The following is a 57,671-nucleotide window of genomic DNA, read 5'->3' as shown; positions in this document are numbered from 1 at the left end:
TCCTCCTTTATTCTGACAGAACCCTACGGCGGAGTGGAAATGGACGATGTGCTCAACGGCTGCCTGTGCCTGGAAACGCTTCTGACGCCGGAGGAGCTGCTGGAGGTATGCCAGAAAGCCGAACAGAAAGCCCGCCGGGAAAGAAAAATCCATTGGGGGCCCAGAACGCTGGATCTGGATATTCTGTTCTATGACAGTCTGGTTTTGGACGATCCACAGCTGGTGATCCCTCATCCGGAGATTGCGCTGCGGGATTTTGTTCTGCGGCCTATGGCGGAAATCGCGCCCTATTTTGTACATCCTGTTCTTCAGAAGACCATGAAACAGCTTTTATCGGAGCTGAAGAGCCATTGACAGCGGCGGGGCAGTTGACTATAATTGCTATAACAAATTAAAGTGCGAAAGAAAGACCGGTTTATGCCGGAACAGGAGCAGCAGATGACAGATTTGGGAACAATCAGACAGGAAATAGATGAAATAGACCGGGGGATCGTGGAAGCTTTTGAAAAGAGGATGGATCTGTGCCGACAGGTGGCGGAGGTGAAAATCGGGACCGGAAAGGCTGTGCTGGACCGCGGGAGAGAAAGAGAGAAGCTGGAAACCCTGGCGGCCCTGGCATCGGATGAATTCAATGCCCATGGCGTGACGGAGCTGTTTAGCCAGATCATGGCCATGAGCCGGAAATTGCAGTACAGGATCCTTACCGAACACGGAAAGCTGGCAGGGGAGGAGTTTGTCCGGACAGAGGGGCTGCCTTCCCCGGAACACTGCGTAGCATATCAAGGAGTGGAAGGGGCATACAGCCATGCCGCGGCCTGCCGATTTTTTGGAGAAAAAGCAGCAGTAAAGGCGTACCCCAAGTGGGCGGATGTAATGCAGGCCGTGGCTTCGGGGGAAGCGGATTACGGCGTGCTGCCGCTGGCCAACTCCAGCGCAGGGATGGTAAATGACGTATATGACCTTCTGATAGAATACCGCAATTATATTGTGGGAGAAGTGGAACTGAAGGTGGAGCATGCGCTTCTGGGCCTTCCCGGAGCTACTCTTCCAGATATTCAAGAGGTGTATTCCCACCCCCAGGGCCTGATGCAGTGCGCCCACTATCTGGACCGCCATCCTGATTGGAACCGTCATTCTGTCAGCAACACCGCCCTCAGCGCAAAAAAAGTGCTGGAAGACGGAAAAATTTTTCAGGCTGCCATCGCCAGCCGTCTGGCGGGAGAGCTGTACGGGCTCCAGGTGCTGGAATCTCCGGTGAATGACAGCGACAAGAATACCACCCGCTTTATTGTGGTATGCAGGAAGAACCTGTGCCGGACTGACGCGGGAAAGGTGAGCATCTGTTTCGAGGTTCCCCATGAAAGCGGCTCCCTTTATAATATTCTTTCACATTTTATATACAATAATATCAACATGAATAAAATAGAATCACGGCCGATCCCTGAAAAGAAGTGGCAGTACCGCTTTTTCGTGGATTTTGACGGGAACCTGGCGGACGCAGGGGTGCAGAACGCCCTGACGGGAATCCGGCAGGAAGCGGCCATGCTGCGGATTCTTGGAAATTACTGAGGTGCGAGATGAAAAATAGAGAAATGCTGCTGTACCGGAATGTGCCGGAAGAAGACCTGATGGAGGATTTCTGCCGGCTGGCGGAATCAGATGAGCCGGAGGGCCGGGAGAGAGAGGAGCTGAGCTGCCTGTATCACAGCTGCGCTTCCCGGCTGATCAGCCTGGCCGGGCATTATGGCTTTGAGGGAAACCTCTGGCACTGTTATCTGGCGCTGGTGCTGGCCTACCATGAGAACCCTTTTTCCACCAGCTGTGAGATCACAGGACCTCAGGAGGGCAGCCTCAATGATTGGGCCTGCCATGATTTCCGGATCTTTATGGAGCTGTTTGCTTTTGATTTGCCGGAAATTGACCGGAGGCTGGGGGTGTCGCTGAGCGGGATGATAAAGGGCTACAGGAATCCCGGCGGAAACGGCAGGGAGTTTAACAGCCGGATCCGGGAACGGCTGTGTACCCTGGCCGTTCATCTTGCCGGAGCAGAGACCCTGGAAAGCTTCTATCTGGAGGCCACGCAGTTTTACCGGGAGTTCGGCGTGGGAAAACTGGGGCTGCATAAGGCGTTCCGGGTGGAACATGAAGGGCAGTATGCAAAGATCGTCCCGATCACCAAGATTGAGCACGTATCTCTGGACCAGCTGGTAGGTTACGACGCGCAGAAGAAAAAGCTGATCGCCAATACGGAGAGCTTTGTCAGCGGACAGCCGGCCAACAATGTGCTTCTGTTCGGAGACAGCGGTACCGGCAAGTCCACCAGCATCAAAGGGATACTCAACGCATATTATGACCGGGGCCTGCGGATGATCGAAATTTACAAGCATCAGTTTCAGGACCTGAACGACGTGATCGCCCAGATTAAAAACAGAAATTATAAATTTATCATCTACATGGATGATTTGTCTTTTGAGGAATTTGAAATAGAATATAAATATCTGAAAGCGGTGATTGAGGGGGGGCTGGAGAAAAAGCCGGAGAATGTGCTGATCTATGCAACTTCCAACAGGCGTCACCTGATCCGTGAATCCTTTAACGACAAGCCCACCCTGGATGATCTGCATAACACAGATACCGTGCAGGAGAAGCTTTCTCTGGTGGCCAGGTTCGGTGTGACAATCTACTTTGGAAGGCCGGATAAGAAGGAATTCCAGCGGATTGTAAAAGGGATTGCAAAAGCCGCGGGGCTGGAGATGCCAGAGGAGGAGCTGTTTGCGGAAGCCAACAAATGGGAACTGAGCCATGGGGGGATGTCAGGGAGAACAGCGCAGCAGTTTATCACTTATTTGCAGGGAAGATAAGGGGGTATTTGGATGGCAATTACTACGTTTGCGGCAGTGGATGTGGGCTCTTATGAACTGGATATGACGGTTTACGAAATTTCTCCGAAAATCGGCATACGGAAACTGACAAGAGTGCGCCATATTCTGCCGCTGGGAAGCGATACCTATACGGACGGAAAAATCAGCTATGAAATGATCGCCCAGATCTGTAAGGCGCTGCAGGGGTTTAAGGAAATCATGAAGGACTTTGGCGTGCAGGCCTGGGAAGCCTGCGCCACCAGCGCATTGAGAGAAGCAAAAAACAGCTCGATTGTCCTGGACCAGATTGAGGTGCAGACCGGATTTAAGGTGCATGTGCTCAGCAATTCGGAGCAGAGGTTCCTGCTGTTCAAGGCCATTGCCGTGAAGGACCAGGAGCAGTTCAACCAGCTGATTCAAAAAGGCACAGCAATTGTGGATGTGGGCAGCGGGAGCATGCAGCTTTCGCTGTACGATGAGGGAGAGCTGATCACCACACAAAATATGAAGCTGGGCACCCTGCGGGTCCTGGAAATGCTGGCCGGCGTTACGCCGGATACAGTGGATGAAAACCGGCTGATCGAGGAGCTCTTGGGAAATGAGCTGCAGACCTTCAAAAAACTGTTTCTGAAGGACCGGGAGATTGTGAACCTGATCGGCGTCGGGGATGTGATCGGACAGTTCGCCTATGACCCCTCCACACACCGTCCGTTTGAGAAAATAGAAGCGGAGAGGTTTCAGTCCATTTACCGGAGAATAAGGTCCGCCTGCCCGGAGGATCTGGTGGAAAAGCTGCAGATCCCGCCTGCCTATGCGGCGCTGGCGCCGGCCAGCGCTATGGCCTATTCCCAGATGTTGGAGCTGTCCGGAGCCAGGATGATGTGGGTGCCCGGAATCACTCTCTGCGACGGCATAGCCGCTGACTATGCGGAGCGGACCAAACTCCTCAGGCTGGGCCACAATTTTGATGAAGATATCCTCTCGGCGGCCCGGCAGATCAGCAGAAGGTATATGGCAAACAGAGGCCATGCGCTGATCCTGGAGAAGAACGTGTGCAGAATATTTGACAGCATGAAAAAATATCACGGACTGGGCAGGCGGGAGAGGCTGCTGCTGCAGCTGTCCGCCATCCTGCATGACTGCGGAAAATATATCAGCCTGGGCGCTTCCTCAGAATGTTCCTATAATATCATCATGTCCACGGAAATGATCGGCCTTTCCCATCTGGAAAGAGAGATCGTGGCCAATGTGGTGAAATACAATACGGAAGAATATCAGTATTCCCAGGGAAGCCTGGCCGGCCTTTCACCGGAGGTGCAGAATGAGATCATGAAGCTCACTGCGATCCTGAGAGTGGGAAACGCCATGGACAGGAGCCATAAGCAGAAGTTCAAAGATATCCGGATTTCTATGAAGGACCGGCAGATGCAGATTGTGACATCTACTTTGGAGGATATTTCCCTGGAGCGGGGATTGTTTCAGAAGAAAGCGGATTTCTTTGAGGAAGTATACGGGGTCCGTCCCGTACTGAAGCAGAGAAAGGGGGTCTGACACATGACAGAAGACTATAAGAATCCTGAATATTACTGGAACCGGGAACTGAGTTGGCTGGAATTTAACTACAGGATACTGGGAGAGGCGAGGGACAAGACGAATCCGCTGTTTGAGCGGCTGAAATTCCTGAGCATCACCGCGTCTAATCTGGATGAGTTTTTCATGATCCGGGTGGCTTCCCTGAAGGATATGGTCCATGCCGGATATAAAAAATGTGATATCGCGGGAATGAACGCTTCCCAGCAGTTAGAAGCCATCAGCGCCCAGACCCACGAGCTGGTAGCGGCTCAGTACAGCACTTATAACAGGTCTTTGCTTCCTTTGCTGGAGCATGAGGGCTGCCACGTGATCAGCGCTCATGAAAAACTGAATCCCGGGGAACAGGAATTTGCGGATCATTATTTTATGGAAAATGTCTACCCGGTCCTGACGCCCATGGCAGTGGATTCTTCCAGGCCTTTTCCGCTGATCCGGAATAAAACCCTGAATATCGCAGCGCTGATCCAGGAAAAAGGGAGCGATGAGGAAGAAGGGGGCAAGGTGGAGTTTGCCACAGTGCAGGTGCCTTCCGTGCTGCCCAGAATCATAAAGATTCCTTATAAAGACAGTTACCGGATTCTGCTTTTGGAAGAACTGATTGAAAGGAATATCCAAAAACTTTTCCTGAATTACGATGTGATCTGCGCTCACCCATACCGGATCATGAGGAATGCGGATCTGACCATAGACGAAGAGGAGGCTGCGGACCTGCTCAAGGAGATCCAGAAGCAGCTGAAAAAACGTCAGTGGGGCGAGGTAATCCGTCTGGAAGTGGACGAGAAAATTGATAAGCGGCTTCTGAAAATACTGCGCCGGGAACTGGCGGTGGAAGAAAACGATATTTACAGGATCAGCGGGCCGCTGGATCTGACATTTTTAATGAAGATGTACGGGCTGGACGGGTTCGGCCATCTGAAGGAACCGAAGTATATCCCCCAGCCTGTGCCAGGGCTGGACCCCTCAAAAAGTATTTTCGCAAATATCAGGGAGGGGGATGTTCTGCTGCATCACCCCTATGAAACCTTTGACCCGGTGGTGGATTTTATACGGCAGGCTTCTGTGGACCCGGATGTGCTGGCAATTAAGCAGACGCTGTACCGGGTAAGCGGTAATTCCCCCATCATTGCGGCGCTGGCAAAGGCTGCGGAAAACGGCAAGCAGGTGACTGTGCTGGTGGAACTGAAGGCGCGGTTCGATGAAGAAAATAATATATTGTGGGCCAGAATGCTGGAAAAGGCAGGCTGTCATGTATTGTATGGGCTTCTGGGGCTGAAAACCCACAGCAAGATTACCCTGGTGGTGCGCCGGGAAGAAGACGGAATCCGCAGGTATGTGCATCTCGGCACCGGAAATTATAATGACGCTACGGCAAAGCTGTATACAGACTGCGGGCTTCTGACCTGCAACCGGGCAATCGGTGAGGACGCAACGGCGGTATTCAATATGCTGTCCGGCTACAGCGAACCTGCTGTGTGGAATAAGCTGGCAGTGGCTCCGATCTGGCTGAGAAACCGTTTTCTCTATCTGATTGCCAGGGAGCGGGACAGTGCCGCACAGGGGAAACCTGCCCGGATTGTAGCAAAGATGAACTCCCTGTGCGATCAGGAAATCATTGAAGCGCTTTATGAGGCATCTTCAGCAGGTGTTCAGATCGATCTTGTTGTCCGCGGCATCTGCTGCCTGAAGACCGGGATTCCCGGAGTGAGTGAAAACATCAGAGTGCGTTCTATTGTAGGCACATTTCTGGAACACAGCAGGATTTTCTGGTTCCATAACAACGGTTTGGAAGAGATTTATATGGGGAGCGCGGACTGGATGCCGCGCAATCTGGATAAACGGGTGGAGATTATGTTCCCTGTGGAGCAGCCGGAATTAAAGCAAAAGGTGATCCATATCCTGGAGACAGAGCTGGCGGATAACCTGAAAGCCTATGTGCTGAACCCTGACGGAACTTATTCTAAAGTGGACCGGCGCGGCAAAGCCAGAGTGGGTTCTCAGAAGCAATTCTGTGAAGAAGCCATGGAAGCTGTGGCTGCAGAAGAGAAAGAAGCTCCCCAGAGCAGGGTGTTCACCCCGCTGGAAAGCATTTAAAATTTAATATGTATTAAAGGAGTAATTACAAATGGCTAAGAGTACGGCTAGGGATATGACAGCGGGCTCCCCCCTGAAACTGATCCTGTCCTTTATGATTCCGCTGACGCTGGGAAACCTGTTTCAGCAGTTTTACAGTCTGGCTGACACCATCATCGTAGGGCGGTTCCTGGGAGTGGACGCTCTGGCTGCAGTGGGGTCCACCGGAGCTGTGAATTTCCTTGTGATGGGATTTGTGATCGGTTTGTGCAACGGATTCGCGATTCCGATTGCCCAGAGATTCGGGGCCAGGGACATTAAAGATCTCCGGCGGTATGCGGGAAACGCGGTCTGGCTGGCAATTTTCTTTTCAGCAGTCCTGACGCTGGTCACGGTGATTTTCGCCCGCCCCTTCCTGGTCATGACACAGACGCCGGAAGATATTATTGATGGCGCGTATCGTTATATTGTGGTTATATTCGCGGGAATTCCTTTCCTGTTCCTGTATAATCTGCTGTCTGCAGTGATGCGCGCCCTGGGGGATTCCAAGACGCCGCTGTACTTCCTGCTGCTGGCAGCAGGGATGAACATTGTGCTGGATTTGATCTTTATAGCCGGAATCGGCACGGGAGAAGAAGGGGCGGCCTGGGCCACGGTGATCTCACAGGGCCTGTCCGGTATTCTGTGCCTGTTTGTGATTTACAGGCAGTTTGATGTGCTGAAGCTGGAAAAAGACGATATGAAGCTGAGAGGGTTCCATATGCGGATTCTCTGCAATGCGGGGATTCCCATGGGCCTGCAGTTCTCTATCACGGCCATCGGTTCTGTTATTTTGCAGACAGCGGTGAATATGCTGGGTTCCAGCGTGGTGGCGGCAGTTACCGCGGGCAGTAAGGTGAGCCAGTTCTTCTGCCAGCCCCACGAGAGCCTGGGGAGCACCATGGCTACATACAGCGGCCAGAACCTGGGGGCCGGGCGGCTGGACCGCATCTCGGAGGGCGTGAAAAAGGGCACTGCGGTATGTCTGGCCTATTCTGTGATCGCCTTTGTGCTGATGGCCACAGTAGGGCCTATGATTTCCCTGCTGTTTCTGGACAGCGGTGAAACGGCCATTATTGAGATGGTGCGCCAGTTCCTGTTCTGGAACGGCATGTTCTATTTCGCGCTGGGAATTCTCTGCGTCCTGCGTTTTACCATCCAGGGCGTGGGCTATTCGGGACTGGCGATGTTTGCCGGCGTAGCGGAAATGATCGCCCGCTCCCTGGTAGCCTTTGCTTTTGTTGGGATATTTCAGTATGACGCCATCTGTTTTGCAAATCCGGTGGCCTGGGTTTTTGCCATTGCGTTTCTGATTCCCGCCTATGTGAATGTGATGAAGAAACTGGCTGTCAGGTTTGGGAGGAGCAGTTCCTGAGCCGGTAAATTCCGTTTTGACGCTCCAGTATCCCCTCACCGATCATGTCCCTGCGAAGGGTGCAGAAATCATCGTGATAATCCGCAATGAGCAGGTTTACTTCTTTTTCTGTGTAATCCTTCCCGGCTTCAAACGCCGCGGCGATTTCTTCCAGAACAATGCGCTCTTTTTTGCGCTGGGCCGGGATGGATTTCAGCTTGCCATATTCAAAAAGGGCGTCGATCACTTTCTGCCGGTAAGCCTCTTCCCGCTGTTTTTGGAGCAGGGCTTCTCCGGATTCTTCCCGGATGATATCCAGGATAGTTGTCATAAAAATTTCTTTCTTCAGCCGGTACATCCTGTAGTACTGGTCGCGGTAGGATTCCACTGCGCCTGCGTCTTCCAGTTTTTTGAGATGAAATGAAATCGTGGGTGGCGTGAGGCTCAGCCGTTCGGCCAGCCGCTCCACATACATATCCTCTGTGACCAGTGATTTGAGAATCTGCAGTCTGGACTTATCTGCCAGACATTTGAACAGCTGGATCGCTTTTTCTTCTGTCATGAGTTCTCCTTTCTGCCGAAGATCAGGCTGAACTGTTCTGTAACTTCCCGGGCAGCCTGGAGCTTTGTGTTTTCAATCAGGAGACGGGCGGCGTCCTGGTGTTCTTCCGCTTTCTGCCGGGAGGCCACCCAGTTTTCCGGAATCCGGGAAGCTTTATTCAAAAAATTCTTCTGGATTTCTGTATCCCGGTCCTGGGAGGATTTATTTACCGCTGATTTTTGAGCTGAGGTAAATAAAGTTTTGAATATTTCAAAGACATTGGCTCTGATCCGGCAGAAGTTTGCCTCATCCTTCCGGCAGTCCCCGATCAGCCGGGATTCCTCCTGCCTGCAGGACTGAATTTGTGTTTCCAGGTACAGCATAAAATCCTGTTTATAGTTTTCTGGCGTCATTTCGTTTCCTTTCTAATATAATTCAACATTTATCTAATCAGTTATAACACTATCATATATCCCACATCCTAATTTGTCAATAGTAATTTTATATATATCTAAATAAAACTTCGGGATTTCATCTGTGACTGTAAAATCGAACAAGCCATTGTAAACCTATTAACCCTGTGGTATGATAGGAATATAATCTGGACAGTAGGAGGTACATGTGGATGATGATTTCTACCAGAGGGAGATATGCGCTGCGGGTCATGGCAGATCTGGCAGCGTGCGATGCAGAGGAATATGTGCCCCTGCGGGATATCGCAAAGCGTCAGGAAATTTCGGAGAAATATCTGGAATCTATTATTAAGCTGCTGGTAAAGGCGGAAATGGTGACAGGAATGCGAGGAAAGGGAGGCGGATACAGGCTGGCGAAACGGCCCTCAGCTGTTACTGTGGCGCAGATTCTGGAAGCTGCGGAGGAGAAGCTTGCGCCGGTGGCCTGCCTGGAAAAGGACAGCGCACCTTGCTCCAGAATGGGCGGGTGCGTCACATTTCCCATGTGGGAGAAGCTGAATGCACTGGTGCAGGATTTTCTGGAAGGGATAACCCTGGAAGATCTGGTCAGGGAAAAATAAAGAGAAAACGGTTGATTTCCTATTGACAATATAGGATATGTGGTGTAATATTCCTACAAACCCACCGGGATGATATGTTGTATGTTATTGAGGAAGAGGAATGAGAAGCAGATCCGGGGGAATCTTATGACAGAAGGGGAAATGAAAATGAGCAGAAAACAGTACAGATTTGAAACCTTGCAGATCCACGCCGGGCAGGAAGAACCGGACCCCGCTACAGATGCCCGCGCAGTTCCTATCTATCAGACTACATCTTATGTATTTCGGGACTGCGCTCAGGCAGCTGCCAGGTTCGGGCTGTCGGAAGGCGGAAATATTTACGGAAGGCTGACCAATTCCACACAGAATGTGCTGGAAGAACGTGTGGCAGCGCTGGAGGGCGGGGCGGCTGCCCTGGCTGTGGCTTCCGGCGCAGCGGCCATCACCTATGCCATTCAGGCACTGGCAAAAGCAGGGGACCACATTGTGGCGCAGGCCACGATTTATGGAGGCACCTATAACCTGCTGGATACCACGCTGAGAGAATATGGAGTAGAAACAACTTTCGTAAATGTGCACGACCTGGACCAGGTGGAAAGCGCAATCCGTCCCAATACAAAAGCAGTTTACCTGGAAACCCTGGGAAATCCCAATTCTGATATCCCTGATATTGATGCTGTTGCCGCTATCGCCCACATGCATCAGATTCCGCTGGTGATTGACAATACCTTTGGGACGCCCTGCCTGATCCGCCCCCTGGAGCACGGCGCGGATATCGTGGTTCATTCGGCCACTAAGTTTATGGGCGGGCATGGCACATCTCTGGGGGGGATCATTGTGGACGGAGGAAGCTTTGACTGGAAAGCTTCAGGAAAATTCCCCCATCTGTCAGAGCCAAACCCCAGCTATCATGGAGTGTCTTTTACAGAAGCAGCCGGCGAAGCTGCCTGTGTGACTTATATCCGGGCGATTCTTCTCAGGGATATGGGAGCGGCAATTTCCCCCTTCAACGCCTTTCTTCTGCTGCAGGGCCTGGAAACCCTTTCCCTGCGCCTGGAACGGCATGTGGAAAATACCAGGGAAGTGGTGAAATACCTGGTTTCCCATCCGAAAGTAAAGAAGGTCAATCATCCCTCCCTGCAGGACCATCCGGACCACAGCCTGTATGAAAAATATTTTCCTGAGGGAGCCGCGTCAATTTTTACTTTTGAAATTACCGGAGGGGAGGAAGAAGCCCAGCGTTTTATCGATCATCTGGAACTGTTTTCCCTGCTGGCGAATGTGGCGGATGTAAAATCCCTGGTGATCCATCCTGCCACCACCACCCACGCGCAGTTAAGCGCCAAAGCACAGAATGAAGTGGGGATTTACCCCAATACGGTGAGACTTTCTATCGGCACGGAGCATATTGAGGATATTCTGGCAGATCTGGAACAGGGATTTGCCGCGGTATAAGGAGGCAGAATGAGAATATATGAATCGGCATCTGAATTAGTGGGCAGAACGCCTTTGCTGGAGCTGAAAGCTCTGGAAAAAAAGTATGGGTTGGAGGGGAGGCTCCTGGCAAAGCTGGAATATTTTAACCCTGCAGGGAGCGTAAAAGACAGGATTGCAAAGGCTATGATCGAATCCGCTGAGGAACAGGGGCTGCTAAAGCCGGGGTTTACGATTATCGAGCCCACCAGCGGGAATACGGGAATCGGCCTTGCATCCATGGCGGCGGCAAAGGGCTACCGGCTGATCATTACCATGCCGGAAACCATGTCGGAGGAACGCCGGAAACTGATCAGAGCTTATGGAGCTGAACTGATTTTGACAGACGGGGCAAAAGGAATGAAGGGAGCCATTGCCGAAGCCCGGAGGCTGGCAGAGGAAATTCCGGACAGCTTTATCCCGGGGCAGTTTCAAAATCCGGCTAACCCGGAGATTCACCGCAAAACTACGGGAGAGGAGATTTGGGAAGATACAGAAGGAACTGTGGATATTTTTGTGGCCGGAGTCGGCACAGGAGGCACAGTGACAGGCGCCGGCGGGTTGCTGAAAAGCAGGAAGAAGTCCGTTCGGGTTGTGGCTGTGGAGCCGGCCTCTTCTCCTGTCCTGTCGCAGGGGAAAGCGGGAAGCCATAAGATCCAGGGCATCGGAGCCGGGTTTGTGCCGGAGGTGCTGGATACTTCAATATATGACGAAGTGATTACAGTAACAGACGAAGACGCATTTGCCATGGGCAGAGAGATTGCCGGAAAAGAAGGCGTATTGGCAGGGATTTCCTCCGGGGCCGCGGTCTGGGCGGCAATCCGGCTGGCAGAACGCCCGGAGAACAGGGAAAAGACTATTGTGGTTCTGCTGCCTGATACAGGCGACCGCTATCTCTCCACTCCCATGTATGAGGGTTGAGATAAGATGAAAAAGGCAATGATCGCGATGAGCGGCGGCGTGGATTCCAGCGCTGCCGCTTATCTGATGAAAGAAGAGGGCTACCAGTGCGTGGGCGTAACCATGAAGCTTTTTGACGGCGGGGAAAGGGCGCCGGGCCAGAAGACCTGCTGCAGCCTGGAGGATGTGGAGGACGCCAGGAGCGCCGCTTACCGGCTGGGAATGCCATATTATGTGTTTAACTATAAAGAAGCTTTTGAACAGAAGGTGATAAAAAAATTTGCAGACAGCTATGTCTGCGGAAAAACGCCCAACCCCTGCATTGACTGCAACCGGTATTTGAAATTTGACGCCCTGCTTTCCAGAGCCGGCGTTCTGGGGATGGATTGCCTGGCTACAGGCCATTACGCCCGCATCGTTTTTGACCGGGAAAGAGGCAGATATCTGCTGAAAAAGGGGATGGATGAGACAAAGGACCAGAGCTATGTGCTGTTCAGACTGACCCAGGAACAGCTTTCAAAAATCCGGTTCCCGCTGGGAAATTACAGGAAAAGCCAGATCCGCGAAATTGCCAGGAGCCAGGGCTTTGAAAATGCGGACAAAGAGGAGAGCCAGGATATTTGTTTTGTTCCAGGGGGCGACTATGCCTCATTTATTGAAAGGTATACGGGAAAATCATTTCCGGAAGGGGATTTTATCACAATAGACGGAAAGATCCTGGGAAAACACAGAGGGATCATCCGGTATACTGAAGGCCAGCGCCGGGGATTGGGGATTTCTTCTGCCGAACCGCTGTACGTCTGCGGCAGAAGGCCGGAATCCAACCAGGTGGTGGTGGGGCCGGAAGAAGCCTTGTTAACCCGCACGGTTTATCTGGAAGATGTGAATCTTATTTCAGCGGAAGAGATCGGGAAACCCATCCGCTGCGGGGTGAAAATCCGTTACCGGCAGCCGGAGCAATGGGCGGTGGCGGAACCCCTGGGAAAAGAGGGGCTGAAGATAACCTTCGACGTTCCCCAGCGGGCCCCCGCCCCGGGACAGGCTGCCGTTCTGTACGACGGAGACACCGTGATCGGAGGCGGCTCCATATGCCTTGAGGGACGCCGGTAATCCTGCAGCCCAGGTTCTATTCAGAATGGTCTGTTAAATAAAGGATCATTCCGGGGCCCAGTTTTTCAGTGGGTCTGGGAATGAATCCGTAATGGACATAGAAAGGTTCCCGCCCTTTGGCGCACATCAGGTCCAGCATCATGGTAGTTCCCGGTTCCCGCAGGGATTCCGCATATGACTTCAGGCTGTTCATGAGAAGAGAGCCTACTCCCCGCCTCTGGGCGTGGGGATGGATGATCAGGTCCTGTATGTAGCAGATGACAGCCCCGTCGCCTACCAGGCGTCCCATGCCGATCGGCTGTCCTGCCAGATAGACGCACATGACCACCAGGCTGTTGTCCAGGGCCTTCTGTGCCTGAATGCGGGTGAGGGGCGGCCAGTTCACCGCAGCCCGCAGTTTCAAATAGAGATCCACATCCACCGTATTCTGCCGCAGTTCCAGCAATGAGTCAGATTGTTGATTCATAATATTCCCCCGTTCAGCGTACAGTATTGATGATCGAACCGACCTGTTCCACGCGGCATTCCACCACATCTCCGGAAGTAAGAAAACGGGGAGGGGTAAAGCCCATGCCTGCTCCTGCGGGAGTGCCTGTGGATATGATGGTACCGGGAAGCAGGGTCATCCCGGCAGAAAGCTCGCTGATGATATGGTCCAGCCCGAAAATCAGCAGGCTGGAGTTGCCGTCCTGGCGAAGCTCTCCGTTGACATAGGACTGTACCTGCAGCTTTGGCGGATAGGGAACCTCATCGGCGGTGAGGATGCAGGGCCCCATGGGGGTGAACCCGTCCAGGCTTTTACCGAAATACCACTGATTATGGCGGGTCTGGATCTCTCTGGCGCTGACGTCATTGAGCACTGTATAACCGAAAACATATTCCCGGGCTTCTTCAGGCTTTATATTTCTGCAGGCTTTGCCGATGACAACAGCCAGCTCCGCCTCGTAGTCCAGCTGGCCCACCAGGCCCGGATGGCTTTCAATATAACCCCCGGGAGCCACCGCGCGGTTTACCCGTTTGGAGAAGTATACAGCATAAGGGCGCTCTCCTCCAAAGGCCTCGCTTTTAAAACGGGCGGATTCTTCCGCGTGGGCCATGTAATTGATGCCCAGGCAGATCACGTCCTGACGGGGTATGGGGATGGGCGCTTCCAGAGAGACCTCTTCAAAGGGGATTCCCGGAACGCCGGAGGTTTCTGCCTGTTCCAGGGCGCGGCGTTCTTCCGGCGTAATAGCTTCAATAAGCTGATTCATTGTAGGATAGGGCAGTCCGAAAGCGGCAGCGGGATAAACAATCTTTCCGCAGCAGCTCAGCACGCCGGGCTGTTCTTTATTATCATGGATAAATGTGATCAGTCGCATATGTTCCTCCTTAACCCTCCGGTGGATTCTTTTTTATTGCATTGGAAACTGCGTTCCCTATGCAACAAAACCCTCCGGGGGATGCGCACTACGCGCTAAAGAAATATGGCCGCTAAAGCGGCCGCGCTTCGGCGCGAGAGTCCGGCTGGCCGGACTCCTTATTCTAATATAGCACAAACAGCCGGCGATGACAAGCAGAGGCCCGGTTGTAAAAAATAAGAATTTGTGGATGCATATATGCTAATTTTGTGATATAATGTGGATATGGTGGTATGACAGATAATACCATAAAAGAGCATAGAAGGAGGTTTTTCCAATGGACATGAAGAGTTTTTCTCTGGAAGGGAAAGTCGCTCTGGTAACAGGCGCATCCTATGGAATCGGGTTCGCAATCGCCAGCGCATACGCGGCGGCCGGCGCGACCATTGTTTTTAATGACATCAAACAGGAACTGGTAGATAAGGGCATGGCTTCTTATAAAGAAGCAGGAATTGATGCACACGGCTATGTTTGTGACGTGACAAATGAAGAACAGGTACAGGCATTTGTAAAGCAGGTGGAAGAAGAAGTCGGCGTGATCGATATCCTGGTAAATAATGCAGGGATCATCAAGCGTATTCCTATGTGCGATATGACAGCAGAGCAGTTCAGACAGGTAATCGACATCGATCTGAACGGGCCGTTTATCGTATCCAAGGCAGTGATTCCGGGCATGATTCAGAAAGGCCACGGCAAGATCATCAACATCTGTTCCATGATGTCTGAGCTGGGACGCGAGACCGTATCCGCCTACGCGGCTGCAAAGGGCGGCCTGAAGATGCTGACCAAGAATATTGCTTCCGAATATGGGGAATATAATATTCAGTGTAACGGCATCGGGCCCGGTTACATCGCTACGCCTCAGACAGCTCCGCTGCGTGAAGTGCAGCCTGACGGTTCCAGGCATCCTTTTGACCAGTTCATCATTGCAAAGACGCCTGCGGCCCGCTGGGGTGAGGCTGAGGATCTGCAGGGACCGGCAGTGTTCCTGGCTTCCGATGCTTCTAACTTTGTGAATGGGCACATTCTGTATGTTGACGGCGGTATTCTGGCATATATCGGAAAACAGCCGTGAGATAGCAGCAATTATTAAACCTGACAGTTTCATGGCGGACAGGCCGCCGGCAAAAACCGCTGTAAAATGCCCTGCGTATTTTGCGGCGGTTTTTTGCCTACAGGAGAGTGAATGAAGAGACGCTGGAGATTGATATTAGCCTGCTGCCTCTGCAGTCTGGCGCTTTGCGGCTGTTCGGCGGGCAGCCTGGGGGAGCGGTTTGGATACGGCCTGTCCTGGATGTGGGCAGAGCTGGCGCCGGAATACGCCACTTATCCGGATGCGGAGTCAGGCGGAAACGGAAGCCATGACCATACGGATACGCCAGATGCAGCGGAAGGACAGCCTGTTCCCGGCCAGGAATCCCTGCCGGGGAGAGCCGGGCAGGAACGGCTGGCGCGCCAGGCTGCTGCGGAGTTGGTGCAGTCTGTGGTACAGCCTGGGTCAAGCCAGTATGAACAGGAAAAAGCTGTTCATGACGAGCTGATCCGGAGGATCAAATATGACAGCCGGGAGAATTTGCCGGATGTATCCCATACGGCGTATGGGGCGCTGGTGCTGGGGACTGGCGTGTGCGACGCCTATGCGTATGCTTTCGCCATGTGCATGGACAGTCTGGGTATAACCAACCGGATTGTCACAGGTACGGCGCAAAACGGCGAGAGCGCTCAGCCTCATGCCTGGAATATGGTTCAGCTGGACGGAGAATGGTATCACGTAGACGTGACCTGGGACGACACAGAGGGGGAATGGGTCAGCTATGAATATTTTAATATCACCACAGAAGCAATCAGCCGCACCCACAGGGATTTTGAGGCCCCGGCGGCAACTGCGGAAACTTATAATTATTATTTGAGAACAGGACTGCTGGCAACGGATGAAACTCTGTTTGTGTCAAAGGCGCAATCCCTGCTGGAGGAAGGAAAACGGGAAATCACGCTGTACTGCCGGGATTTCCAGCCGGACCAGGCTCTGGTGGAAACCTTTATCTGGGATTACTGCGGCAGCTATGCTATGAACTGGAGTTTTGGCGGATATATTTATACAGTTACAATTACCTTGCAGTAGGAGGAGATTATGGAAAAAATAGCGAGCTTTACAATAGACCACCTGAAACTTCTGCCCGGAGTCTATGTTTCACGGCAGGACAGGGTGGGGGATCAGGCGATCACCACTTATGATCTGAGGATGACCCGGCCAAACGCGGAGCCGGTGATGAATACCGCAGAAGTGCACGCCATAGAACATTTGGGCGCTACGTTTCTGCGCAATGATGCGGAATTTGGAGACCAGGTGATATATTTCGGGCCAATGGGCTGCCGTACAGGTTTTTATCTGCTGCTGGCCGGAGAACGGAGCCCCAGGGAGATCCAGCCGCTCCTGGTCAGGATGTTCACGTTCATCCGTGATTTTTCAGGAGAAGTGCCGGGCGCGTCCCCCAGGGACTGCGGGAATTATCTGGATATGAATCTTCCGATGGCGCGGTATCTGGCTGCCAGATATCTGGATGAAGTTCTGGATGGGATAGACGACAGCCGGATGACTTATCCGGAGGACTGAGAACAACCTGGAGTTTCAGTCCTTCGGATAAGCGCCGCAGGGTATTAACTTGCTGTGATTTTCATAATATGTGTAAAAAATATCCGGAGGGACGGGAGGAGAAAAATAGTAACCCTGCGCCAGGAAACAGCCCAGCTTTTTCAGGTACAGGCACTGGGAAAGATCTTCCACGCCCTCACAGAGAATCCTGGTATGCAGGCGCCTGCCGATTTGAATCAGATGGGGAATCAGAATTTCGTTCCGCAAACTGCGTTCCGGGTCCTGGGAGAGGAAGTTTTTGTCCAGCTTTAAAATATCAAAAGTCAGTTCCTGCCATATATTCATTCCGGCATAGCCGGAACCGAAATCATCTATAGAGACAGGGTGCCCCAAAGCGCGGAGCCGGTCGATCAGCTGTTTGGCGCCGGAGAATTCCTGGAGCAGAATGGTTTCAGTGAGTTCAAATTCCAGCAGCCTTGGAGGGATGCCGTAATGCTCCGCAATCCCGTGAAACCGGTCTGCGGAGGAAGGGTTCTGTATGTGAATCCGGGATAAGTTCACGGAAGTGGGGACTGCCGGAAGATGATTTTTCAGCCGCTGCGACAGGAATGCGCATACCTGCGCGCAGATCATTCTGTCCAGCTCCACTACAGAACCGTTTGCTTCCATCAGAGGAAGAAAAATGTCAGGAGGTATGATTTTGCCGTCCGGGCTCTTTTGCCGGGCCAGGGCTTCCGCCCCTACTATTTTTCCTGTGGTTAGACTCACTTTAGGCTGTAAGTAAAAACAAAAACGGTTTTCATGCAGAGCAAGAGCATTGGCGTGTTCCTGGGCGTACTGAGCGGACAGACGGACAGACATGTCCTGGTCAAACAGGACTGGGGAATGGGAACCCCTTTTTTTTGACTCTTTTCGCGCTGCATTGGCTCCGTCAATCGCGTCTGCCAAAGAGCTGCTGATGCTGCTGCGTGGGCTTTTTTTCTCCACGGTACAAACTCCGCAGGCAATTTTCAGCGTACAGGCAGGATATGCCTCCTGCCTGGAAGTAAGGAAAGCTGAAAAATATTTTCGGCATTCAGCCAGCAGTTCCTTGTCGCCCAATCCGGCGGGAGAGGAGGCAAGACAGAGAAAACAATCAGAATAAAAGCGCCGTACCAGCAGTATCTGGGACAGATTTTCCAGATATTCCTGTATTTCCAGCAGGAAATTACTGCCGGCTTCAAATCCGTAAAAGTGATTAAAGGATCTGAAATCAGTGATGTCCAGACAAAGGATATAGTGCCGGAATTTCTGCTCTGAAGACAGGAGGATTCTCTCTGCATTTTCTACGAAGGGCCCATAATGCTGCATCTCAACGCTCCTTTCTATACAAACTTGTATTTTCTCCATGATAAATGATTATACTACCAATATAATGAAAAGTCCAGGAAAATTGAAAGTATAAAAACCAACACCGCCTTTTGTTCCGGTTAAAATAGTATCAGAAGGAGAGGTACTATGGATAATACAAATCACTATGAGCAATACCTGCGGACCAGGATAACAGAGCTCCGCCTGGCGAAGGATGTCTCAGAGCACAGAATGAGCCTGGATCTTGGAAAGAGCGGTTCCTATATCAGGGGGATTACCAGCGGCGCGTCTCTTCCATCGGTAAGAGAATTTTTTAATATATGCGGTTATTTTAATATTACCCCAATGGATTTTTTTGCCCCGATGCAGGATGGGGAAGACCTGAAAGGTCTGGTGATCGGGAGGATCAGGGAGATGGGGGAGGAGGACTTGAAAAAAGTCAGGATATTTATGGAATGGATCAGCAGATAAAAAAGGAAGGGCATACGGGGCTCTTCCTTTTTCAGATTATAATTTATTTTTTTACTGCGCTTTTGTTGTGGCCGGGGATTCCGCGGCAGAGGAACTTGCGGATGCAGTAGTTCCTGCAGTAGAGGATTCAGCTCCGGAGGATTCAGATGCTTTGCTGGAAGAGGAAACGGTACCGGCTGTCTGGCTCTCACCGGAAGACGGTTCAAAGCTTTCCGCTGTGGCGGAGGGATTGGTTCCTTCTTTGAGCATTTCCTGGAGCTTGGCCAGGGCTTCGTCCTGGGCGCAGGCCTCTTTTAACTCTTTATTAACGGTGGCAATCAGTATGCGCACATCTTCGCTGGTATCCATCTCATCAATAAAAGACTTGAGCTCTCCGCTGGGATTCTTTCCGTAAATATACAGGGACTGGTCTGTATTGGTGCATACGTACAGCCGGATCAGAGAAGGGGCGGTGGTGGGGATGGAAGTAAATTTAATCTTGTAATATACATACACCACGTAGCTGCCATTTTCCATACCGGAAGCAGTGTAGCATTTGATATCCTGATAGCCTTCCACAAACTGATTCTCCAGTTCCAGCTCCTCTTTGGTCTTATCCGTCTGATAATCCACAATCTTATTCAGCTGATCCGCGTCGCAGTTCTTCTTGGCGTCAAAATATTTTTTTACAAGAGCATTCACTTCAGGATATGCGTCCAGCTTCAGGCTCATCAGGCTGCCCGCAGCGTTTTCAGCGGCGGTGGTACTGGGAGCCATGGTGATGACATTTCCTGTTTCGGGCTCAGCGGGGCGTTTTCCCACGCTGCTGGCAATAATAATGATCACAATAATTAATATAAGCGCAGCCGCAATAATTGCGATATATTTTCCATATAGTTTCCAGAAGCCTTTCGGCTCATTTTTCTTCTGTTCTGTCATAATGCCGTCCTTTCTGTCTGTTCCATCCCATTCTATCAGACCGGTGGGGAAAAAGCAACATGAAATATAAAAAAAGGCTTGCATTATCTGGCAAAATGTTGTATGATACTCCATGCGCACCTGTAGCTCAGTGGATAGAGCATCGGAATCCGGATCCGTGTGCGGGGGTTCGACTCCTCTCAGGTGCACGACAGGCCGGAAGGATTCCGGCGTTTGGGTAAAGGACCGTTGTATATGCAGCGGTTCTTTTTTTTATTGCATAGGAAACTGCGTTCCCTATGCAACAAAACTCTCCGGGGAGATTACGCACCACGAAGGCAGATGGCCGCAAAGCGGCGCTGCCAAAGTGTGCAGGTTCCGCGTGAATGAGGAAATACGGGGTAGAAGAGGGGGCGTTCATTATTTTTGACAAAAAGGCTTGTGCCATTTATAATGGAAGTAGTAAACAGGGAAAGATTTCAATGTTCAGTTGTTGTCAGACCGGTTATTAGGCTGGCTGCCAGTGATTAGGAGGGCGTATGAAGAGAGCAGGGCTTATTTTTGCATTATTGCTGGGAACACTTGGATTAATCCTGTTCAGCAAACATATAGAAGCTGAAAACACAACAGGAGATACCGGCAATCCAAGAGGTTTTGATTATTATGCCTGGGGAAGCATTTTGTATGACGATATGAACCGGCCGCAGGTATTGGGTACCGCAGACATTTATTTCACAGGAAACCGGGCAAAGGTAACAGCTCAGGATTATGAGCTGGTCAAAAAGTTTTACCTGTTAGCCGGGTTGGGAGAAGCTGAAGCGGATTCGGCGGCGGCGAAGGATACACAGCAACGTATGGCTTTATATGAAGAAGCGGTTTCTCGGGGTTATACGGTTACAGAGCAGGAAATCCAGGAAAAGCTTGCAGAATTGAAGGAGGATGTGGAAACTGCTTCCAATCAGGACACAATCCTGGAGATGATAGCCGCGTTTCCGTCGGAGGCGGCTTTTTGGGACTATCAGAAATATCTCCTTCACGTCAGCCTGCCAATCATGAAATTGAATCATGCCCTGGAAGCTGATTATTTCCGCAGCCATGAGGCGGAAGGGCAGGACTTTGATATTCAGGAGGAGTATATTGCATATTTCGAACAGTTTAAAGCAGATTTGGCAGCCAGGGAGAATTTTCAACAGGTAAAATGACCGCTTTGATCTGAGGGGTTCAGTAAGTATCTGCCGCCTGCCTGCCGGGCCTGAGCGGCGGATAAAGTAATTGACACAGTTTGGGATGTATGCTAATATTTTTTAGTACTAATATCGGGACAACGGCGTCTCCGGAATGCTTTTGCGTAAGAGGTGAAAACTCTTCATTATGCGAAGGCGTTCTGGGAGACGCTATTTTATTGTATAGGAGTTCCCTATGCAATAAAACCGCTCCGAAGAAGACAACGCTGCAGCAGGCTGAAAAATGGGTATACTAACATTGAGATGCAGGATGTAAAAGCAGAGGAGGATTACAAATGGCAAAATATATTTTTGTGACAGGAGGCGTGGTTTCCGGGCTGGGTAAAGGGATCACCGCAGCCTCTCTGGGAAGGCTTCTGAAAGCCAGGGGACTGAAGGTGGCGGCGCAGAAACTGGATCCGTACATCAATATCGACCCGGGAACCATGAGCCCTTATCAGCACGGCGAGGTATTCGTAACCGAAGACGGCGCTGAGACGGATCTGGATCTGGGGCATTATGAACGTTTTATAGATGAAAATCTGAACCAGTTTTCTAATCTGACCACCGGAAAGGTCTACTGGAATGTGCTGAGCAAAGAGAGGAGGGGAGAATACCTGGGTCAGACTGTGCAGGTTATCCCCCATATCACCAATGAAATCAAATCTTTCATCTATAGCGTGCAGAAGAAAACGAACGCAGATGTGGTTATTACAGAAATCGGCGGAACCACCGGCGATATAGAATCACAGCCTTTTCTGGAAGCCATCCGCCAGGTAGGCCATGAAGCGGGCAGAGACAACTGCCTTTTTATACATGTAACATTGATCCCCTATCTGGAATCTTCAGGAGAGCATAAATCCAAACCCACCCAGCATTCTGTCAAAGAGCTGCAGTCCTTCGGCATCCAGCCGGATATCATTGTGGCCCGCTGTAATCAGGAAGTAGAGACAGACCTGCTGCAAAAGATAGCCCTTTTCTGCAATGTGAAAGAGGACTGTGTTATTCAGAACCTGACTCTGCCGGTGCTCTATGAAGCGCCTATGATGCTGGAAAAAGCAGGATTGGCGAGGATTACAATGAGGGAACTGGGGATTGAAGAAAAGGCCCGGGCCTGCGATTTGACAGAATGGGAGCAGATGCTGGACAGAATCAGGAACTGCAGAAAGACGGTGAAAATTGCGCTGGTCGGAAAATATGTAAAGCTGCATGATTCCTATCTCTCTGTTGCGGAGGCTTTGAAGCACGGAGGGTATGAGAACAGCGCAGCGATCCAGATTGAATGGGTGGACAGCGAATTGATCACAAAAGAAAATGTGCAGCCCCTTTTGGGGGAATCAGACGGCATCATAATTCCGGGAGGATTTGGGGACAGGGGAATAGAAGGTATGATTCTGGCGGCCCGATATGCGAGGGAAAGTCATGTGCCCTTTTTCGGAATCTGTCTGGGAATGCAGATTGCGGTAATTGAAATGGCCAGAAATATACTTCATTATGAAGACGCTGATTCAGGAGAATTTGTCCCGGACGGCGTCCACAGAGTCATCGACCTGATGCCGGATCAGCAGGGAAATGTGCCGAAAGGAGGCACGATGCGCCTGGGGGCTTATCCATGCGCTGTACAGGCTGGCACCAAGCTGGAAGCCGCATACGGAACCGGAAGGATTCAGGAGCGTCACCGTCACCGTTATGAATTTAATAATGAATACAGAGAAGAATTTCAGGAAAAAGGAGTGGTATTTTCCGGCCTCTCCCCGGACGGCAGGCTGGTGGAGGCCGTAGAACTGCCGGATCACGATTTTTATGTCGGCGTGCAGTACCATCCTGAATTTAAAAGCAGGCCTAATAAAGCTCATCCGCTGTTTCGGGAATTTATCGGCGCCGCTCTCCGGCAGCGGGAAGGCGGAAAGTGATCGGGAGGAGAAACATGCGGGATACAGTACAGGCGGATGAGAAAGAAATTCACGAGGAATGCGGTGTGTTCGGAATTTATCATGACAACAAAGCGGCATCCGGGGTCTATATGGGGCTGCACGCCCTTCAGCACCGGGGACAGGAGGGGGCGGGGATCGCGGCCAGCGACGGGACCCATCTGCGCTGCTACAAGGGAAAAGGGCTTCTGACTGATGTTTTTAGGCCGGAAGACCTGGAACCTTTGACAGGGAACAACAGCATCGGCCATGTGCGCTATGGCACGGCGGGGGGAGATGAGATTGAAAATGTGCAGCCCATTGTGGCCCGTTCCGGGATCGGCAGCATTGCGGTAGTGCACAACGGTCAGATTGTTAATTCCCTGGAACTGAAAGAAGAGCTGGAAGAAAAAGGGCATATTTTCCACGGCAGCAGCGACAGTGAAATTATTCTGCATCTGATCCAGGGAAGAAAGGGCTCCCTGCTGGAAAAAATCAAAGCTGCCTGCGTCAGGCTGGACGGGGCGTACACTTTCCTGATTCTCACAGAAAAGAATATGTACGCGATCCGGGATAAAAACGGGCTGAGGCCGCTGGCTCTGGGCCGCTGCGGCGACGGATACTGTATCAGCAGCGAGACCTGCGCCTTTGATATGGTGGATGCGGAATACATCCGGGACGTGGAACCGGGGGAAATCCTCAAACTGTCCGCCAGAGGTCTGCAGAGCACGTTCTATACAGAAGAGCGCAGGCAGAATATCTGCGCCATGGAATATATTTATTTTGCCCGGCCGGACAGCAATATCGAGGGCCTCAATGTACATATGATGCGGAAAAAAACGGGGACGATTCTTGCAGGAAAGGACGCGGAGCTGAACGCGGACATGGTGGTGGGCGTGCCGGATTCCTCTTTATCGGCTGCTATTGGCTACAGCGAGGCCAGCGGCCTGCCCTATGAGATGGGACTGATTAAAAACAGGTATGTGGGGAGAACTTTTATTCAGCCCACTCAGTCCCAGCGGGACATGGGGGTTCGCCTGAAGCTGTCAGCGAACACTTCTGTAGTGGCCGGAAAGAAAATTGTGCTGGTGGATGATTCGCTGGTGCGCGGCACCACTTCCCGGCGGATTGTGCGCATGCTGAAAGAAGCCGGGGCCGGTGAAGTGCATGTGAGAATCGCTTCCCCGCAGATTCTTTACCCTTGTTTTTACGGCGTGGATACTTCCACAAGAGAAGAACTGATCTCTTCCAGAATGTCATTGGAAGAGCTGCAAAGCTTTCTTCATGCGGATACCCTGAAGTTTCTCTGTGTGGAGGACCTGCAGGAAGCCTACGGAGAAACCGGGTGCTGTTTTGCCTGCTTTGACGGCAGATATGCGACAGATCTGTACAGTTACGGCAGGAAAAAATAAAAATTTAAAATCAGGATTGACAAATGAAATCCGATCGTTTAGAATGTAAGCCAGAACAGCAAAGGCGCTGCGGACAGAGTAACCGCAGTGCCTTTTTTGGTTGATTTTACTGCTGAAAAGCTGGAAGAAAGAGAGGAAAAATTATGAGTAAGACAAATGCATCTGAAACATGCAGCGCCCGCATCCCGGAGCTGTTTGGCAGCATGGTGTTCAACGATCATGTGATGAAGGAACGCCTGCCCAAGGGGACATATCAGGCGCTGCGTCAGACCATGGAGCTGGGAACTGCGCTGGATACACAGGTGGCGGATGTTGTGGCCAACGCCATGAAAGACTGGGCAGTGGAAAAAGGCGCTACTCACTTCACTCACTGGTTCCAGCCAATGACCGGCGTGACGGCAGAAAAGCATGACAGTTTTATTTCTCCCGCAGAAGGCGGCACTGTGATTATGGAATTTAAAGGGAAGGAACTGGTGAAAGGGGAGCCGGACGCTTCCAGTTTTCCTTCCGGAGGGCTGAGGGCTACTTTTGAAGCCAGAGGTTATACCGCCTGGGATCCAACTTCTTATGCATTTATCAAAGATAAGACACTGTGCATTCCCACGGCTTTCTGTTCCTATACCGGAGAAATCCTGGATAAGAAGACTCCCCTTCTCCGTTCGATGGATGCGGTGAGCAAGGAGGCCTGCAGGGTATTAAAGCTGTTCGGGAAAAAAGTGAACCGCGTGACAGCAACGATCGGACCGGAACAGGAATACTTTTTGATCAACAAAGAAGATTATGCAAAGAGACCCGACCTGATTCTCACCGGCCGCACCCTGTTCGGCGCGCCTTCCCCCAAAGGCCAGGAGATGGAGGATCATTATTTCGGTGCGATCCGCCCCAGAGTAAAGGCGTTTATGGAAGACCTGGACTGTGAATTATGGAAGCTGGGCATTTATTCTAAAACGGAACATAACGAAGTGGCTCCCGCGCAGCATGAAATGGCGCCGATTTTTGAAACAGCCAATATTGCGATCGACCACAACCAGCTGGCTATGGAAGTGATGAAGAAGGTGGCGGACCGGCATGGGTTTGTCTGCCTGCTGCATGAAAAGCCCTTTGAAGGTGTAAACGGATCCGGTAAACATAATAACTGGTCCATCTCCACTGATACGGGCGAAAACCTGCTGGATCCGGGGAAAACCCCCATTTCCAACGCGCAGTTCCTGCTGTTTCTGACTGCTGTGATCAAAGCGGTGGACGAATATCAGGATCTGCTCAGAATCTCTGTGGCCAGCGCGGGCAACGACCACCGGCTGGGAGCGAATGAAGCGCCTCCCGCGATTGTTTCCATGTATGTGGGGGATGAGCTGGGCGCGGTGATCGACGCGCTGGTGGAGGGCTCCGCCTATGAAGACAGCAGCAAAAAAGTGATGGATATCGGCGTGACGGCACTGCCAAACATTCCCATCGACAATTCTGACCGCAACCGTACCTCTCCCTTTGCATTTACAGGGAACAAATTTGAATTCCGTATGCCGGGCTCCTCCTTCAATATTGCCTGCACAGATATCATGCTGAACGCGGCAGTGGCAGAAGAGCTGAGACAGTTTGCCGATGAACTGGAAAAGGCCGGAGATTTTCAGGCGGCTCTGGACGAGTTGATTCGCCGGGAGATCAGGGCGCACAAAAGGATCATTTTTAACGGCAACGGATACGGCGACGAATGGCCTGTAGAGGCGGAAAAACGCGGCCTGCTGAACTGGAAAACCACTCCCGATGCGCTCCCTCATTTCACGGATGAAAAAAACGTGAAAATGTTTAAAGACCACGGGATTTATACCAGGAGCGAAATTGAATCCCGACAGGAAATTGCCCTGGAGGAATATGCCAAGACCATTCGGATCGAAGCGCTGACCAGTCTGGATATTCTTAAGAAACAGATCATTCCTGCCGCGATTACATACTCCGGAAAACTGGCCGGAATTGTAGCCAAGAAAAAGGAAATCGGCATCGAAGCCCCGGCCGAGCTGGCGCAGGCCAGAGAAATAACCGATAAAACAACGGCCCTGTCCAGGGCGGTGGGAGCGCTGGAAGAAAAACTGAACCAGGCTCCGGAAGAAACCGCCGCCGCCGCTGTCTACTATGCCAAAGACGTCATTCCCGGCATGGAAGCGGCCCGCGGCATCGCAGATGCGCTGGAACTTCTGGTGGATAAAAAGGAATGGCCGTTCCCTACATATGGCGATCTGCTATTTTATGTGTAAGCGCTCAGAAAGGCCGTTTATCTGCTGCTAAACGATATAATTGACGGCAAGAATCGCAGCTCCCAGCACAGTGAGCACGACTCCGGTAGCCCGGTTGAGCACAATAGGGCTGGTTTTGTTGGCAAATTTTGCCGCGATTCTGGCCCAGAGCAGCGTGGAGAGCACACAGAACAGCAGCGCCCACCAGTCCGGAGCGCCGCCGATGGCAAAATGGCTGACGGACCCGGTAAAAGCAGTAAATGTCATGATAAACACGCTGGTGCCCACTGCTGTTTTCAGCTCATAGCCCAGCACGCTGGTGAGGATCAGCAGCATCATCATCCCGCCTCCTGCGCCCACAAAACCACAGATAAAGCCCACAAGAGCGCCGCAGGACAAGGATTGAATCACACGCTTCATAGGGCTTACCCCAGCCATGGATTCTTTCGTTGTCATCACCGGGCGGACGATGAATTTAATGCCCAAAAGCAGCGTCATGAAAACAGAGAATCCTCCCATGGCCTGGCTGGGAAGCAGGCTGGAAATCCAGCTCCCCACCAGCGTGAAACAGAGCACCGCAGCCATCATCACCAGGCCGTTTCGGATATCCAGATTTTTGTTTTTACCATAAGTATACGCGCTGACCGCGCTGGCCAGCACATCGCTTGCCAGCGCGATGCCTACTGCCTCATAGGCCGGAATATTCAGAAAAGTGATGAGCATGGGGCTGATTACAGCAGCGGCGCTCATCCCTGCAAACCCCGTCCCCAGACCGGCTCCGATGCCGGCAATAAAACAAATCAGAAATTTGTACAGCATGATTTAATCCTCCATGATTGCCTGGCGGGCATTTCCGGCAATCCGGATAAAATTCCCGCCGATTTTTTGTATCTCCTCTTTCGAAAAACCCTTAAATATTTCAGAAAAATATTGTTTCTGCGCATTTCTCCCCTCCTTCACAATGGGAGCGGATCCCGCAAGCAGACTCAGATGCACTGTTTTTCGGTTCCCCTGGCGGAAAGTCCGTCCCAGCAGGCCCCTCTCCTCCAGGCGCCGTACAGAAGAGGACACATGAGATTTCGTGAGCTGGCGCCGTCCTATTATGTCCGCGGCAGTGTCATAGCAAGGGTTATTCGCCAAAAAAAGAAGAATGTCCAGCTCCATCCGCGTGATCCCATAATTTCTGCAAACAGGTTCCATAACCTGATCATACAGCCGTTTCATCAAAGAAAAACTGTCCCAGAATTCGGTCAGCATACACAAAACCCCCTCCATATAGTTCTATTTTGAACAATATTAAAAGCTTAGCAAATAAATCCTGACATGTCAATGACAAAAATCAAATTTTTTACTAAAACCACTACAGAAAAGAAGCTTCCCGATCAATCCCTAAGCGAGAAAAAAAACCCAGGCAGGGAGGCGGCAGAAAAAACGCAGGAGGATATAGCCGTTTCAGGCATGGATCCTCCGGAGTTTCTTCTGCCGCCTCCCCGCGACTCCCCTTTCGTATTCCTCCAACAGCAAAATCAAGTTTAAAACAAAAAAAACCGGAAGAAAACAAAACAAGTTTTCTTCCGGCCTGTATGATATCCGGCGCGCCGTGCGGGGGCTGGGCGCAGCGGGAATATCCCTCAGTTTGGCAGATCCACAAAATCTGCCGCAATCTTGTCAGGAACGGTGTTCATCCAAAATCTGCTGGATCGTATCAATACATCCGCCGCAGCCTGTTCCTGCGCCGGTGGCTTCCTGCACAGCCTCGACTGTGGCAGCTCCTCCGGCAATCGCTTCTTCTATTTCTCCTGCTGTGATATTCATGCAGAAGCATACAGTTTCTTTTGCATCCATATTATTTTCTCCTTTTGTTTATACGCGGTCATGGAAGGTGCGGGAAATCACATCATCCTGCTGTTCCTTTGTAAGTTTAATGAAATTCACTGCATAGCCGGAAACCCGTACAGTCAGCTGAGGATAATTCTCGGGGTGCGCCTGGGCGTCCAGAAGTGTCTCTTTTGTAAAAACATTGACATTCAGATGGTGGCCGCCTTTTTCTACATAGCCATCCAGCATATTCACCAGGTTATCAATCTGCTGTGCGTTTACTGCCATTTTTGTCCCTCCTTTTTAATATCAATAATTGATACTATTATTATAATAAAACTGGGAAAAAAGTCAAGGGTTATAGTGTACTTTTTTTGGTGCATAATTTAAAAAAAGAAAAAAATTTATTTCACAGATATTTTAGAAATCACCTCTTTACAAATTAAGAAAAACTGTTATAGTAGTTATAGAACAAACGGATAGGAGGGAAGGACTTATGAATATCCAGAAATTTACACAGAAATCTCTGCAGGCAGTTCAGGACTGTGAGAAAATTGCTTATGAATATGGAAATCAGGAAATTGATCAGGAACATCTGCTGTATGCGCTCCTGACCCAGGAAGACAGCCTGATCCGCAAACTGGTCACAAAGATGGAAATCCAGGCTGAATATTTCCAGAACCGGGTGGAGCAGGGCCTGGAAAAACGGGTGAAGGTCTCCGGAGGCGGACAGCTCTATGTCAGCAGCGCGCTGAACAAAGTGCTGGTGGGAGCGGAAGATGAAGCAAAACAGATGGGAGATTCTTATGTTTCTGTGGAGCACCTGTTCCTGCAGCTGATTCAGGAAGCAAATACGGAAGTAAAAGCTATTTTCAAGGAATTTGGCATTACCAGAGAACGGTTCCTTCAGGCGCTGTCCACGGTAAGAGGCAATCAGCAGGTGACCACGGACAATCCGGAAGCTACCTATGATACGCTGAACAAGTATGGACAGGACCTGGTGGAAAAGGCCAGGGACCAGAAGCTGGATCCGGTAATCGGCCGCGACAGCGAAATCAGAAATGTGATCCGTATCCTGTCCCGTAAAACGAAGAACAACCCGGTGCTGATCGGCGAACCCGGAGTGGGCAAAACCGCCGCGGTAGAAGGGCTGGCCCAGAGGATTGTCCGGGGAGATGTGCCGGAAGGGCTGAAAGATAAAAAAATCTTTGCGCTGGATATGGGCGCGCTGGTAGCCGGAGCGAAATACCGGGGCGAGTTTGAGGAGAGGCTGAAGGCCGTGCTGGAAGAGGTGCGCAAGAGCGAGGGACAGATCATCCTGTTTATTGATGAGCTGCATCTGATCGTGGGGGCCGGCAAGACAGACGGAGCCATGGATGCCGGCAATATGCTCAAGCCCATGCTGGCCAGAGGGGAACTGCACTGCATCGGCGCCACCACCCTGGATGAGTACAGAAAATATATTGAAAAAGACCCTGCCCTGGAGCGCCGTTTCCAGCCGGTGCTGGTGGACGAACCCACTGTGGAGGATACCATCTCCATACTGCGCGGCCTGAAAGAACGGTACGAGGTGTATCACGGTGTGAAAATCACAGATTCCGCCCTGGTCGCGGCGGCTACCCTTTCCCACCGCTACATTTCCGACAGGTTCCTGCCGGATAAGGCCATAGACCTGGTGGACGAGGCCTGCGCGATGATTAAAACGGAGCTGGATTCCATGCCGGCGGAGCTGGATGAACTTTCCAGAAAAATCATGCAGTTAGAAATAGAGGAAGCTGCCCTGAAAAAGGAGACAGACCGTCTGAGCATGGACCGCCTGGAGGGGCTGCAGAAAGAGCTGGCGGAACTGCGGGAGGAGTTCAACGGGGAAAAAGCCCAGTGGGACAATGAGAAAGCGTCCGTGGAGAAGCTGAGCCGCCTGAGGGAAGAGATTGAGGATTTGAACAAACAGATTATCCAGGCGCAGCAGCATTATGACCTGAATAAAGCGGCTGAACTGCAGTACGGTAAACTTCCCGCACTGCAGAAACAGCTTCAGATTGAAGAAGAAAAAGTAAGAAAAGAAGACCTGTCGTTGGTGCATGAAGCTGTGACAGAAGAGGAAATTTGCCGGATTATTTCACGCTGGACCGGCATTCCGGTGGCAAAACTCACGGAGAGCGAGCGCAACAAAACCCTGCATCTGGACGACGAGCTGCACAAAAGGGTGATCGGCCAGGATGAAGGCGTGGAAAAAGTGACAGAAGCCATCATCCGTTCTAAAGCCGGAATTAAAGATCCTACAAAACCCATCGGCTCTTTCTTGTTTCTGGGGCCTACTGGCGTTGGAAAGACAGAACTGGCAAAAGCACTGGCGGAAAGCCTGTTTGACGATGAATCCAACATGATCCGCATTGATATGAGCGAATATATGGAGAAACACTCTGTATCCCGCCTCATTGGAGCGCCTCCGGGATATGTAGGTTATGACGAAGGAGGGCAGCTGACAGAGGCGGTCCGCCGGAAGCCATATTCTGTTGTGCTGTTCGATGAAGTGGAAAAAGCCCATCCCGATGTGTTCAACATCCTGCTGCAGGTTCTGGACGACGGCCGGATTACCGACTCCCAGGGCAAGACCGTGGACTTTAAAAATACAATCCTGATTATGACGTCCAATATCGGCTCTTCCTATCTGTTGGAAGGTATTGATGAAAACGGCGGCATCAGGCCCGAGGCGGAGGATCTGGTGATGAATGACCTGCGCGCTCATTTCCGCCCGGAGTTTTTGAACAGGCTGGATGAAATTATTCTTTTTAAACCTCTGACCAGAGAGAATATCGGCGGAATCATTAAATTGATGATTGAGGACGTAAACAGAAGGCTGGAGGACAGAGAGATCAATATTCAGCTGACAGACGAGGCGCAGCAGTTTGTTGTGGAACACGGTTATGATCCGATCTACGGAGCCCGCCCGCTGAAACGGTATCTGCAGAAACATGTGGAGACCCTGGCGGCCAGACTGATTCTGGGGGGCGGCATCCGGGCAGGAGAGACGATCGTGATTGACGCAGGCCCGGAAGGGCTGACTGCATCGGCAAAAGAAGTCCTGCATGGAACGGTAGAATAAAATTAGAAGAGCCTGAAAATTCAGCGTAATTTACGCGGTTCAGGCTCTTTCCATTTTGAGGAAAAGATGATATAATAAATACGGTTTTTTAAAGATTGCCGTGTGTACTCCATGATAGAACATCAAAAAGTCCGGAACTGGCTATTCAGGCGAAAATGTTTTATCAGAATGAGGAGGAGAGCAATGAACGGATACAGCAACGGCGGACCTGATATGCCGCCGGAAGATAAGGCACGTATTTTAACAATGAGAATCCTGCTGACCAAGCTGGATGTACCATTTATCACAAAGAAAAATATTATTCAGCTTTACGGGACACTGAAGGAGGGCGAGGCTTTCGGACGTCCTGAAATGATGGAGATTTTGGGCAGAGCGCTGACAACAGTGAGTTCAATTCTGGGATCAATGAAAGATTTGGGGCTGCTGGTGAGAGCGGAGGATGCAGGGCGAGGTAAATACCGTTTCCGGGAATTTACGGAGGAGGAAAAAGCCTGGGACTGGAACCAGCCTGGGAAGAGGTTATAATTATTGAAAAAGACGGGCAGAGATACATCCTGCATATGGATTATAACTCTTTTTACTGACCGCAGAAGGAGGCAGCCATGAAACCGGAGAAAAAGATGTCACAGGAGCAATTTGATGAACAACTGCGGCGGGAATTTTCCAGGGCAGACGAGGCTCAAAAACGAGTGCTGGATAAGATTATGAGCATGTCGGAGGAAGAACGGCGGCAGATGGCCGCTGGGGTTCCCGGACCGGAAACGCCGGAAGAACTTCTCGGAGAGAGAACTCCCGCACCCCGCAGAAATGTCCCCAGGCGCCCTGTCAGGCTGGCTTTTATGGCTGCCTCTATTGCGATCTGCGTAATGAGTTTTGGGATGTTTGCGGTGGGTAATAAGAATTATGAGTATAAGGTGTTGGAGTCTGGTGGGAATGTATTGGCTAATAATACCGATGTGATTGTTGTACCTGAAGATATAAATCGGGAAATAATGATTTGCGCTAATAAATTAAGGATAAATGCCGTGCATTTTTCTGAGTGGCCAGAGGACATAACTATTAATAAATATGATATTTATGAGAGTGATGCTTTAATTGAATGTGCAAAGAAGAATAGATTAATATTCATACAAATGTTTATAGGTAATGTTGACAGTAGCTTTGGTAGTATAAACAATGGAACGATAGTTTCAGAAGTAGACAATCCGTATTTTAAGGAGCGATTAAAAATTTATGAGGTAACCGAGGATGATGGTTCAGTTTCATATTTCAGTTACCTAATTGCGGATAACTGCTATTATAAAATTGTGGGTTTTGAGAGTGAAGAAGAGTTAAGAAATATTCTAGAAAATTGTGAAATATAAATGGGTGTAGAAACTTAAGAATAAGTATTTGTATTTTTTTTAAGAATTTGGTGCTAGTTAACGTATATATATTCGCGGTTAAGAAAGGAGTGTACAATTAAAAAAATGAAGCGATTTTGGGTAACAATTAGTTGTTCTATAATTACTATTTTATTAATGGGTACGATTGTGCTTGCAGATGTTCCGGAATATCAAGTAGGAGATGTGATTGAACCTCCATATCCGGTGATAATTGTGGAAGGAGATTATGCAAGTTCAGATTACTATCAAATAACAAGGGATATAATCAGTGATGGCTGGAGTAAAATTCAGCTATATGGTTCGCTGAGGGTTCTGTTAGCCTCTAGCACATTATTGCATGAAGCTAAACCCCAAATTACAAATGAAATGTTTTTAGTGAAATATGATCCAGGAACAAACAAATCTACAGTAATTGAAGGGCCATATCGATATCATGCCTATAATGCAGGATATAATCGTTGTGAAAAAATTGTAGATGTAGGATCCACAGGGTATTATTATACTCTAACTTATCATACGGTTGGTACAGAAACTAAAGTGTCCCAATCCCCGGCAATACATGTAACGTATTAAAATACAAAAGTTAGACCGCGCAAAATAAGTTTGATAATTTGAGAAAAAATTATCCGAGGGGAATATGTTTATGTGAACATTTTAGCCAAAATGTCTGCTAACGTATTCATATAAGAAAAAAGAGTATTTATATTACGATTAGAATAAAGGGAAGACAGCGATTAAGAAAGCTTTCTCCCTTTATTTTTATGAAAGAATATAGACATTAAAGCAAAAAAAATATTTAAAAAAATAAAAAAATATTTGAGAAGAATTTTCATCCCCACGTATATATAGTCGCGGGCAGGAAAGGAGGATAAAAAACTAAAGCAAAAAACATACTGGTCGTCAGTTGCAGCTTAGAACTTACCCGCTTGGAAGCTGAATGACTGGAGACAGGATTTGTAAACAATAAGGTTGCGGCCGCTGTATTCCGCAGGCAATCCGGCAGGATAAAAACCGGGGCTGAATTATACAGAAAAACTAAACTAAAAAATAAAAAAAGAAAGTAAACCCAAGAAATGGTACACATGCATTCTTAAAAAACCAAAATCCTTATGGTTTATAAAGCAGGAAAACAGCCGGCTCGCCCCCGGCTGTTTTATTTTTTTCAATGGAAATTGCGTTGCCTATGAAACAAAACCCTCCGGGGTATGCGAACTGCGCGCTTAAGGAATATGGCTGCTGATGCAACCGCGCTGCGGCGGGAGAGCCCGCCAGCAGGATTTTTAAAAAAAAGTACCCTTACGAAATAAACCTGCTCTACGGAGGGGAAGAAACCCGCAGGCGTCAATCCTTCATAAAAGATTTGACTTTTTACAGAGACAGAGCTTAAAATGAAAATCAGGGAGGGATGAACAATGTCTGAGATCATGGAATTTACCAGCAGAGAAGAGTTTAGACAATGGCTGAAAGAAAACTGTCTTTCATCTGAAGGCATATGGCTGATTTTCAGCAAAGCAGGCGGCCGCAAAACCATCCGGGCAAATGAAGCGTTGGAAGAAGCGCTCTGTTTTGGATGGATTGACGGCCAGATGAAGAGCATTGATGAGAAAACCTACAAAAAGTATTTTGCTTTGCGCAGGAAAAACAGTAAATGGTCGGAGAAAAATAAAGATTTGGCGGAAAAATTGGAGCAGAGAGGGCTGATGACTGATTACGGCAGAGGAAAAATAGAGGAGGCCAGGGAAAATGGAATGTGGGACGCGCCAAAGGCTCCGGGAGTTACGGAAGAGCAGATTCTTTTCCTCTCTTCTCTGCTGAAAGATTATGAACCTGCTTATTCTAATTTTTTGTCCATGCCGCCTTCAGTCCAGAAAACGTATACAAAAGCATATGCAGACGCGAAGACAGAGGCGGGGCGGGAGAAACGTTTGTCCTGGATGGTTGGCCGGCTTAACCAAAATTTGAAACCAATGTAATTTTTCCCCAAAGCCTTTTCCAGGGCTTTGGGCAGATAAGAGCAAAGACGGTTACAGCGGAATAAAAATAAAAAATTATGTGAAAAAGTGAGAAAAGTGTCGAAGAAAGGTGTTATATATTATAACGGCAAAAATCTCAGGAGGAGAGGAGGAGGCGGGAAACCACAGAAACAGCCTGTTGCCGGGGCATTCTGTAAACACACGGAAAACATAACCAGAAGTTGCTGTGACAGCGCCTAGGATATATCAAAAGTCACAGCAACTTTTTCTTTCCTCTTTCTTACAAAAACCTACATAACCTTGCAATTTCAGAGAATCATGATATAATAACCGATAAAGAAAACAGGAAAGATGAGGAGAATATGAACCAGGATAAAGAAGGGAGCAGAAGGGAAAGGAGGCCGGCAGAAGGCGGCGAGAGGAAGCCGCCGGCAGGCGGAACAGAAAGAAAACGTCCGTCCGGGCCTGCTGATTCCGGGAGAACAGCGCCCAGGACCCCGGACAGAGCCGGAAAGCCTTCGGGTTCCAGACCCCCGGGAGCCGGACGAAGCGGCGATGCAAGGGCTTCAGGAAGCACAGGAACGGGGAGCGGAAACCGGCGTCCCTCCGGGCCAACCGGCGCGCCCGGGGAAACAAGGCGCGGGTCCGGCGGCGCAGCGGGAAGCAAAGGCCAGGCACGTCCTGCTGGGAGGCCGTCTGCAGGGAGAAGCGGGGCCCAGGGCACGCAGAACGGAAGAACCGGAACCGGCGGGAGCGGAGCGACAGGCCAGCATAACGTCAGGCCGGGAACGGCCGGAAACGGAAACCGGCGTCCGCCGGCAGGACAGGCGCCGGTGCGGAACAGCGCAGGCCCTCAGGGGAACCGCGGCACAGGGAATGGCCGGGGAGGTAAGAGAAAGAAGAAATCAATCTGGCAGAAATTCAAAGAAATGAGCGGCGGAAGAAAAGCGCTGATCATCACAATGATTGTGCTGCTGGTGCTGATTTTAACAGTGGTCATCGGCGGTTATCTGATCATCAACGGGTATATTAAAAAGACAAACTATGTAGATGATAAGGATGTGACGATTGTCGCCAGCCTGCCGGAGGGAGCGGATAACGACGGTACGGATCCTGATTTGGGAGAAGAGGCCGATCCCGATGTGATCGCTTCATTGAACGAACAGCTGAATAACATGAACGGGCAGGAGGCTGTCAGCAGCGATTACGTTTATAATCTGCTGCTGATCGGCGTGGATCGCAGGGATACCAGCTGGGCCGGAAATTCGGACGCCATGTTGCTGGTATCCATCAACAGCAGGGCAAAAAAGATTTTTGTCACTTCCCTGATGAGGGATACTTATGTATCAATTCCGGGGATTGGGAATAAAAAACTAAACGCAGCCCACGCCCATGGAGCCGGGCCTTTACTGGTTCAGACAGTGACACAGAACTTTAAAGTCAATGTGGACCGGTACGCAAGAGTGGATTTCAACGGCCTCACATCGATTATCGATCAGCTGGGCGGAATCCCCATGACTCTTTCCGATGCGGAAGCGAAGGTTGCCAATGACTATATCCGTGAAATGAACGGGCTAAACGGCCGTCCCGCAAATGAAAATCTGCTGAACGGCGGCGGGGATCTGTACCTCAACGGAATACAGGCCACAGCCTATGCGCGTATCCGCTATGTGGGAAATGCGGACTGGGGACGGACAGAACGCCAGAGGAAAGTACTGGAAGCCATGATCGGCAGGGTTAAGAGCGCAGGGATCGGCGCGCTGCCGGGCCTTGCCAACAGCATACTGCCGCTGGTGACGCATAATGTTCCGGACGGAGAAATCTGGGGGAAAATTGCCCAGGCTCCGGAAATTATGGGATATGAGATTGTGATGGACCGGATTCCCTATGACGGCATGTATACCAGCCAAAATATCGGAGGCCAGGGGATGCTGGTTCCGGATTGGCCTGCCACTGTTTCCAGACTGCAGAGCACCATTTATGCTACAGAATGAAGATGAATTTGGAGGATAGAAATAAAATGAAGAAAACAACCCTGGTGATTATGGCGGCAGGAATCGGCAGCCGCTTTGGAGAGGGAATCAAGCAGCTGACGCCCGTGGGCCCAAGTGGAGAGATCATTATGGATTATTCCATCCATGACGCGGCAGAGGCTGGATTTAACAAGGTCGTATTTATCATCCGCAGAGATCTGGAAAAAGATTTCAAAGAGATCATCGGCGACCGTATTGAAAAAAAGATTGAGGTGGACTATGCGTTTCAGGCGCTGGAAGACCTTCCCGCAGGGTTTACTGTTCCCGAAGGCCGTAAAAAACCCTGGGGAACCGGCCAGGCAGTGCTCTGCTGCCGGGGAATTGTGGATACCCCGTTTCTTGTAATTAACGCAGACGACTACTATGGAAAAGAAGCCTTTGTAAAAATTCACGATTATCTGGTGCAGGAACGGCCCTCTACGGGAAAGTTTGATATCTGTATGGCCGGATTTATCCTAAAAAATACACTCAGCGACAACGGGGCGGTAACCCGCGGCGTCTGCGTGGTGGAAGGAGACCAGCTGAAAGGGGTGCATGAGACATCGGAAATCATCATGGGCCCAGACGGGAAGGTGACCGGGGAATATGAGGGGGCAGTATCAGAGCTGAATCCCAACGGCCATGTTTCCATGAATATGTGGGGATTTACCCCTGATTTCCTGGATGTTCTGGAAGATGGATTTACAGATTTCCTGAAGAGCGCGGGTAAAGATGAAATTAAGAAAGAATATCTGCTTCCTGCTGTTGTGGACAGGCTTCTGCAGGAGGGGAAAGCAGATGTTAAGGTGCTGGAAACCCATGACAAATGGTTCGGAGTGACCTATCAGGCGGACAAGCAGGCTGTGATCGACGCATTCCACGGGCTGGTGGAAAAAGGCGTTTATCCGGAAAATATTGTATAAATTGCTTGACAATACCATCATTAAGGTGTAAGGTAAGAAAAGTGACTGTTTCCTGTCAGGCACAAAAATAAAAAGGAGGTAGGACAGATGTTGGAATTCAGGAATTTTATCATTAGAGAAGATAATTGCATAGCGCTGACAATGAAATCCATAGCCTGCCTCAGAACAGAGAATCTATTGGTATGATTTTCTGATTAAAGTTGTTTATGAGCCGCAGTCTATGGTGACTGCGGCTTTTTTGTCCTCAAATCCGTGAAAATTCCGGGAGAGGGCTGTGTCTGATTCCCTTTTAGAGGGTGATGCGCAGAGCCGCAGTGACAGCGGTTCCGCGCATTTTTTTGTTTCATAGGAGGGGGGATCGCGCTGCGGCGTAAGGAATTACGTCGCTAAAGCGACACGCCGCAGGCGGAGAATCCCGCGAGCGGGATTCTTTTTCAAAGTAACAGGAGTTAAGAAATGAGGGGAGACAAAGTGGTGATCAAAGAAAAGAAAGAAGTCCTGGAGAAGAAACAGAAAATCCCCAGGCAGAACAGGGTGATGACCTATGTGCTGCGCTATTGGTATCTCTATCTGCTGGCGCTGGTTTCCATGGTGATTGCCATTGTGCTGGATGTGCTGGCGCCTGCCATTACAAGATCCATCATAGACGATGTGATTGTGGCGGGGAGAGTGGAGATCCTGATGCGCCTGCTGCTTGGCCTGGCGGGGATCGGCCTGGGCAGAGCCATATTCGGTTATATTAAGGAATTTACCGTGGATGTAGCTGCCTGCAAGATCGGATGCGATATCCGCGGAAACCTGTTCCGGCATATCCAGAAGCTGAGCATGGGCTATTTTGATAAGAACAACAGCGGGGAGCTGCTGGCGAGAGTGAAGGATGATGTGGATAAGATCTGGAACGCCACCGGCTTTGTGGGAATGCTGATCGCGGAGTGCACCATTCATACCGTGCTGGTGCTGACCTGCATGTTCAGCGTCAGCCCTCTGCTGACGCTGGTGCCTCTGGCGGTGATGCCTGTGGTAGCCTGGACCGGGATCCGGCTGGAACAGAAGCTGGGAAGCGTTTATGAGGATATCAGTGAAGAAAATGCCCAGCTGAACACAGTGGCCCAGGAGAACCTGGCAGGGGTGCGTACAGTGAAGGCATTTGCCAGAGAAGAGTATGAGATTCAGAAGTTTAAGAAGCACAATAAGAAATATTACGATCTGAACATGAAGCAGGCCAGAACGCTGGCAAAATATCATCCGAATATCTCTTTCTACACCAAAGTGCTGCTGGTGGCAGTGATCATCTTCGGAGGAATTATGGTGATGAAGGATATGATCACCATCGGGCAGCTGGGACAGTTTACAGAATATGCCAATAATATTATTTGGCCCATGGAAATGATCGGCTGGCTGTCCAGCGATTTTGCCGCGGCGGTGGCTTCTAATAAGAAGATACAGAAGATTCTGCTGGAAGAGCCTGAAATCAAGAACCCGGAACTGCCGGTATCCATGGAAGAAGTAAAGGGAGAAGTGGAGTTTTCCCATGTGGACCTGAAGCTGCAGTCACAGGATGTGCTGAAGGATATCAGCTTCCACGTGAAGCCCGGAGGCACCCTGGGTATTATGGGGATGACCGGGGCCGGAAAGACTTCTGTTATCAATCTGCTGGAACGCTTTTATGACGCCAGCGGCGGCTGTGTGAAAGTGGACGGGGTGGATGTGCGCAGGATGGATCTGGAGACGCTGCGCCGCAATATTGCGGTGGTCATGCAGGATGTATTCCTGTTTTCCGATACCATCAATGAGAATATCAGCATCGGGCGGCGGGGGCAGCTGGAGGCCCAGGCCATCCGCCAGGCAGCGGGAAGCGCCTGCGCGGACGGATTTATCGGCAGCCTTTCTGAACAGTATGATACAGTGATCGGAGAGCGGGGCGTAGGGCTTTCCGGCGGGCAGAAGCAGAGAATCAGCATCGCCAGAGCGCTGGCCAAGAAAACGCCGGTGCTGGTGCTGGACGATTCTACCTCTGCGCTGGATATGGAGACAGAATTTGAAATCCAGAAAAAACTGAAAGAGCTGGAAAACACAACGAAGCTCATTATCGCCCACCGGATCTCTGCCGTGCGGCACGCGGATGAAATCATTGTACTGGATCACGGCAGCATCGCGGAGCGGGGGACACACGAGACGCTGATGGAGAAAAAGGGGCTTTATTATGCCACCTATTGCGCGCAGTACGATGCAATGCAATATGAAACAGAACTGAAGGGAGGGATGGAAGCATGGCTGTAAACTCATTCAGGGAAGACGAGCAGCAGGCCCAGGTCAGCAAATGGAAAACCCTGACAAGGCTTTACCGGTATCTGCTGGCTTATAAGAGCAGGATTGCGGTGGTGCTGCTGATCATGCTGGCGACGATTTCCATCAATATGATAAACCCCCTGATCGTGGAGCAGGCAGTAAACGTCCATATCGCAAACCGGGATATGAAAGGCCTTCTGCTTCTGGGACTGGCGGCTGTGGTGCTGAATCTGATCATGGTGGCAGGGGTCAAGGCGCGGATGATCATGATGGCAAAGCTGTCCAACCAGGTGCTGCTGACCATCCGGGAAGAATTATATGTACATATTCAGAAGCTGAGCTTCAGCTTCTTTGACAGCCGCCCCACCGGAAAGATCCTGGCCAGGATTATCGGGGACGTGAATTCCCTGAAGGATATGCTGTCGGACAGCGTGACCACACTGATCCCGGATTTTCTCACTGTGATCGGCGTAATTACAATTATGATGGCGAAAAATGTAAAGCTGGCCCTGGCGGCTTTGCTGACACTGCCCTTTATGGCTGCTGGCATGTTTGTGATCCAGCGGGTATCCCACAAGGCCTGGCAGGTCTACAGGAAAAAGAGCTCTAATATATCTGCCTTTGTCCATGAGGAAATGTCAGGGATGCGGATTGTTCAGAGCTTCCGGGCGGAACAGGAATCCAGAGACAATTTTGACGTGCTGCTGAAAGAACACCGGCAGTCCTGGAACAAGTCTGTGCGCTGCGCTGACCTGTTCGGCTCCCTGATCGAGCTGACCTGGGGAGCCGGGGGCTTCCTGCTGTACTATATCGGCATCAAGGTCATCGGCGTGGGAGAAATCGGCATCGGAACATTTATGGCGTTCTCCACATACCTGGCTATGTTCTGGAGCCCCATCAGGAATCTGGCGAACTTCTACAATAAGATCGTCACCAACCTGGCGGGGGCGGAGCGGATTTTCGATATTCTGGATACAGAGCCTGAGATCCGGGATAAATCCGGTGTGGGAGAGCTCCCCGACATTCAGGGTTCCGTGGAATTTGACCGGGTATCCTTCGCCTATTCAGATGAGCCGGAGACAAAGGTGCTGAAAGATGTGAGCTTTCAGATACGTCCCGGAGAGACCATCGCGCTGGTGGGGCCTACGGGAGCCGGCAAAACAACCATTGTCAATTTGATCAGCAGGTTTTATAATGTTACAGAGGGACATATCCGGGTGGACGGTTATGATCTGGGGGATGTTTCCATCCGCAGCCTGAGGCGCCAGATGGGCGTGATGACCCAGGATAATTTCCTGTTTTCAGGCACTGTTAAAGATAATATCCGTTATGGCAGGCTGGACGCAACGGATGAAGAAATTGTGGCGGCAGCCAAGGCTGTGAATGCCCACGGGTTTATCATGCAGCTGGAAAAGGGATATGACACAGAGCTCAGCGAGCGGGGACAGAGCCTGTCAGTAGGACAGCGGCAGCTCCTGGCCTTTGCCAGAACCATGGTGTCCAATCCCAGAATCCTGATTCTGGATGAGGCCACCTCCAGCATCGATACCCATACGGAAATACTGGTGCAGAAAGGAATCCAGGCTCTGCTGAAAGGAAGGACCTCCTTTGTGATCGCGCACCGTCTCTCCACAATCAAAAATGCGGACCGGATTTTTGTCATCAACCATGGCAGAATTGAAGAGGCGGGTTCCCATGAGGAGCTGCTGGCGGCGAAGGGGCAGTATTATGAGCTCTATCAGGCACAGTTCAGGAGCCTCACGTCTGCCTGAACCGAACAAGGGAGGAAGTGCCTGGATGAGAAAAACACCGTACCTGGCCGCGGCATTTTTGCTGGCGGCCGGGCTGATCTGGAGCAGGCCCCGGGCGGTTTTTGCCGGGGGAGAGATTGAATTGGATGAAATATATCAGAGATGGAGCGACGGATACAGCATGGAAGAGGCCAGGCTCAGGGATACTTCAGAGGCGGACAGAAGCACGCTGCTGTATCTCGGAAGCGAGATCAGCAATATCGTGCTGGATGGCAGAGAAGTGCAGGGGAACCGCTTTGCACTGAAAAGCGGCCAGCATGTTTCCTTTGACCTGGAAATCAATGGGCTGATAAACAGCACAATGCTGGGAGCGATTGACAGGAATCAGTGCAGGCTGGACTGGGAACGTTACCAGGAAGCGCTTTTTTTGGGAGAGCGGGGGATTTATCTGATCCGCCCTGTTTCAGAAGTTTTCAGGATAGAGGATATGTATTTTGAGGACAGGCTGGCGGACGGGAAAATCCAGTATTCTTTCGAAGGGATATACGAGGCGGTTTTGGCGGACCCGGAAGCGGACGGAACCAGCTTTTTGAAGGACTACGGGAAAATTTCTGCGGCAGCCGAAGTGATGTCATTGCGGATAGTAACCCGGGGAGCAGGCGGGATTCACCCTGAACCGGTATACTTTAACCGGTACGGAGGCGGCAGCGAGTCCCTGGGCGTTAAATTCGCCATTGATGAGGAAGCGGAGTGGTCTGCCGAACTGAACGGCAGAGAGATTCCGGTGGAAGTGCATAACCGGGATACATATTTTCTGTCACTTGCAGATATGGAAGATTCTGAAGAACCAGTTTCGGGAAATATATGCCAGCTGCCTATCCTGGTGCTGGATGACGCGGTGTTCGGGCCGGGAAGTGAAGCGGACCCGGGTGAGGGCGGCCCAAACAGCGGTACGCCGTTTTCAGAAACCCATAAATCCGTGGTGGGCAGAGGCGTTTCAGGCATTCTTCCTGCCATAGCATGCACGGGGGTATCCCTGGCTATGGCCGGGGCGGCCTCCCTTGTGCAGAGCAGAACGGGAAAGAAAAAAGAACGAAAAAAAACAGAGGCTGAAATCATCGTGAACCATGGGAGAGAGCTTCCGGTTCTGCTGGCGGGAGGGCGGCAGGCCGTACGGGTGCCGGTCATGCTGTCAGGGGGAAGCGCGGCGGAATACAGATGGAATGTCCGCTGGGTATCTGACAGCGGAAGCGGGGATTTCCATGCTGTCATTGCCGGAGCGGGGTCTCTGGCGGAACTGGTGATGGGGCTGTCCGGAGCGGATCTGCAGGATTATGAGGTGGTTCTCAGGATCACAGCAGTCCCTGAACAGGCCGGGCAGGAGGCTTCCGCAGAAGCAGTCTGCAGCGTATTTGTATACAGAGAAGGGCTCACCGTGACCAGGGAAGACACCCGGAAGGGCTCGTGGAAAGCCAGGCTGGTAAAGCCGGGAGAAAAGCCGGGGACGGCTGAGATACAAGAACTGCAGCCAGGCAAATTCCAGATCCTGCGGGACAGGGACGGAAAAAAATGGGCCTGCGTTCAGGAAGATGGGAAAAGATGGACTGTTGATTTAGAAGAGGAGACAGCGGATGAAGATTGAGCGGGACTGGTTCAGGAACTATCTGAAAAAACAGCTGCCTTCCGCGCTGGTCATGGCGGGGCTGTGGCTGGCGCTGCAGATTTCCGCCTGCCTGGGCTGGCGGCATTTTCTGCTGTCCCCTCTGTATTTTGTCAGCGGGGCGCTGGCCGGTCTGGAGGGCGGCAGTGTGCTGGGAGGGGTTTTGGGAAGAACCCTTCTTCTTTTGTTTCTGCAGGAAGGCATCCGGACGCTGTTCTTTTCGGGGCTGCCCTTCCGCCGCAGGCTCAGAGAGACCGGCAGAATGGCTGTGGACAGCGTATCCGGCGTGGTCCCCTATCTGAGGGATCTGAAAGATCTGATTCCTGAAAGCCTCAGGATGTTCCTGTGGGAAGGGACAGGATTTTTTTCAGCAGTGCTGCTTTCCGTATTTTTGTCCGGGGACGGAAGCCTGCAGAACTCCTTTATCAACCTTCTGCTGTTTGTAAAGTTTGCGGATGAAATGAAAAATCACAGCGGAATTTTATATTCCCTGTACCGACGCGCCCGGAGGATGAGCGGCAAAAAAGAAGCGGAGCATGATTATTTCAGCGGTTTTGCGGGGGCCCACGCCCTGGGTTACGCCGCCGGGCCGCTGCTCTGTCTTCTGCCGGGCCGGTACTGGACTGTATGGCTGGGGAGTCTGGGTCTGGCGCTGGCGGCCGCCGGATTATTAGGCGTAACACTGAAACGATGCCGGATTAAACGGTGAGAAAGGAAAAACATGAAATTTATCATTGAACATCTGTCGAAAAATTTTGAGAAAAAAGAGGTGCTCCGGGACATTGATTTTACCTTTGAAAGCGGCAAGATCTATGGACTTCTGGGACGAAACGGCGCTGGCAAGACCACGCTGTTCAACTGTCTGAACCGCGACATGAAAACAGACGGCGGCAGATTTTACATGGAAGACGGTGGGCTGCCGAGAGAAGTGGCCGCCGAAGATATCGGATATGTTCTTTCCACCCCCACGGTACCGGAGTTTCTCACTGGACGGGAGTTCCTCCGGTTTTTCCTGGACATTAATGAGAAATCCATTCAGGACCCCAGGCCGCTGGATGAATATTTTGATTATATGAGCATTGAGCCGGAGGACCGGAATAAGCTGCTGAAAGATTATTCCCACGGAATGAAGAATAAAATGCAGATGCTGATCAATATTATCGCCAGGCCCTCAGTCCTGCTGCTGGACGAACCGCTGACCTCTCTGGATGTAGTGGTGGCGGAAGAAATGAAGCAGCTTCTCCGTTCTTTGAAAAACGGCCGCATCACCATATTTTCCACCCACATCATGGATCTGGCCCTGGATTTGTGCGATGAAATTGTGCTGCTGAATCACGGCGTGCTGGAAGTGGTGGACCGGGCGGATCTGGACAGCAGCGAATTCAAAGATAAAATTATCGCGGCACTCAGGGAGGAGAGCCATGACTAAAACGCTGAAAATTTCTTTTGCCCTGAAAAATACATACCGGGTCAACAGTATCCTGTATTCCATCAAACAGATACCTTTGGTGAAAAAACTGCTGCCGGACGCGCTGTACCAGGTCCATGGCCTGAAGGTTTTTGCCAACGTACTGTCCCTGGTGTGGGAAATCGTGTCTGTTTTCCTGGGGAAGTTTCTCTATTTTATTTTAATGATATCGGGAGCCGCATCGCTGTATCAGGCGGAAGATCCCGGGAAGCTCTTTCTTCATATTTTGGTGCTGCTGACTGTGATCGGGGCTTTTTCCAATACCTTTATGTTCAACCCCTCCAGGGATAAATACTACGCGATGATCCTGATGAGGATGGATGCCAGAGAATATACGCTGGTAAATTACGGGTACGCTATCCTGAAGGTGGCAGTGGGCTTTCTTCCGGTTTCCCTGATATATGGCCTGGGCGGCGGGGCCCCCCTGTGGGTATGTCTTCTGATCCCGTTTTTTGTGGCGGGGCTGAAGCTGGCCATGGCGGCGTACTCTTTGAGGGACTATGAGAAGACAGGAAGGATCACCAATGAAAACGGCCTGAATAAATTTATGTGGATTGCGATTCTGGCCCTGTTGGCGGCGGCTTACGGCCTGCCGGCGGTGGGGATCATGCTGCCTGTTTCTGTATCCGCTGGGTTTATGATTCTGTCAGTGCTCTGCGGGGCAGTGGCGGTATGGAAAATACTTGTTTTTGACAAGTACCGGGAGATGTATCAGCAGATTCTGGCAAAATCAATGGCCCAGATGGATGATGTAAATACCATGTCCAGACAGATGAGCCAAAAGGTTATTTCCGCGGATACAGGGATTACCAGCAACAGGAAAGGCTTCGAATATCTCAACGAGCTGTTCATCCGCAGGCATCAGAAAATTTTATGGAAGTCCTCCAAAAAGATTTCTCTGGTGTGTGTCTGCCTGATTTTTGGCATTCTTTTGGCATTCTACCTGGTTCCTGAACTGAAAGAAAAAATCAACGGGCTTTTGCTTTCCTTCCTTCCCTACTTTGTATTCATTATGTATTCCATCAACAGAGGAACAGGATTCACCAGGGCGCTGTTCATGAACTGCGACCACAGCCTGCTGACCTATTCTTTCTATAAACGCCCGGATTTTGTGTTAAAACTGTTTCAGATCCGCCTGCGTGAAATCATTAAAGTAAACTTGCTGCCTGCGGCGATTATAGGGGCCGGCCTGGCGGCGCTTCTGTACGCATCTGGCGGGACGGAAAATCCGCTGAATTATGGGGTGCTGTTTGTTTCTATTATTTTTATGAGTATATTTTTCTCTGTTCACTATCTGACGGTTTATTATCTGCTGCAGCCTTATAACGCAGGTACGGAGATGAAGAGCGGGACCTATCAGATCGTGCTTTCAGCCACCTATTTTGTATGTTTCCTGCTGATGCAGGTACAGATGCCCACACTTCTGTTTGGCGTAATGACCATCCTGTTTTGTCTGGCGTACTGTGTGGCAGCGTGCATATTGATTTACCGCCTGGCGCCAAAGACTTTCCGGCTGCGTTAAGCCATCGGGCAGGATTTATTTCTATTAATAAAAAGTTCACTTTTTCTGATTGACACGGTATGTTATACTATATCCAAAGCGCGCGAAAGACGCGGCGCTTCAGAAGCAGTTTGATTTCACAAAGGAGTAACTATGCCACAAGATAAAGATGAATTAGAGAAAAATACGGAAAGCAGCGGCCAGGCTCCGGATAACGGGCCTGAGGAATATGAAAAAGTCTGCTATATCTGCCGCAGGCCGGAGAGCAAGGCCGGCCCGATGATCACCATGCCCGGCAATATCACTGTATGCAGTCACTGTATGCAGAAGGCTTTTGATTCTGTAGAAAAAAACGGAATTCCTCAGATGTTCCCCAACGGCATGCCCATTCAGTTTGGAGTGCCCGTGGATTTTGACAACTTTGCCGCACAGATGCCAAAAACCCAGCAGGTGAAGAAGAAAAAGGAAAAAGAACCAAAGCCGTCTTTTGATATTCACGCGATTCCCGCGCCTCACCGGATTAAGGCCCAGCTGGATGAATATGTGGTGGGACAGGAATACGCGAAAAAGGTGATCTCCGTGGCAGTCTATAACCACTACAAGAGAGTGGCGGCGGATGCTTCCGGGGATATTGAGATCGAAAAATCCAATATGCTGATGATCGGCCCCACAGGCAGCGGCAAGACTTATCTGGTCCGCACCCTGGCCCGTCTGCTGGATGTGCCGCTGGCTATTGCCGACGCTACGTCTTTGACAGAAGCCGGTTATATCGGGGATGATATCGAGAGTGTTGTCAGCAAGCTGCTGGCTGCTGCGGATAATGATATAGAAAAAGCGGAGCGTGGGATCATCTTCATTGATGAGATTGATAAGCTGGCTAAAAAGCGCAACACCACCAGCCGGGATGTCAGCGGGGAATCTGTACAGCAGGGCCTTCTGAAACTTCTGGAGGGAAATCTGGTGGAGGTGCCGGTGGGGGCGACCAGCAAGAATGCCATGGTGCCTCTCCAGACCATTAACACCAAGAACATTCTGTTCATCTGCGGCGGAGCGTTCCCGGATCTGGAAGAAGTGATCAAGGAACGGCTGAACAAGCAGTCTTCCATGGGGTTCCGTGCGGATCTGAAGGACAAGTATGATAAAGATCCCAATTTGCTGCGTCAGGTTACGGTGGAAGACCTGCGGGCATTTGGCATGATTCCAGAATTTATCGGCCGGCTGCCTATCATTTTCACACTGGACGCTCTCTCCAGGGACATGCTGATCAAAGTTCTGAAGGAGCCGAAAAACGCGCTGCTCAAGCAGTATCAGAAGCTGCTTTCCCTGGACGAGGTGGAACTGGAATTTACGGACGGAGCTCTGGAAGCGATCGCGGAGAGAGCGCGGAAAAAAGACACCGGCGCCAGAGCCCTGAGGGCCATTATCGAGGAATTTATGCTGGATATCATGTATGAAATTCCCAAGGATGAGAACATCGGCAGAGTAACCATTACCAGAGAATATATCGAAAAGACCGGAGGCCCGCGGATTGAAATGAGGGGCGTGGAGATTCCGGAATTACAGGCGTCTGCAGGGCATATACTGGATTAAATAATTTTGCCGGAGGCTGGAATGCCGCAGGACGAAACTGAGTACGGGGAATTTATATACCAATATTTTGCGGTACCGGAGGAGACGAGGCTGCGATTGGAGGCGGAAGGCCTGGCATATAATCTGGGGAAGCAGTACACCATACTGTGCCTGCCGATCCCCAGAAGCAGGCCGCTGCGACTGGTGGAGGAATTTGGATATTTTGTAGTGCCCAAGGTATACGGACTATTGGATGCGGGAAGCATGGAAGCGTCAGGAATTACAGCAGTGCAGAATCAGCCTGTGCTGCAGCAGAGGGGGGCGGGGGTGCTCATTGGCATTCTGGACACAGGCATTGATTATACGCTGGATATATTCAGAAATGCCGACGGAACCACCAGGATCACTTCCATTTGGGATCAGACCCTGGAAAATGGAAGGGAAAAGAAACGGCGGGGCCGGGTGTTTGACAGGGAGGATATTAACCGGGCTCTTCAGTCAGAAAACCCGCTGGAAATTGTTCCGACTACAGATGACAACGGCCACGGCACGTTTCTGGCGTCTATCGCGGCAGGATACCGGCAGGACGGAACCTATACCGGCGCCGCCCCCGACGCGCAGCTGGCGGTGGTGAAGCTGAGGCAGGCGCCTGCCCATCTGCGGGAATATTTTTTTATCCCCCAGGATGTGTGGGCTGCGTCTGAAGCGGACCTGCTGATGGCGGTGGAATATCTGCTGCAGGAGGCTGCCAGGCTGAGTATGCCGCTGGTGCTGCTGGTGGCGGTTGGAACCAGCCAGGGAAACCACAGAGGCTCTGATCCGCTTTCCGCATATCTGCAGTGGAACGCGTTTCAGCGCGGAGTTGCAATTGTGACCTCTGCGGGAAATGAGTCCGGCAGAGGGCATCATTTTCTTGGCAATATTGCCGGCGGCCAGCCTTATGAGGAAGTGGAAATTCAGGTGACGGAAGGAGAACCGGGATTTTCTCTGGAACTTTGGGCCAGGGCCCCTGAGACTTTTTTTGTCAATATCCTGTCCCCAATTTACGGTGAGGCTTCCAGTATCCAGGTTACCGGGACCGGAAGTACGGTACGGCGCTTCGTCCTGGACGGGACTACTGTTTTTGTGGACTATCATCTGGTGGAAAGCGTGGCAGGGGGACAGCTGATCCTGATGCGGTTTGAAACGCCGTCGGCGGGGGTCTGGAGAATCAGGGTGACAAATGACCTGTATATCGGCGGCCAATATCAGCTGTGGCTTCCTATTACCGGCTTTATCGGCCCGGAGACCAGATTCCTGCGCCCGAACCCGGATATGACGATTGTTGCGCCAGGCAACGGGCAGCAGGTGATGACCATCGGCGCTTATCAATACCAGACCGGGGCCATATGGAACTATTCCAGCAGAGGGTTTTCAGGAAACGGTGCTGTTAAGCCGGATATGGTGGCGCCCGGGGCAGATGTGGGCGGAATCGGCCCGGGGGGACGGCCGGAGGTGCGCAGCGGGACCAGCGTTGCCGCGGCGCATGTGGCGGGAGCTTCCGCGCTGCTGCTGTCCTGGGGGCTCATAGAGGGAAACCAGGACTGGATGAATACCACTACTGTAGCTACATATCTGATCAGGGGGGCGAACCGGAAATCAACCCTGCAGTATCCAAACCCGGAATGGGGGTATGGATCGCTGAACCTGTATCAGACATTTTTAAACCTATAAAGGAACAAAAGGAGAAAAAGCGATGATTTGTTTGGAGCAGGTATCCAAGACTTATGGAAAGAGCGGCAAAAAGGCTGTGGATTCCATGACCTGGAACGTGGAGGACGGGAAGATTACCGGTTTTATCGGGCCAAACGGAGCCGGTAAAACCACCACCCTGAAGATGATTACCGGCATCATCCGGCCTGACGAGGGCCGGATTACAGTAAACGGGCATGACATCCAGAAGGAGGGGCTGGAGGCCAAGCGCCAGATCGGTTTTGTGTCGGACAGCCCGGACAGCTTTCTGCGGCTCAAAGGCATTGAGTATCTGAATTTTATGGCTGATATGTACGATGTGCCGACTCAGGGAAGGCAGGAGCGGATAAACGAATACGCCCGGAAATTCGAGATGGAGGATGCGCTGGGTTCCCGGATCCAGAGCTATTCCCACGGAATGCGCCAGAAGATCATGGTGATGGGCGCCCTGATGCACCAGCCGCCGGTATGGATTCTGGATGAACCGCTGACCGGGCTGGACCCCAAATCAGCCTTTGCCTTAAAAGAGATGATGAAAGAGCATGCGGCCCAGGGCAAATCAGTCCTGTTTTCCACCCATGTGCTGGAAGTGGCCGAAAAACTCTGCGACTATGTCGCTATTGTGCAGCGGGGCAGAATCGTATTCCTGGGTACCCTTGAAGAGCTGCGCGCGAAATTCCCGGGTGAAGAATCCCTGGAAAATATGTTCCTGGAGCTGACAAAAGATGAGTAAGGTTTGGACGCTGACAAAAGTCCTTTTCAAATGCGGCCTGGGAAGCAGTTTTGGAAAGAACAATAAAAAGACCAGCAGTCAGACGGTGCGGATTATTCTGGTGGTGCTGGTGGGAGTCTGCATGCTGCCTTATATATTCATGCTCTATATGGCGGGAGCGGGAGGATATGAACTGCTGGCGCCGGCAGGACAGCCGGGCCTGGTGCTGGAGCTGGGCGCTTATGTGGGCGCGCTGGTCACGCTGATTTTCGGAATCCCCATGGTGATCAGCGTGTTTTATCTCAGCGCGGATATTGAAAAACTGATTCCTCTGCCGGTGAAGCCCTGGTGGGTGGTGTGCGCGAAATTTCTGGTGGTGCTGGCTTATGAATACCTGATGACAATCGTATTTATCGGCCCGCTTTTCGTAGGATATGGCGTGGCCTCCGGAGGAGGCGTTTTGTACTGGCTGTTCACTGTGCTGGGTATCCTGTGCCTTCCGGTGGTGCCGCTGGTCTATGCCTCTGTATTTGCCATGCTGCTGATGCGGATTTTCCGCAGGCTGAAAAATAAGGATTTTCTAACGATCGTAGGGACCATGTTCGGGTTGGTGATCGGATTCAGCATCAGCGGGCTTTCCGGGTATATGGGCGGCATGGAGGATTCCTCTGCCATGCAGGCTCTGCTGCTGGAAAAGGGCAATTCTCTGGCGGGGATCATCAGTGGATTTTTCCCGAATTTCCGTTTCCTGGTTCGTGGGCTGGCGGATGAAAGTATCTTGCAGATGGCGCTGTTCCTTCTGACAATCGCCGCTGTTGTGGCGGCATTCCTGTGGCTGGCGCAGAAGATCTATTTCAGCGGTGTGGTGGGGATGGGAGAGAGCGCTTCACGTGCCCGCCGCATGACGAAAGAGGAGAGCATGAAGCTGAACCGCCGCAGCACGGTGCAGCGTTCTTATTTAAAGAAAGAATGGCGCCAGATGTTCCGTACGCCCATCTATTTTCTGAACTGTGCGCTGATGACGTTTATCTGGCCGGTATTTTTTGCAATTCCTCTGGTGCTGGGGCTGAGCGGGGCGAAAGGATCGGCGGAGGGCATGCCTTCAGCAGATGAGTTGATAGAGGGGCTGAGCCAGATGCTGGCGGAGCCCGCAGTACAGGGTATTATCCTGATCGTGGTATTCGGTATTACCGTTTTCATCTGTTCCTGCAGCGCAGCAGCGTCTACCGCTGTTTCCAGGGAAGGAAAAGGGTATTATTTCATGAAATATATTCCCGTGCCCTATGAAGTTCAGGTACGGGCAAAAGTCCACCTGGGCATTGTGATCGGCTGGCTGGGCACCTTGCTTTATGTGCTGATCGCCGGGGTGATGGGCATCGTCCTGCTGGGACTGAACCCGCTGGTGGTCGTATTCGCGCTGGTGATTTCAGCCCTGACCGTGGTGATGGCGAACTATTTACAGATGCTGGTGGATCTTTCCAACCCCAAGCTGACCTGGGATAACGAACAGATAGCCGTGAAGCAGAATATGAATGTGATGCTGGGTATGGTCCTGGTTTTAGGAGCCTGTCTGGTGCTGGGGGCTGCGGCGTTTCTGCTGTATGCCGTGCTTCCGCTGTATGCGGTGGCAGGAGTGATGTGCGTGCTGCTGGCGGCTGCCGATGCGGCGCTCTATAAGCTGGTGCCCATGTTCGGGGCGAGAAAACTGGCCGAGCTGGAGGAGTAAAGGATGAAGTGGAAAAAATATACGATAGATACGACGACAGAGGCCGTGGATTTCATCAGTGAAGAGCTGAATGAGATCGGCATCCAGGGAATTGAAATTGAGGATCATGTGCCTTTGACGGAAAAAGAAACAAAAGGCATGTTTATTGATATTCTGCCTGACCTGGGGCCGGACGACGGCTCCGCGAGGGTCAGCTTTTATCTGGACGATACTTATGACATCGGAGAGACGCTGAGGCTGGTGAAAGAAAAGCTGGAGGAAGTCAGGCTGTTTGCGGACGCCGGTTCCTGCAATATTTCGGAAAGCGAAACAGAGGACAAGGACTGGATCAATAACTGGAAGCAGTATTTTAAGCCTTTTACCGTGGATGATATTCTGATCAAGCCCACCTGGGAAGAGATCCCGGAAACGGACAAAGACAAGCTGCTGGTGCAGATCGATCCCGGCACGGCATTCGGGACAGGGATGCATGAGACCACGCAGCTCTGCATCCGGGGAATACGCAAGTATATGAATGCAGGAGACCGCGTCCTGGACGTAGGCACCGGCAGCGGAATTCTGTCCATCTGCGCCCTGAAGCTTGGGGCGGCGGAGGCTTTTGGAACGGACCTGGACGACAACGCGATTCAGGCGGTCCATGAAAATATGAAAGCCAACCAGATCCCGGAAAGCCGCTTCCCGGTGGTCTGCGGAAACCTCATTGATGATCCGGCAGTGAAAGATCTGGCGGGCTATGAAAAGTATGAAATTGTGGTAGCCAATATTCTGGCTGACGTGATCATCCCCTTGCAGGCGGTGATCGCGCCCCATCTGAAAAAGGGCGGGATTTTTATCACATCAGGCATCATTGATATGAAGGAAGAGGCAGTAAAGGAGGCTTTCGCGGCCAACCCCGACCTGGAGGTGCTGGAAGTGGCGCGCCAGGGGGAATGGGTGTCCGTGGTGGCGAGGAAACGCTGAATGGATTTGAAAATTGTGCCTGTTTCGGAAAAGAGCCGCAGTACGATGCTGCGGCTTCAGGTTGCCGAGGGGCAGGAAAATTATATTGAAACAGTGGAAGAGTGCCTGGGAGAGGCGGAGGGAGATTCCTGCTGGCGTCCTGTTGGATTGTATGACGGAGACCTGCTGGTGGGGTTTTCCATGTACTGCCGCTGGGAAGATAAGCCGGAGGGCAGGGTATGGCTGGACAGGCTTCTGATTGATAAGAGGTTCCAGGGCCGGGGATACGGCAGGTTTTTTGTAAAGGCGCTGATTCTTCGTTTGGAACAGGAGTATGGCTGCAGTGAGATTTATCTGAGCGTATATCCGGAGAATTCCGGAGCCATCCGCCTTTATGAGTCTTTTGGCTTTCGCTTCAACGGCGAGCTGGATACCCACGGCGAGCATGTGATGGTGCGCAGAATGCAGGACTGACATTGACAAAAGGAGAAAAAACATGTACCATTTTTTCGTAAGTCAGGATCAGATCGGCACAGACCAAATCCGCATCTGCGGAAGTGATGTGAACCACATCAGGAATGTGCTGCGGATGAAGCCTGGTGAGGAAATTCTGGTCAGCGATGAGAAGCAGAATGATTATTACTGCGTGCTGGAAGAGATCGCCGCAGATACAGTGACCGCCAGGATTTCTTTTGTGGAAGAGCAGGGCCATGAGCTGCCTGCAAAGATCACGTTGTTTCAGGGACTTCCCAAAGGAGACAAGCTGGAACTGATCATTCAAAAGGCTGTGGAGCTGGGCGCTGCTGCTGTAGTCCCGGTGTCCATGAAACGTTCTGTGGTGAAACTGGATGAGAAAAAAGCCCAGGTCAGGCAGAAGAGATGGCAGTCAATCGCAGAAAGCGCGGCTAAACAATCCAAACGCAGCCAAATCCCGGAAGTTTCCCGGGTGCTTTCTTTTGCGGAAATGCTGGAAGCTGCCGGAGAAATGGACCTGTTTCTGGCGCCCTATGAGGCGGCGGAAGGGATGGCGGCCACGCGCCGGGCTTTTGAGCTGGTGAAGCCGGGCATGCGTATCGGCGTGCTGATCGGCCCTGAAGGGGGCTTTGACGAAGAAGAAATCAGAGCGGCGAAGGAAGCGGGGGCTTTGGAGATCTCCCTGGGCCGAAGAATCCTGAGGACAGAGACTGCCGGATTTGCGGTGCTGTCCGCGCTGATGCTGAAGCTGGAGGAAATGGAATGAGAGAAATATATCTGGATAATTCAGCCACTACCAGAGTCTATCCGGAAGTGCTGGAAGCGGTACGGCATGCCATGGAAGAAGACTACGGAAACACCTCTTCCCTGCACCAGAAAGGGCTGGATGCGGAACGCTGCATCCGTCAGGCCCGGGATACGCTGGCGCGGCTGTTAAAGGTTCAGGAAAAAGAGCTGATATTCACCTCAGGGGGAACGGAATCAGACAATCTGGCGCTGATCGGCGCGGCAATGGCCAACCAGCGGGCGGGAAAGCATTTGATTACAAGCGCTGTGGAACATGCGGCGGTGGGCGCAGCCATGCGTTTTCTGGAGGAACAAGGCTTTGAACTGACCGTGCTTCCGGTGGACCAATACGGATTCGTATCCCCGGAGGGGCTTCGTCAGGCGATCCGGGAGGACACCATACTGGTATCTGTGATGTATGTGAATAACGAGATCGGGACAGTGGAACCGGTAGCGGAATTGGCGAAAGCAGTCCATGAGGCCAGGCCGGAAATCCTTTTCCATGCGGATGCCATTCAGGCATTCGGAAAATACAGGATTTATCCGAAAAAACTGGGGATCGACATGCTCTCTGTCAGCGGGCATAAAATCCACGGGCCAAAAGGCGTGGGTTTTTTATATGTGGACAGCCGGGTGAAGATCCGTCCCATCCTCTACGGAGGCGGACATCAGAACGGGATGCGGTCCGGGACGGAAAACGTGCCGGGCGTATCTGGAATGGCTCTGGCGGCAGAGATTGCCTACAGGGATTTGGATGAAAAGACAGCCCGGATGCGGGCGCTGAAACAGAAATTTACGGAAGGCGTAAAGCAGATAGAAGGCTGCCGGATCAACGGCCCGGAGGGAGAAGGAGGCGCGCCTCATATTGTCAGCGTCAGCGTGGAGGGGGTGCGTGCTGAAGTGCTGCTCCATGCGCTGGAAGAAAAGGGGATCTTTGTGTCGGCAGGTTCCGCCTGCTCCTCCAACAAGCCGGCGGTGAGCGCTACGCTGAAGGCCATCGGCCTGCCCAGGGAGCTGCTGGATTCCACGCTGCGGTTCAGCTTCTGCGAATATACCACAGAAGAAGAGATAGAAGAGACACTTCTGGCGCTGAAAGAGCTGCTGCCTAGGCTGCGGCTGTTTCGCCGGAAATGAAAGGAGACTGTTGTGACATTTACTGCTTTTTTAATAAAATACGCGGAAATCGGAATTAAAGGAAAGAACCGTTTTCTGTTTGAAGACGCTCTGGTGAAGCAGATCAGAAGGGCGCTGCGCCAGACGGAAGGGGAATTTACTGTCAGCAAGGCCAGCGGCCGGATCTATGTGGAAGCTGAGGGGGATTACGATTATGAGGAGCTGATGGAAGCGCTGCAGAGAGTGTTCGGCATCGCGGCCATCTGCCCGGTGGTGCAGATCCAGGACCAGGGATATGAGGATCTGGCCCGCCAGGTGGTTTCCTATGTGGAACAGATGGTTCCGGATAAAAAGATCACTTTTAAGGTGGACGCCCGCCGCAGCAATAAACATTATCCGAAAAACTCCATGGAATTGAACGCGGATCTGGGGGAAGAAATTCTGAAAGCTTTTCCGGAGATCAGAGTGGATGTGCATAAGCCGGATATGATGCTCCATGTGGAAATCCGGGAAAACGTGATCAATATTTATTCCAGAGCGATCCCGGGTCCGGGAGGGATGCCTGTGGGCACCAACGGCAAGGCCATGCTGCTGCTTTCCGGGGGGATCGACAGCCCTGTGGCGGGATATATGATCGCGAAGCGCGGGGTGAAAATTGACGCGGTATATTTTCATGCGCCGCCGTATACCAGCGAGCGGGCAAAGCAGAAGGTAGTGGATCTGGCGAAGCTGGTGTCCCGCTATTCCGGCCCGGTAAACCTGCATATCGTGAATTTTACGGATATCCAGCTCTATATTTACGAGAAATGCCCCCACGAGGAACTGACCATCATCATGCGCCGCTATATGATGCGGATTGCGGAAGAAATCGCAAAACAGACAGACTGCCTGGGCCTGATCACCGGAGAGAGCATCGGACAGGTGGCTTCCCAGACCGTGCAGTCCCTTGCCGCCACCAACGCAGTGTGCACCATGCCTGTTTTCCGTCCGGTAATCGGCTTTGACAAGCAGGAGATTGTAGATGTGGCGCTGAAAATCGGGACTTATGAAACCTCGGTGCTGCCCTATGAGGATTGCTGCACTATTTTTGTGGCCAAGCATCCTGTAACCAAGCCTAATATCAAAGTGATCCAGGCTTCAGAGCGGAATCTGGAAGAAAAGATTGAAGAGATGGTGAGGATTGCTGTTGAAACAGCGGAAACGGTATGGTGTAAATGAAGCTCTTATTTAAACAGCGTTTTTTTTCATGGCTGGACAGTTATGATATTTTTGATGAGGCCGGCAACACCGTCTATACGGTGGAGGGAAAAATGAGTTTTGGGCATTGCCTTCATGTGCTGGATGCCTGGGGAAACCATGTGGCCACCCTGAAGGAAAAAGTGTTTACCTGGATGCCGAAGTTTGAAATCTATCTGAATGATAACTATGCGGGAAGCGTGGAAAAAGAGTTGAGTTTTCTCAAACCCCGCTACCAAATTGATTTTCGGGGATGGTCAGTGGAAGGGGACTTCATGGAGTGGGATTATCTGGTGAAGAACGGGACAGGGCTGACCGTGGCCGCGGTCACAAAAGAGCTGTTCCACATGACAGATACTTATTCCATTGAAGTGTCTGACCCGCAGGACGCTCTCTGCGCCCTGATGCTGGCGCTGGCTATTGACGCGGAAAAATGTTCCAGGAATTGAAATAAAAAATGGAGGATACTTCCGTATCCTCCCCCATGCATAACCCCGTTATTGCTACCTCTTCTAAGTCAAATCAGATGATGTAGGGAGCCAGCACAGCCATGACCTCATCTACATTGTCCTCTGCGTGAATGTTCAGCTCGATGGGCTTGGACAGATCCAGGCTGAAGATACCCATGATGGATTTTGCATCGATCACGTATCTGCCGGATACCAGGTCGAAGTCACTGTCAAACTTCGTCAGATCATTCACGAAGGATTTTACCTTGTCGATGGAGTTCAAAGAAATTTTTACTGTTTTCATTGGAAAAACCTCCTTTATTGTTATTTGCCTGATTTCTCCAGGCTTACCATTATACTACCGATTTCAGGGAAAAAAGTCAATATGCAAATTCCCCAAACTTTTTCTGAAAAAATAAGCGGGCAAGAAAAAATGAGGATGGATTTTGCCGGATACTCTGAATTAGCCAGTATTTTACATAAAAATTTACCGGAAAGGAAATCTTATTATGAAAAAAGTTGCATTTCACACTCTGGGATGCAAAGTGAATACATATGAATCTGACGCAATGGAGCAGCAGCTGCGGCAGAGGGGGTACGAGATTGTCCCCTT

The 57,671-nt window shown here is 51.1% G+C and carries 54 protein-coding genes and 1 tRNA gene (2 of these 55 only partly in view); 44 read left to right on the top strand and 11 right to left on the bottom strand.

Features of this window, described 5'->3' with window-relative positions:
* From folK to EV209_RS04055, 6 genes are all read left to right on the top strand, one after another.
* Positions 1-354: the end of a 2-amino-4-hydroxy-6-hydroxymethyldihydropteridine diphosphokinase gene (folK, locus tag EV209_RS04080; protein ID WP_130433301.1), read on the top strand. 465 nt of this gene lie to the left of the window's left edge; the window shows 354 of its 819 coding nt (coding positions 466-819); the start codon falls outside the window, past its left edge; its stop codon occupies positions 352-354.
* Positions 355-438: 84 nt separating this feature from the next.
* Positions 439-1,569, top strand: coding sequence for a prephenate dehydratase (pheA, locus tag EV209_RS04075; RefSeq protein ID WP_130433299.1), 1,131 nt, complete (start codon positions 439-441; stop codon positions 1,567-1,569).
* Positions 1,570-1,577: 8 nt separating this feature from the next.
* Entirely contained in the window at positions 1,578-2,861 is a 1,284-nt protein-coding gene (locus tag EV209_RS04070; protein ID WP_130433297.1) for an ATP-binding protein, read from the top strand.
* 12 nt (positions 2,862-2,873) lie between these two features.
* The gene (locus tag EV209_RS04065; protein WP_130433295.1) at positions 2,874-4,412 is read left to right on the top strand and encodes a Ppx/GppA phosphatase family protein; all 1,539 of its coding nucleotides are present in this window, start codon (positions 2,874-2,876) and stop codon (positions 4,410-4,412) included.
* A gap of 3 nt (positions 4,413-4,415) precedes the next feature.
* Positions 4,416-6,545 carry an RNA degradosome polyphosphate kinase gene (locus EV209_RS04060; RefSeq protein WP_130433293.1) on the top strand — a complete coding sequence of 710 codons (2,130 nt, stop codon included), beginning with the start codon at positions 4,416-4,418 and terminating at the stop codon, positions 6,543-6,545.
* A gap of 31 nt (positions 6,546-6,576) precedes the next feature.
* Positions 6,577-7,938, top strand: a complete 1,362-nt coding sequence (locus EV209_RS04055) for an MATE family efflux transporter (RefSeq protein WP_130433291.1) — start codon at positions 6,577-6,579, stop codon at positions 7,936-7,938.
* Here the strand turns inward: EV209_RS04055 and EV209_RS04050 are convergent.
* Together EV209_RS04050 and EV209_RS04045 are read right to left on the bottom strand one after the other, a co-directional pair.
* Positions 7,913-8,479 (bottom strand): DUF2087 domain-containing protein, encoded by a 567-nt coding sequence (locus tag EV209_RS04050; protein ID WP_130433289.1) that lies wholly within the window; start codon positions 8,477-8,479, stop codon positions 7,913-7,915. The two genes, EV209_RS04055 and EV209_RS04050, sit on opposite strands and share 26 nt — an antisense overlap.
* Entirely contained in the window at positions 8,476-8,871 is a 396-nt protein-coding gene (locus EV209_RS04045) for a hypothetical protein (RefSeq protein ID WP_130433287.1), read from the bottom strand. Before EV209_RS04045 ends, EV209_RS04050 begins: the two co-directional genes overlap by 4 nt.
* A 212-nt stretch (positions 8,872-9,083) precedes the next feature.
* Between EV209_RS04045 and EV209_RS04040 the strand changes: the two genes are divergently transcribed.
* The 4 genes from EV209_RS04040 to mnmA all read left to right on the top strand — a co-directional run bounded on the left by EV209_RS04040 (position 9,084) and on the right by mnmA (position 12,953).
* Entirely contained in the window at positions 9,084-9,491 is a 408-nt protein-coding gene (locus tag EV209_RS04040) for an RrF2 family transcriptional regulator (protein ID WP_130433285.1), read from the top strand.
* A gap of 141 nt (positions 9,492-9,632) precedes the next feature.
* Positions 9,633-10,925, top strand: coding sequence for an O-acetylhomoserine aminocarboxypropyltransferase/cysteine synthase family protein (locus tag EV209_RS04035; RefSeq protein WP_334295316.1), 1,293 nt, complete (start codon positions 9,633-9,635; stop codon positions 10,923-10,925).
* 9 nt (positions 10,926-10,934) lie between these two features.
* Positions 10,935-11,864, top strand: coding sequence for a cysteine synthase A (gene cysK / locus EV209_RS04030; protein WP_130433283.1), 930 nt, complete (start codon positions 10,935-10,937; stop codon positions 11,862-11,864).
* A gap of 6 nt (positions 11,865-11,870) precedes the next feature.
* Positions 11,871-12,953, top strand: coding sequence for a tRNA 2-thiouridine(34) synthase MnmA (gene mnmA / locus EV209_RS04025; RefSeq protein WP_130433281.1), 1,083 nt, complete (start codon positions 11,871-11,873; stop codon positions 12,951-12,953).
* A gap of 16 nt (positions 12,954-12,969) precedes the next feature.
* Here the strand turns inward: mnmA and EV209_RS04020 are convergent, their stop codons facing one another.
* Together EV209_RS04020 and EV209_RS04015 are read right to left on the bottom strand one after the other, a co-directional pair.
* Complete coding sequence (locus EV209_RS04020; protein ID WP_130433279.1) at positions 12,970-13,419, bottom strand: GNAT family N-acetyltransferase; 450 nt, start codon at positions 13,417-13,419, stop codon at positions 12,970-12,972.
* A gap of 13 nt (positions 13,420-13,432) precedes the next feature.
* Entirely contained in the window at positions 13,433-14,314 is an 882-nt protein-coding gene (locus tag EV209_RS04015) for a fumarylacetoacetate hydrolase family protein (RefSeq protein WP_130433277.1), read from the bottom strand.
* 322 nt (positions 14,315-14,636) lie between these two features.
* Between EV209_RS04015 and EV209_RS04010 the strand changes: the two genes are divergently transcribed.
* The 3 genes from EV209_RS04010 (at position 14,637) to EV209_RS04000 (ending at position 16,967) form a co-directional block, all read left to right on the top strand.
* Positions 14,637-15,428 carry a gluconate 5-dehydrogenase gene (locus tag EV209_RS04010; RefSeq protein WP_130434164.1) on the top strand — a complete coding sequence of 264 codons (792 nt, stop codon included), beginning with the start codon at positions 14,637-14,639 and terminating at the stop codon, positions 15,426-15,428.
* A 111-nt stretch (positions 15,429-15,539) separates the two neighbouring features.
* Positions 15,540-16,475: a transglutaminase domain-containing protein gene (locus tag EV209_RS04005; RefSeq protein ID WP_130433275.1), complete on the top strand. Its 936-nt coding sequence runs from the start codon at positions 15,540-15,542 to the stop codon at positions 16,473-16,475.
* Positions 16,476-16,484: 9 nt separating this feature from the next.
* A complete protein-coding gene (locus EV209_RS04000; protein ID WP_130433273.1) occupies positions 16,485-16,967 on the top strand; it encodes an S-ribosylhomocysteine lyase in 483 nt (160 codons plus the stop codon).
* A gap of 15 nt (positions 16,968-16,982) precedes the next feature.
* Here EV209_RS04000 and EV209_RS03995 read toward each other — a convergent pair whose 3' ends face one another.
* Positions 16,983-18,296, bottom strand: a complete 1,314-nt coding sequence (locus EV209_RS03995; RefSeq protein ID WP_165388806.1) for an EAL domain-containing protein — start codon at positions 18,294-18,296, stop codon at positions 16,983-16,985.
* Between the two features lie 147 nt (positions 18,297-18,443).
* On the opposite strand from EV209_RS03995, the gene EV209_RS03990 reads away from it, so the two are divergent.
* Positions 18,444-18,767, top strand: coding sequence for a helix-turn-helix domain-containing protein (locus EV209_RS03990; protein ID WP_130433269.1), 324 nt, complete (start codon positions 18,444-18,446; stop codon positions 18,765-18,767).
* A gap of 51 nt (positions 18,768-18,818) precedes the next feature.
* Here the strand turns inward: EV209_RS03990 and EV209_RS03985 are convergent, their stop codons facing one another.
* Positions 18,819-19,685, bottom strand: a complete 867-nt coding sequence (locus tag EV209_RS03985) for a hypothetical protein (protein WP_130433267.1) — start codon at positions 19,683-19,685, stop codon at positions 18,819-18,821.
* Between the two features lie 116 nt (positions 19,686-19,801).
* Between EV209_RS03985 and EV209_RS03980 the strand changes: the two genes are divergently transcribed.
* From EV209_RS03980 to EV209_RS03960, 5 genes are all read left to right on the top strand, one after another.
* Positions 19,802-19,873 (top strand) — tRNA-Arg (locus EV209_RS03980).
* A gap of 330 nt (positions 19,874-20,203) precedes the next feature.
* Positions 20,204-20,866 carry a hypothetical protein gene (locus EV209_RS03975; RefSeq protein ID WP_130433265.1) on the top strand — a complete coding sequence of 221 codons (663 nt, stop codon included), beginning with the start codon at positions 20,204-20,206 and terminating at the stop codon, positions 20,864-20,866.
* Positions 20,867-21,183: 317 nt separating this feature from the next.
* Positions 21,184-22,800: a CTP synthase gene (locus EV209_RS03970; protein ID WP_130433263.1), complete on the top strand. Its 1,617-nt coding sequence runs from the start codon at positions 21,184-21,186 to the stop codon at positions 22,798-22,800.
* Positions 22,801-22,814: 14 nt separating this feature from the next.
* Entirely contained in the window at positions 22,815-24,209 is a 1,395-nt protein-coding gene (gene purF / locus EV209_RS03965; protein ID WP_130433261.1) for an amidophosphoribosyltransferase, read from the top strand.
* Between the two features lie 143 nt (positions 24,210-24,352).
* The gene (locus EV209_RS03960) at positions 24,353-26,458 is read left to right on the top strand and encodes a glutamine synthetase III family protein (RefSeq protein WP_130433259.1); all 2,106 of its coding nucleotides are present in this window, start codon (positions 24,353-24,355) and stop codon (positions 26,456-26,458) included.
* A 27-nt stretch (positions 26,459-26,485) separates the two neighbouring features.
* Here EV209_RS03960 and EV209_RS03955 read toward each other — a convergent pair whose 3' ends face one another.
* Entirely contained in the window at positions 26,486-27,256 is a 771-nt protein-coding gene (locus EV209_RS03955; RefSeq protein WP_130433257.1) for a sulfite exporter TauE/SafE family protein, read from the bottom strand.
* Positions 27,257-27,259: 3 nt separating this feature from the next.
* The gene (locus EV209_RS03950; protein WP_130433255.1) at positions 27,260-27,694 is read right to left on the bottom strand and encodes a MarR family winged helix-turn-helix transcriptional regulator; all 435 of its coding nucleotides are present in this window, start codon (positions 27,692-27,694) and stop codon (positions 27,260-27,262) included.
* 72 nt (positions 27,695-27,766) lie between these two features.
* On the opposite strand from EV209_RS03950, the gene EV209_RS03945 reads away from it, so the two are divergent.
* Positions 27,767-27,973, top strand: a complete 207-nt coding sequence (locus tag EV209_RS03945; protein WP_165388805.1) for a hypothetical protein — start codon at positions 27,767-27,769, stop codon at positions 27,971-27,973.
* A gap of 132 nt (positions 27,974-28,105) precedes the next feature.
* On the opposite strand, the gene EV209_RS03940 is transcribed toward EV209_RS03945, so the two are convergent.
* Both EV209_RS03940 and grcA3 read right to left on the bottom strand, forming a co-directional pair.
* Positions 28,106-28,282, bottom strand: a complete 177-nt coding sequence (locus EV209_RS03940) for a (2Fe-2S)-binding protein (protein WP_130433251.1) — start codon at positions 28,280-28,282, stop codon at positions 28,106-28,108.
* An 18-nt stretch (positions 28,283-28,300) separates the two neighbouring features.
* Positions 28,301-28,543 (bottom strand): autonomous glycyl radical cofactor GrcA3, encoded by a 243-nt coding sequence (gene grcA3 / locus EV209_RS03935; RefSeq protein WP_130433249.1) that lies wholly within the window; start codon positions 28,541-28,543, stop codon positions 28,301-28,303.
* 208 nt (positions 28,544-28,751) lie between these two features.
* On the opposite strand from grcA3, the gene clpB reads away from it, so the two are divergent.
* The 23 genes from clpB (at position 28,752) to EV209_RS03820 (ending at position 57,058) form a co-directional block, all read left to right on the top strand.
* A complete protein-coding gene (gene clpB / locus EV209_RS03930) occupies positions 28,752-31,361 on the top strand; it encodes an ATP-dependent chaperone ClpB (RefSeq protein ID WP_130433247.1) in 2,610 nt (869 codons plus the stop codon).
* Positions 31,362-31,544: 183 nt separating this feature from the next.
* Positions 31,545-31,886 carry a helix-turn-helix domain-containing protein gene (locus EV209_RS03925; RefSeq protein ID WP_130433245.1) on the top strand — a complete coding sequence of 114 codons (342 nt, stop codon included), beginning with the start codon at positions 31,545-31,547 and terminating at the stop codon, positions 31,884-31,886.
* A gap of 77 nt (positions 31,887-31,963) precedes the next feature.
* Positions 31,964-32,725: a hypothetical protein gene (locus EV209_RS03920; RefSeq protein WP_130433243.1), complete on the top strand. Its 762-nt coding sequence runs from the start codon at positions 31,964-31,966 to the stop codon at positions 32,723-32,725.
* A gap of 105 nt (positions 32,726-32,830) precedes the next feature.
* Complete coding sequence (locus EV209_RS03915) at positions 32,831-33,319, top strand: hypothetical protein (protein WP_130433241.1); 489 nt, start codon at positions 32,831-32,833, stop codon at positions 33,317-33,319.
* 839 nt (positions 33,320-34,158) lie between these two features.
* Positions 34,159-34,719: a YdeI/OmpD-associated family protein gene (locus EV209_RS03910; protein ID WP_130433239.1), complete on the top strand. Its 561-nt coding sequence runs from the start codon at positions 34,159-34,161 to the stop codon at positions 34,717-34,719.
* A 362-nt stretch (positions 34,720-35,081) separates the two neighbouring features.
* A complete protein-coding gene (locus EV209_RS03905) occupies positions 35,082-36,713 on the top strand; it encodes an LCP family protein (protein ID WP_130433237.1) in 1,632 nt (543 codons plus the stop codon).
* A 26-nt stretch (positions 36,714-36,739) separates the two neighbouring features.
* Positions 36,740-37,654 carry a nucleotidyltransferase family protein gene (locus EV209_RS03900; RefSeq protein WP_130433235.1) on the top strand — a complete coding sequence of 305 codons (915 nt, stop codon included), beginning with the start codon at positions 36,740-36,742 and terminating at the stop codon, positions 37,652-37,654.
* Positions 37,655-38,191: 537 nt separating this feature from the next.
* Positions 38,192-39,934, top strand: a complete 1,743-nt coding sequence (locus tag EV209_RS03895) for an ABC transporter ATP-binding protein (protein WP_130434162.1) — start codon at positions 38,192-38,194, stop codon at positions 39,932-39,934.
* On the top strand, positions 39,925-41,715 hold the full coding sequence (locus EV209_RS03890; RefSeq protein WP_130433233.1) for an ABC transporter ATP-binding protein: 1,791 nt from the start codon (positions 39,925-39,927) through the stop codon (positions 41,713-41,715). Before EV209_RS03895 ends, EV209_RS03890 begins: the two co-directional genes overlap by 10 nt.
* 25 nt (positions 41,716-41,740) lie before the next feature.
* Positions 41,741-43,336: a hypothetical protein gene (locus tag EV209_RS03885; protein ID WP_130433231.1), complete on the top strand. Its 1,596-nt coding sequence runs from the start codon at positions 41,741-41,743 to the stop codon at positions 43,334-43,336.
* Entirely contained in the window at positions 43,326-44,063 is a 738-nt protein-coding gene (locus EV209_RS03880) for a hypothetical protein (RefSeq protein ID WP_130433229.1), read from the top strand. Before EV209_RS03885 ends, EV209_RS03880 begins: the two co-directional genes overlap by 11 nt.
* A gap of 12 nt (positions 44,064-44,075) precedes the next feature.
* On the top strand, positions 44,076-44,783 hold the full coding sequence (locus EV209_RS03875) for an ABC transporter ATP-binding protein (RefSeq protein WP_130433227.1): 708 nt from the start codon (positions 44,076-44,078) through the stop codon (positions 44,781-44,783).
* Positions 44,776-46,344 (top strand): hypothetical protein, encoded by a 1,569-nt coding sequence (locus EV209_RS03870; RefSeq protein ID WP_130433225.1) that lies wholly within the window; start codon positions 44,776-44,778, stop codon positions 46,342-46,344. The genes EV209_RS03875 and EV209_RS03870 overlap by 8 nt, the downstream gene beginning before the upstream one ends.
* 132 nt (positions 46,345-46,476) lie before the next feature.
* Positions 46,477-47,913, top strand: a complete 1,437-nt coding sequence (clpX, locus tag EV209_RS03865) for an ATP-dependent Clp protease ATP-binding subunit ClpX (RefSeq protein ID WP_130433223.1) — start codon at positions 46,477-46,479, stop codon at positions 47,911-47,913.
* Positions 47,914-47,934: 21 nt separating this feature from the next.
* Positions 47,935-49,605 (top strand): S8 family peptidase, encoded by a 1,671-nt coding sequence (locus tag EV209_RS03860; protein ID WP_130433221.1) that lies wholly within the window; start codon positions 47,935-47,937, stop codon positions 49,603-49,605.
* A 22-nt stretch (positions 49,606-49,627) separates the two neighbouring features.
* The gene (locus EV209_RS03855; protein ID WP_130433219.1) at positions 49,628-50,356 is read left to right on the top strand and encodes an ABC transporter ATP-binding protein; all 729 of its coding nucleotides are present in this window, start codon (positions 49,628-49,630) and stop codon (positions 50,354-50,356) included.
* Positions 50,349-52,061, top strand: coding sequence for a putative ABC transporter permease subunit (locus EV209_RS03850; protein ID WP_130433217.1), 1,713 nt, complete (start codon positions 50,349-50,351; stop codon positions 52,059-52,061). The genes EV209_RS03855 and EV209_RS03850 overlap by 8 nt, the downstream gene beginning before the upstream one ends.
* A gap of 3 nt (positions 52,062-52,064) precedes the next feature.
* On the top strand, positions 52,065-53,021 hold the full coding sequence (gene prmA / locus EV209_RS03845; protein ID WP_130433215.1) for a 50S ribosomal protein L11 methyltransferase: 957 nt from the start codon (positions 52,065-52,067) through the stop codon (positions 53,019-53,021).
* Positions 53,022-53,474 carry a GNAT family N-acetyltransferase gene (locus EV209_RS03840; RefSeq protein ID WP_130433213.1) on the top strand — a complete coding sequence of 151 codons (453 nt, stop codon included), beginning with the start codon at positions 53,022-53,024 and terminating at the stop codon, positions 53,472-53,474. It abuts the gene before it with no gap.
* 22 nt (positions 53,475-53,496) lie between these two features.
* On the top strand, positions 53,497-54,240 hold the full coding sequence (locus tag EV209_RS03835) for a 16S rRNA (uracil(1498)-N(3))-methyltransferase (protein WP_130433211.1): 744 nt from the start codon (positions 53,497-53,499) through the stop codon (positions 54,238-54,240).
* Positions 54,237-55,394, top strand: coding sequence for a cysteine desulfurase family protein (locus EV209_RS03830; RefSeq protein ID WP_130433210.1), 1,158 nt, complete (start codon positions 54,237-54,239; stop codon positions 55,392-55,394). The genes EV209_RS03835 and EV209_RS03830 overlap by 4 nt, the downstream gene beginning before the upstream one ends.
* A gap of 12 nt (positions 55,395-55,406) precedes the next feature.
* Positions 55,407-56,591, top strand: coding sequence for a tRNA uracil 4-sulfurtransferase ThiI (thiI, locus tag EV209_RS03825; RefSeq protein WP_130433208.1), 1,185 nt, complete (start codon positions 55,407-55,409; stop codon positions 56,589-56,591).
* The gene (locus EV209_RS03820) at positions 56,588-57,058 is read left to right on the top strand and encodes an LURP-one-related/scramblase family protein (RefSeq protein ID WP_130433206.1); all 471 of its coding nucleotides are present in this window, start codon (positions 56,588-56,590) and stop codon (positions 57,056-57,058) included. Before thiI ends, EV209_RS03820 begins: the two co-directional genes overlap by 4 nt.
* A gap of 73 nt (positions 57,059-57,131) precedes the next feature.
* Here the strand turns inward: EV209_RS03820 and EV209_RS03815 are convergent, their stop codons facing one another.
* Positions 57,132-57,362, bottom strand: coding sequence for an HPr family phosphocarrier protein (locus EV209_RS03815; RefSeq protein ID WP_130433204.1), 231 nt, complete (start codon positions 57,360-57,362; stop codon positions 57,132-57,134).
* Between the two features lie 205 nt (positions 57,363-57,567).
* Here EV209_RS03815 and mtaB point away from each other — a divergent pair, with 205 nt between their 5' ends.
* On the top strand, positions 57,568-57,671 hold the start of the coding sequence (gene mtaB / locus EV209_RS03810; RefSeq protein ID WP_130433202.1) for a tRNA (N(6)-L-threonylcarbamoyladenosine(37)-C(2))-methylthiotransferase MtaB. It continues 1,222 nt past the right edge of the window; 104 of the gene's 1,326 nt are visible here — the first part of the coding sequence; its start codon is at positions 57,568-57,570; the stop codon falls past the right edge of the window.

Source organism: Cuneatibacter caecimuris, from assembly GCF_004216775.1.
Classification (GTDB): Bacteria; Bacillota; Clostridia; order Lachnospirales; family Lachnospiraceae; genus Cuneatibacter; species Cuneatibacter caecimuris.
This window is presented reverse-complemented; position numbering and strand designations above follow the sequence as displayed.

Excerpts from the sequence above, each read along its gene's own strand:
- EV209_RS03855 (WP_130433219.1), top strand. The coding sequence starts at position 49,628 with ATGATTTGTTTGGAGCAGGTATCCAAGACTTATGGAAAGAGCGGCAAA.
- EV209_RS03900 (WP_130433235.1), top strand. The coding sequence starts at position 36,740 with ATGAAGAAAACAACCCTGGTGATTATGGCGGCAGGAATCGGCAGCCGC.
- EV209_RS03945 (WP_165388805.1), top strand. The coding sequence starts at position 27,767 with ATGACAAAAATCAAATTTTTTACTAAAACCACTACAGAAAAGAAGCTT.
- clpB (WP_130433247.1), top strand. The coding sequence starts at position 28,752 with ATGAATATCCAGAAATTTACACAGAAATCTCTGCAGGCAGTTCAGGAC.
- EV209_RS03905 (WP_130433237.1), top strand. The coding sequence starts at position 35,082 with ATGAACCAGGATAAAGAAGGGAGCAGAAGGGAAAGGAGGCCGGCAGAA.
- EV209_RS03970 (WP_130433263.1), top strand. The coding sequence starts at position 21,184 with ATGGCAAAATATATTTTTGTGACAGGAGGCGTGGTTTCCGGGCTGGGT.
- EV209_RS03840 (WP_130433213.1), top strand. The coding sequence starts at position 53,022 with ATGGATTTGAAAATTGTGCCTGTTTCGGAAAAGAGCCGCAGTACGATG.
- purF (WP_130433261.1), top strand. The coding sequence starts at position 22,815 with ATGCGGGATACAGTACAGGCGGATGAGAAAGAAATTCACGAGGAATGC.
- EV209_RS03955 (WP_130433257.1), bottom strand. The coding sequence starts at position 27,256 with ATGCTGTACAAATTTCTGATTTGTTTTATTGCCGGCATCGGAGCCGGT.
- EV209_RS04010 (WP_130434164.1), top strand. The coding sequence starts at position 14,637 with ATGAAGAGTTTTTCTCTGGAAGGGAAAGTCGCTCTGGTAACAGGCGCA.
- EV209_RS03890 (WP_130433233.1), top strand. The coding sequence starts at position 39,925 with ATGGCTGTAAACTCATTCAGGGAAGACGAGCAGCAGGCCCAGGTCAGC.
- EV209_RS03985 (WP_130433267.1), bottom strand. The coding sequence starts at position 19,685 with ATGACAGAACAGAAGAAAAATGAGCCGAAAGGCTTCTGGAAACTATAT.
- EV209_RS03910 (WP_130433239.1), top strand. The coding sequence starts at position 34,159 with ATGTCTGAGATCATGGAATTTACCAGCAGAGAAGAGTTTAGACAATGG.
- EV209_RS04065 (WP_130433295.1), top strand. The coding sequence starts at position 2,874 with ATGGCAATTACTACGTTTGCGGCAGTGGATGTGGGCTCTTATGAACTG.
- EV209_RS03995 (WP_165388806.1), bottom strand. The coding sequence starts at position 18,296 with ATGCAGCATTATGGGCCCTTCGTAGAAAATGCAGAGAGAATCCTCCTG.
- EV209_RS04015 (WP_130433277.1), bottom strand. The coding sequence starts at position 14,314 with ATGCGACTGATCACATTTATCCATGATAATAAAGAACAGCCCGGCGTG.
- EV209_RS03960 (WP_130433259.1), top strand. The coding sequence starts at position 24,353 with ATGAGTAAGACAAATGCATCTGAAACATGCAGCGCCCGCATCCCGGAG.
- EV209_RS03815 (WP_130433204.1), bottom strand. The coding sequence starts at position 57,362 with ATGAAAACAGTAAAAATTTCTTTGAACTCCATCGACAAGGTAAAATCC.
- EV209_RS03925 (WP_130433245.1), top strand. The coding sequence starts at position 31,545 with ATGAACGGATACAGCAACGGCGGACCTGATATGCCGCCGGAAGATAAG.
- EV209_RS03975 (WP_130433265.1), top strand. The coding sequence starts at position 20,204 with ATGAAGAGAGCAGGGCTTATTTTTGCATTATTGCTGGGAACACTTGGA.
- EV209_RS04070 (WP_130433297.1), top strand. The coding sequence starts at position 1,578 with ATGAAAAATAGAGAAATGCTGCTGTACCGGAATGTGCCGGAAGAAGAC.
- EV209_RS04040 (WP_130433285.1), top strand. The coding sequence starts at position 9,084 with ATGATGATTTCTACCAGAGGGAGATATGCGCTGCGGGTCATGGCAGAT.
- EV209_RS03940 (WP_130433251.1), bottom strand. The coding sequence starts at position 28,282 with ATGGATGCAAAAGAAACTGTATGCTTCTGCATGAATATCACAGCAGGA.
- EV209_RS03990 (WP_130433269.1), top strand. The coding sequence starts at position 18,444 with ATGGATAATACAAATCACTATGAGCAATACCTGCGGACCAGGATAACA.
- EV209_RS03920 (WP_130433243.1), top strand. The coding sequence starts at position 31,964 with ATGAAACCGGAGAAAAAGATGTCACAGGAGCAATTTGATGAACAACTG.
- EV209_RS03860 (WP_130433221.1), top strand. The coding sequence starts at position 47,935 with ATGCCGCAGGACGAAACTGAGTACGGGGAATTTATATACCAATATTTT.
- EV209_RS04000 (WP_130433273.1), top strand. The coding sequence starts at position 16,485 with ATGGAAAAAATAGCGAGCTTTACAATAGACCACCTGAAACTTCTGCCC.
- EV209_RS03895 (WP_130434162.1), top strand. The coding sequence starts at position 38,192 with ATGACCTATGTGCTGCGCTATTGGTATCTCTATCTGCTGGCGCTGGTT.
- EV209_RS04055 (WP_130433291.1), top strand. The coding sequence starts at position 6,577 with ATGGCTAAGAGTACGGCTAGGGATATGACAGCGGGCTCCCCCCTGAAA.
- EV209_RS04045 (WP_130433287.1), bottom strand. The coding sequence starts at position 8,871 with ATGACGCCAGAAAACTATAAACAGGATTTTATGCTGTACCTGGAAACA.
- EV209_RS03950 (WP_130433255.1), bottom strand. The coding sequence starts at position 27,694 with ATGCTGACCGAATTCTGGGACAGTTTTTCTTTGATGAAACGGCTGTAT.
- pheA (WP_130433299.1), top strand. The coding sequence starts at position 439 with ATGACAGATTTGGGAACAATCAGACAGGAAATAGATGAAATAGACCGG.
- EV209_RS04060 (WP_130433293.1), top strand. The coding sequence starts at position 4,416 with ATGACAGAAGACTATAAGAATCCTGAATATTACTGGAACCGGGAACTG.
- cysK (WP_130433283.1), top strand. The coding sequence starts at position 10,935 with ATGAGAATATATGAATCGGCATCTGAATTAGTGGGCAGAACGCCTTTG.
- EV209_RS03830 (WP_130433210.1), top strand. The coding sequence starts at position 54,237 with ATGAGAGAAATATATCTGGATAATTCAGCCACTACCAGAGTCTATCCG.
- clpX (WP_130433223.1), top strand. The coding sequence starts at position 46,477 with ATGCCACAAGATAAAGATGAATTAGAGAAAAATACGGAAAGCAGCGGC.
- EV209_RS03875 (WP_130433227.1), top strand. The coding sequence starts at position 44,076 with ATGAAATTTATCATTGAACATCTGTCGAAAAATTTTGAGAAAAAAGAG.
- EV209_RS03915 (WP_130433241.1), top strand. The coding sequence starts at position 32,831 with ATGAAGCGATTTTGGGTAACAATTAGTTGTTCTATAATTACTATTTTA.
- EV209_RS03870 (WP_130433225.1), top strand. The coding sequence starts at position 44,776 with ATGACTAAAACGCTGAAAATTTCTTTTGCCCTGAAAAATACATACCGG.
- EV209_RS03850 (WP_130433217.1), top strand. The coding sequence starts at position 50,349 with ATGAGTAAGGTTTGGACGCTGACAAAAGTCCTTTTCAAATGCGGCCTG.
- EV209_RS04020 (WP_130433279.1), bottom strand. The coding sequence starts at position 13,419 with ATGAATCAACAATCTGACTCATTGCTGGAACTGCGGCAGAATACGGTG.
- EV209_RS03820 (WP_130433206.1), top strand. The coding sequence starts at position 56,588 with ATGAAGCTCTTATTTAAACAGCGTTTTTTTTCATGGCTGGACAGTTAT.
- EV209_RS03835 (WP_130433211.1), top strand. The coding sequence starts at position 53,497 with ATGTACCATTTTTTCGTAAGTCAGGATCAGATCGGCACAGACCAAATC.
- grcA3 (WP_130433249.1), bottom strand. The coding sequence starts at position 28,543 with ATGGCAGTAAACGCACAGCAGATTGATAACCTGGTGAATATGCTGGAT.
- EV209_RS04035 (WP_334295316.1), top strand. The coding sequence starts at position 9,633 with ATGAAAATGAGCAGAAAACAGTACAGATTTGAAACCTTGCAGATCCAC.
- EV209_RS04050 (WP_130433289.1), bottom strand. The coding sequence starts at position 8,479 with ATGACAGAAGAAAAAGCGATCCAGCTGTTCAAATGTCTGGCAGATAAG.
- EV209_RS04005 (WP_130433275.1), top strand. The coding sequence starts at position 15,540 with ATGAAGAGACGCTGGAGATTGATATTAGCCTGCTGCCTCTGCAGTCTG.
- mnmA (WP_130433281.1), top strand. The coding sequence starts at position 11,871 with ATGAAAAAGGCAATGATCGCGATGAGCGGCGGCGTGGATTCCAGCGCT.
- EV209_RS03880 (WP_130433229.1), top strand. The coding sequence starts at position 43,326 with ATGAAGATTGAGCGGGACTGGTTCAGGAACTATCTGAAAAAACAGCTG.
- EV209_RS03885 (WP_130433231.1), top strand. The coding sequence starts at position 41,741 with ATGAGAAAAACACCGTACCTGGCCGCGGCATTTTTGCTGGCGGCCGGG.
- prmA (WP_130433215.1), top strand. The coding sequence starts at position 52,065 with ATGAAGTGGAAAAAATATACGATAGATACGACGACAGAGGCCGTGGAT.